This is a genomic window from Sorangium sp. So ce693, assembly GCF_051521375.1.
Classification (GTDB): Bacteria; Myxococcota_A; Polyangia; order Polyangiales; family Polyangiaceae; genus Sorangium; species Sorangium atrum.
The window spans coordinates 10,847,843-10,904,891 of the sequence record NZ_CP150347.1 but is presented as its reverse complement, the minus strand read 5'-3'; the positions used below and the strand labels follow the sequence as shown (position 1 = coordinate 10,904,891).

Sequence of the window (57,049 nt, the reverse complement as noted above, 5' to 3'; positions counted from 1 at the left end):
GGTCGTACATCCAGCCGCAGAGGGTAGGTCTGTTGTTCGGCAATGAGGGCGGACATGGCACTCTTCTCGCAGTCTTGAACGAGCCTGGACGCCAGCTCGCGGCTCGCCCTGAGCATGCGCCGTTCCAGTCCGGTGACTCGAAAAATTCTTGTAGGGCCGCAGAACTCGGGGCATGGCCCTACCCCGCGTGGCGACGCGGTCGCGCGGTCCGGCGCGCCGAGCGCGCGTGGAGCAAGGGGTTGCTCGCGGCGATGCACGGCGAGGTGGCGGAAGCGTGATGTGCCGCCGCGTCTGTTCCGCAGGCAGCAGGGTTGCGGGTGCAGTGTTGCGCAGGAAGCAGTCCCCGGGGGGACCGACCCAGGTTGGGACCCAGGGTGGCGGGGCCCGACCCCGGTTGGGGGCCGCGCGCCGGTGCGCGACGGGTCAATCCGGATTGGATCGCCGGTCGCTATACGTCAACCTGGGTCGCTCATGCCTCAACCTGGTGGTGCACGTCCGCCGCGACGCGCGCGTGAGACGATCCGGCAACGTCAGCGCACCGGGCGGCGTGCTGGAGGACCGCTCGGCCTATTCCTGCAACAGGGCCCCCGGCGGCGAGGCGGCTACGGCGGCCCGGGGCGTGGCGGCGACTCGATCGGCTCGATCGGCATCGCCTACCTCGACGAGGGCCGGCTTACGGTCGAGGGCGTCACCTTCACGCTGGGGCCGCCGGGCAAGGGCGGCATCGGCCGGGACGACCAGGGCAAGATGATCTCGGGCGAGGACGGCATCGCTGTGGAGGCGCTGCGGTTTCCTGAATAGCTGGATTGGAGCTCACCCAGCGAACTGCGTCGGTGGAAGCCGGCGCGTCCATAGGTCTGGGTGCAGCGGCGGCCATGGGGGTGATCAGTCGAGCACCCCAAGCTCCCCCACCATTCAAGGCTGCCCCGTCAGCGGGGCGCGCCGCTGGGAGGCGCTGGCACCTCTCAAACACCTCGGCGTCAGGCAAGGAGAGGACCTCTTGGCCGGCCACCGTGAGCTGCGCTCTCGGCACGTCCCGGAAGCGCGCGGAAGGCGGGCGGTGGGTCATGGCCTGTCCGGTCGACCTGCGCCGGTATGGGGTCTCGACGCCGGCCTCGCTCGCCTCGACGAGGCTGAGGTTGAGCTTCCCGTGGCTCGCCCCCGTCAGGAACATCGGAAAAATTGATGGCTGAACCCTGAATTAACTTCTCAAGTGCCTCCAGAAGGCATTTGAGAATCGGGAGGACTTCGGGGCTCTTGGGCTGAGGGATTGCACGAGCCGTCAGGGCAAGTGTTCTCCATCTTTGCGGTTCGGTTCTGATGATGCAACCGATTCCACAGCCCGAGGTGTAACGCATGTTGTATGCCACCTCGGCGCAGGTCTGCCCGCCGAACGTCGCGATCAGCTGTGCTGCACGACATGTCTTCGCATTCTTGCACCGCTCACGCCCACGTCATCGTCACGCCCAGCGGCCGCTACGCCGCCGTCCACGAGTAGGCCCTCGCAGCGCGCTGCGCCCCGCCGCCGGCGCGCTGCGCCCCTGTGCATTTAGCCCGCCACGTCCAGCGCCCCGCCCTTGCCAGCAGCCCCGCCGCGCGTTCACCCTCGTCATCGCGGTTGGCCGGGGAGGGGAGGAGCGGGGGTGCTCCTCGTGCCAGGCTCGACGGCGAAGCGGGCTTGCCTCCCGCGTCCACCCCAGCGCGATGTCGACCGCCACCGTCACCCTCGCTCTCCCCGAGGCCCTCTATCAGCGGCTGAGGGGGACTGCGCTCGCGACCCGACAGCCGCTCGAAGCCGTGATGCTGCGGGCGCTGGGCCTCGGCAGCCCTCCCGCCTGGGACGACGCGCCCCCGGAGTTCCAGGTCGACCTCGCCTGCCTCGACAAGATGGACGACCAGGCGCTCTGGCAAATCGCAAAGAGCCACAGGTCCGAAGCAGAGCTCGCGCGCCACGACGAGCTGCTCGATCGGAACGCCCACGAACCCCTCACGCCAGGGGAGCGCATCGAGCTCGAGCGTCTTCGCCACGAGAGCGACCTGTTCATGCTCCGCAAGGCGCACGCTGCGGCGCTCCTGCGATGGCGCGGGCACGCGGTCGCTTCTCCGTAGCGCGCCCTCCACGCATCGTCACCGGACGCCGGCGCTGGGCCGAGGTGGGCTGGCACCCGCCCGCGTAGCGCCGGCTCGTAGAGCCTACGCGTCTCGTGGGCTGGGAGAGCGGAGGTAAAAAGGGTTTACCTCCTCATCGACCGCTTCAAGCTCCTCCGAGCTCGACATGTGATTGAGTTGCATGAGGACCGCCCGCGCGGCCGCTTGCAACCCGAGGGGCGGTGCTTCGGTGCCGTCCCATGCCTCGCAGAGCGCTCGGAAGCTCTCCAGGCGCTCGAGCAGCGCTCGCCACCATGCGCGCGTCTCCGGGTGATTCCGGCGAACAGGCCGGAAGGTCGCGAGCAAGCTGTCGATGTGCGCGAGCGCCGGGCGCCGCAGATCCGCGGGAGGGATCTTCGCGACCATCTTGGGCGAGGCGAGATAGCCGCACCACACGATGGCTGCCGCGAAGGTGGTCGTATCGGGCATCGCTGCCAGCTCCGCCGCGGTCGGCGGCAGGCGCGGGTCCGGGTCTTCCGGGCCAGGCGGCGCTTCAGGCGGTGCGCCTTCCCAGCCGTCCCACCCTCCGGGCGGCTCCGGGACCGCGAACACAGCGAGCATGTCACGCGCGGCACGCTGGATTTCGGACGGGATCTCCACCGATGGCGACCAGCCTTGGCATGACGCGAGGAGTCTTTCTACCTGTGGCGCTATGTCCCGCGGCCGCCCACCGGCGCTGAGCCCTGGTTCGGGGCCCTGGCCGATGACGGTCAGGAGCTCGCTCAGGAGCTCCAGGACGTGCTCGCGTGACGGCATCGCGCCGGCTTTGCGCGCTGCGCGCGTCGACGCGAGCAAGCCTGCCAGGTTCAGGGCTCCTGAGACAACTTGCGCCACCCGGGCAGCGCGCTTCGAGGCGTCATCAGCGTCCATGGCGAGTCTCTCGATCACTCCGGTCGACAGAGCTGAATCCAGGGGACCATGCTGCTTCCGATGGCGGGCTTCAGCGTGATGGCAGCGCCGACAACGTCAGCAGCGTCGTAGCAGGTGTAAGTGCACCATCCGTCGATGATCAGGTTGCCAAGGTTCCAGACGTCAGGGCACGTCCTGCAACGACCATCGCCGCAGTCGTTCAGTACGCATATCTTGGCGAATGAGCACTTTACGCTCGACTGGCATCGAAGCGGTGGATCCATACACTCGACCTTGATCGGGTACCCGGTGGACAGCAAGGTCGGGTCGATGGATGCGACCCATTCTTGGGCCAGCTGCCAGGCCAGCTCTGTGTTCTGATGAATGAACTGTTCAAGTGCCTGCTGGTCAACCACGGCTGGATCGGTGAACTGCAACTCGGTGAGGCCAGAGAGCGCATAGGCTGCATAAGCTGCCCTTGCATTCACCAGGGCAAGTTCCCTTGGGTCTGCGCTGTGTGCCGCATCGATCGCGGCCTCCTCTTCCGGAGTAAACATCATGCCATCCTCTACGCCATCGTCCATCGGCGCGGGCTGCGTCTCGTCAGGCGTGGGCTGCGTCTCGTCAGGCGTGGGCCAGTTGTCGTCCCTTTCCCCGCCTTTCCCGATTCGGATCGTACATGCCGGAATTATGATCGCGCTGACGATGCCGAAGACAAGGAGCGCTCCGAGCCTGCCTGGAAGATTGCTCTTCGACATGAGTTGCCTCCGCGCCCTGATGCTAGGCGACGGTGGAATGTCTTTCTACGCAGAAAGTAAGGTAGAGAACCGCTCGGGGTTCTCCCTAGCCGGTCGTAGGGCATGGCGCCACCGCGGGACCCGACCCAGGGCACCGCATCGAGGTCGACCCGCACTCACGCATCGCCTCCGGCGACCGCCGGCGCGCCGGCGTCCGCACCGGGGGCCCGGCATCGCGCGCCCGACGTGTGACCTCGACCTGGATGGCGCGCGAGAAAGGCGCTCGCGAGGTCGGCCGGTGCGAGCCACCCGACCGCTGCGACGTCCAAGGCGGGAGGATTGCGACTGGCGTACGCGCTCAGGGAGACGACAGCCGGCCGGCCTCGGGAGCCATGCTCGCTCGCTATCGTCGGGGATCACCACCGTGGTACAGTCGGTCAGGAGCCCGACGCCGATGCATGATCACCAAGCCGAACAAACAGCGGCTGAACCCTCCGACGCCGAGAAGAGCTGGGATCAGCGGATACTCGAAAGAGTCCCCTCCGGCGTTGATGCATCGCTCATCGCCGAGAACCTGCGCTTGACTCCCACCGAGAGAGTCGAGCGGATGCGGAAGGCACTGGAGTTCATCGAGGAGGCGAAGGCAGCCCATGGTCACCGACTTTCGGCGCGTCGTTGAAGCGCTCGTCGGTGAGCGTGTCGATTTCGTGATCATGGCGGGCTCGCAGGTAATCCAAGGCCGACTTCAAGCGACGCGTGCGCTCCTGCACGGCAGGAGGATGGGAGGTCGGCTCCGCTGGATCTGGCAAAACGCTCGGATGTCGGCCGGAAGCGAGCGTAGGGCGAGGGAGGGCACCCCGCCGGAACGACACCCCGCCTCGCGAGGGGCCGGCGGTGAGCCCTTCCCGAGCGAGCGATTCTGCTAGGCTCATATTGCATGTCGATGTTCGACACCTCGCCGCAAGCGGACGCACGCTACCACGAGCTGCTCCGGCGCATGCCTCCGGAAAAGCGGTTCGAGGCGGCGATGCGGCTGAGCAAGGCGGTCCGTGAGCTCGCTCTCGCGAGCATCCGTGCTCGCCACACAGGGGCGGACGACCAGGAGCTTCGCGTTCGCCTCACGGTGAGGCTGTACGGGCACGACTGCGCGCGCCGGCTGTTCGGTCACGTGCCGGCCGACGCCGCGTGACGTCATGAGCAGCTCGACGGATGTCGTCTCCGCGTTGCGCGTGGCCGCCGCGCTCGAGAGCCTCGGCTGCGAGTAGTTCATCGGCGGCAGCCTCGCGAGCTCGCTCCAAGGTGAGCCGCGCGCGACGAACGATATCGATCTGGTCGTCGCGATGATGCCCCGTCATGTGCGCGTTCGCGGAGCTGCTCGGCCCGGACTTCGAGGTGGATCGAGACGTGCTTCGCGACGCCCTGACCCGCAGAAGCTGCGCGAGCATCTTCTACCTGCCGATGGTGACGAAGATCGATATCTTCGCTCTCGGGCCGAGCCCCTGCGATGAGGTCGAGTTCAGTCGCCGGCGAAAAGTCAAGGTCCGCGCCAGCGGAGAGGAGCTGGTCGTCAAGGCTCCGGAAGAGATCATCCTCCGGAAGCATGAAGGCTTCCCAGACAGTGAGGGCACGTTCCTGCACCCCACCGTTCGTGCGACCTACTCTTCAAAGCGACCCGTGGCGTCACGATCGCGGTCGTATCGTCTCGTGAGTGGAAACGGCGGCAACCAGGACTCGCGACGAACGATCCAGCTTTCGTAGGTTGGCATCAGTTGATCTGGGGCATCCAGGGATCCTAGGTTCACTTCGATCTCGTCTGCGCTGCGCGCAAAAATAGACGAGCCGCAGCGGGGACAGAAGAACCGCCCGGCGTAGTCGCGGGTTTCGCCATCGATCGTCACCGCATCCTGAGGGAACACCGCAGAAGCGTGGAAAAGGGCTCCATGATGCTTGCGGCAGTCGAGACAGTGACAAAGGCCGACCCGGTATGGGAGTCCCGACGCCACGATTCGTACGTTGCCGCACAGGCAACCGCCGGTGAATCGGTCCATGCTGCGTCTCCTCTAAAATCAAGCGGTCGGAATGGTTCCAACGAACAGCGCTGTCATTGCTATTGCTCTGAAGCCCAGCCGGTGAAGGCAGGCTCGGGAAGCTTCGCTGCATCAGCGAAGCTTGGATCAATCTGAGGATACTGTGTCCTTGAGGCAGCCGCTGCGACCGACGATTCCGCGTGCGCTCGGATCAGCTCGGGCTCTGTGACGCGATGAGCGATCGCAGCCAGTCGTCCGAGGCTTTGCGGTACTCGGGGACGCGGCTCCGCTCGGCCGCGGCGAGCGCCTCCTTCAGCCGAGGCGCGTCGAGGTCGTGGATGTAGCAGGGGGTACCCGGCTGCTGGCGCCACGCGTCCTCGAGGCCGCCCGCGTCGACCGCATCGAAGCCGAGCTCGTCGACGAGGCGCATGACCTTCGCCCGCGCTTCCGGCGGATCCCCCGCGATCGGGAGCGCGACGCGCCCCGGCGTGCCCTTCGGCTTGCCCTTCGCGAGCAGGCTCTCGAAGTAGATGTTGTTGAACGCCTTGACCACCGGCCGCCCGATCTGCTCGGCGACCCACGCGCTCTCGACCTGCCCCGCCTCGATGGCCGGGATGCTGCCGTCGCGGACCGGGTAGTAGTTGTTGGTGTCGATCACGACCACGTCGGCGGGCACGCCGGCGAAGAGATCCTTCGGCAGGTCCACGACTGCGCGCTGGGGGATCGTAACGACCACGATCTCGCCGCCGCGCGCGGCCTCCGCGGCCGAGACGGGGGTGGCCCCGGTCTCGGCGGCAAGCTCGCGGAGCGTGTCCGGCCCGCGCGAGTTCGCGATCACGACCTGGTGACCGAGCTTCCCCAACAGCTTCGCCAGCGACCCGCCGATCAAGCCGGCGCCGATGATTCCGATCTGCATTCGTCACTCCTTCGAGCCGAGCCGCCCGCGATCGAGCGCGGACGCCGGCGGTCCAGGTGCATCGTCTGACGCAGACGGGCGATCGCTCGCGCCGTTCACGTCGGGGATGGGCTGTACCACGACCAGCCGCCCTCGGCCCGCGCAGGAGAACGCTGCCCCCAGGACGAGCTTGCCCTCGGGGTAGGACGACCTGGCCCCCAAGGTAGGGCGACCTCGTTCACGAGCAGCAAGGCGTCGTCCACGGCCAGCGCGACATCGTCCCGGGGATGGGATGAGGGAGCAGCAAGTTCAAACGTCCACCCGCGCAACGCCTGAGTTGAGCCGCGCCGCGAAGCGGCGTCGGCTTGAACGATCTGTCAGCTATCACTCCATAGGTTGGCGGATGGTGGTTTTGTGTGCCAGTCGACAGGCCATCGAGGGTCGTGCCTGAGGCAAGGCATGATCGCCGAGGGAGGGCAGAAGACTGCCCCGCGAACCTCGACGACCGTCCCGGCGTCGGTGTGCTATTGACGGTAGGCCGCCGGATGGAGAAGCTGGCACCATGAGTAGCGCGCTGATCGTCGGTGACCTCCAGGTCGGGATTCTCGACAACTACCCGTTCACGAAGGCCGTGGTGCCGCCGGTGACCGAGCTGCTGCCGCGAGCCCGCGCAGCCGGGGTGCTGGTCGTGTTCGTGCGTACTGCGTTTCGGGCCAACGGCGCGGACTTGGCGGGTGAGGTCTTCGCGGCCTTCCACCGGGCCGGTAACCTGTTCCACGAGGGGGCGCCGGGTACGGAGGTCGCGCTGGAGGTCACCGCGGACGACGTCGTCGTGCTCAAGCGGCGCACGAGCGCGTTCGCAGGAACGGATCTCGATCTGGTGCTCCGCGCCCGCGGCGTGGACTCGCTCGCGCTCACTGGTGTCGCGACGAGCGCCATGGTCGCGGCCACGCTGTACGACGCGTCGGACCGGGGCTACGGGCTGACCGTGCTCCGCGACGGCTGCGCCGACCCGGACCCGGCGGTGCACGAGCTCCTCGTCAACACCGTCTTTCGCAGCAGGGGAGCGGAGATCGTTACGTGCGCGGAGTGGCCAGCTCGTGGTTCGCGTACGGCTCCCCGTTGAACGGCTCGACCTCGCGGTAGCCTGCGGCGCGGTACAGCCCGATTGCCTCGCTCAGCACGCGGCAGATTTCCAGCTGTGCGATCGTAGCGCCGGGTCATATCCGCAACCACGGGCAACTCCTTGTGCAGCCGGCAAGCCTGGATGAGCTCTCCGAGGAGGAGCACGGGCGCCTCTGGACCGAGGAAGCGACGCGCCGGGACGCAGAGCTCGACGCAGATCCGTCCGGGGGGCGACCGGCCGAGGACGTCTTTCGCGACGCCCGCGCGCGGATCCGGTGACGCTCCCGGTCATCTTTCACGACCGGGCTGAGGTCGAGCTGAACGGCTCCTCTGCATCGTCTTCGCCGGAGACGCCCGTGTGCCCGAGCGCCTGTTCCCGGCGTTTGGCCTGCCCATGGAGCTGCCGGAGCAGGGCGCGAAGATTTTTTCGAGCGACCGATGAGTTCTCCTCGGGCGAGGCGTCCATGGAGCAAAAGGAGGCCAACCTCATGTCCCACAAGCTCTTCGTCAGCCTGCCCATCAAGAACCTCGAGCGCACCACGGCGTTCTTCAAGGCCCTCGGCTTCACGTTCAACCCGAAGGTCACGGGCGAGCAGGCCGCCTGCATGCTCATCGGCGAGCACGCCTACGCGATGCTGCTCGTCGAGCCGTTCTTCAAGACGTTCACCAAGAAGGAGATCTGCGACACCGCGACGCACGTGGAGGGGGCCTTCGGGCTCTCGTGCGAGAGCCGCGCCGAGGTGGACGCGATGGTGGCGAAGGCGCTCGCCGGCGGCGGCAAGGAGGCGGGGCCGCCGGAGGACCACGGGTTCATGTACACCCGGAGCTTCGAGGACCTCGACGGGCACCACTGGGAGGTGGTGTGGATGGATCCAAAGGCCGGGCAGTAAGCCGCACGGATCTCGGCGGAGGAGAAGGATTCGAACACCTGGCGCGGGCGGCGTCATGCGCGACGAACGAAGCCCGCTTGCGGCCCCCGCGCGGCGGGGTTCTGCTCGCCGCATGTCCGACCTCAAATTCTATTACGCCCCCATGACGAGCGCAGACCGGGTGCACTGGGCGCTCGAGGAGCTCGGCGTCCCCTACGAGAAGGTCAAGCTCGACCTCGCGGCGGGAGATCAGCGCAAGCCCGAGTACCTCGCGCTCAACCCGAACGGCAAGGTCCCGCTGCTGGTCGCGGAGGGGAAGCCGATCTTCGAGGGGCTCGCGATCCTGCTCTACCTCGGCGAGCGCTTCGGCGTGGACAAGGGCCTCTTCCCGGCGCTCAACGCCGATCGCGCCGAGGCGTTCAAGTGGATGGCCTGGGGCAGCGTCACGCTGTTCGAGGCGACGACGCGGCTCCTGCGCAACACCCTGGAGCGCTTCCCCGCCGAGGAGCGCAACCCCAAGGTAGCCGAGGGCGCGAAGCAGGACCTCACGAACGGGATCGAGATCCTCGACCGCGCGCTCGAGGGCAAGGAGTACCTCGTGGGCAACCAGTTCTCGCTCGCCGACGTGTCGCTCGTGACGGCGGTGCCGTTCCTGGCCCGCTTCGGCGTGGACCTCTCGCCTTTCGCGAACGTGAACGCGTGGATCGCCCGCTGCACGAGCCGGCCTGCGGCCAAGCGGGTCAGGCCGGGCTGACGTCTCGCCCTGGCCGCCCAGCCGCGCTGGCGGCTATCTCATGAGCTTCATGAGCGCCAGCCGCGGCGGCGGCCACCCCGACGCCCAGGCCGACTGGATGAGCTACCGGCTGCTCGATAGGCTGCGCGAACCTCCGCTCCGGACGACGTGTATCCGCAGTACCGGATGCTCCCTGCTGCGCCAGCAGCAGGCATGTGCTGCGCGTGTGCTGCTGGCGCAGCAGCCAGCGGTCGCCATGGGCCTGCGCCGGCTCGGGAGCGTGGTTTGCAAGGCGCCCGCGCGGTAGCGCCACCCGATTCGGCACAGCGGACGAACGCGCCGATCGGCCGGTCGCTCGCCTCGGTTCGCGTGATGACCTCTTCGCCGCCTCTCCCCCAGCGTTATCTCCTCGGCTTCATGGTGCTCGGCCTGCTCGCGGGCTCGAGCAACGGCGTGGCCAAGGTGGTCCTACCGCTGTATGCCGCCTCGCTCCACGCCACCCCCTGGCAGATCGGCCTGGTCGGCGGCCTGCAGTTCACCGGCATGCTGCTGCTCTCGATGCCGGTCGGAGGCTTGATCGACCGCCACGGCAGCCGGCCGCTGTTCCGCTTCGGTGGCCTCGCGGGCGCGGCGCTGTACCTGATCGGCTTCACCCACATGGATCGGCCCTGGCAGCTCATCGCGGGCGTGGTCCTCTTCGGGCTGCTCAACCCGTTTCGCATGGTCGCGACCCAGACCGAGTTCCTTCACCTGCTTCCTCGCCTCGGCCCGCGCAAGGCAGGCTGGCAGCGCGCGTCCCACTCGCTCGGCATGTTCTTCGTGGGCCCGATGCTCGGCGCGCAGCTCCTGGGCCTGCTCGGCTACACAGGCGTGTTCGTGGTGACCGGACTCGGGCTGCTGGCGACGGTCTTCGTCGGCGATCGCGTGCTCTCCGGGGCTCCCCCCGGCCGCGGGCGCTCGGCCACGCCGCTCCTCGAGCGCCTGCGCGGACAGGTCGGGATCATCCTGTCTCGCGGCGAGCTGCGCCAGAGCATGCTCATCGAGCTGTGCGGTCAGATGGCGATGTCCTACTTCGCCGTGTTCGTTGTGTTGATCGCGATTCGCGAGTTTGACCTCTCGGTGCCACAAGCCGCGAGCCTCGTGACCCTCCAGGGCGCCGTCTTCGTGCTGACCTTGCTCCTCGCCGGAGGCGCCCTGTCGCCGCTGCGCGACGCTGCCCGCTACGCGATCGCCTTCTCGCTGCTGCTCGCGACCGAGCTCCTGCTCGCTTTCCCCCTCGGGGTCGCGTCGCTGTGGATCGGGGCGGTCCTGCTCGGGCTCGGGCTGGGCGTGCAGCACCTCACGAGCGTCAACCGCTTCGCGGCGCTCACCGCCGAGCTCGGCCGCGGCCGGGTGGGCGGCCTGTTCTCGCTCTCGGGACCGGCCGGGGGCCTGTTCGGCGCGGTGGCGGGCGGCTCGCTCGGGCAGCGCTTCGGCCTGTTCAGCGGCTTTCGCGTGCTCGCGGCGCTCTATGCGGTGCTGATGGTGTGGCACGGGCGCGGCGTCCTGACCGAGAACCACCAGCCGGTCGCGCTCGCCGAGGGCGAGCCGGAGTGACCGCAGCCGCTACGCCAGCTCACGCAAGAACGACAGGACCACCGCTCCCAGGCGCTCGGGTTGTTGAAATGGAAGGCCGTGGCCGGCGTCCTGTACCTGTTCGATCCGTACGCGTGGGTTGAGGCTCCGCAGCTCCGTCGCCATCTCGAGCGTGACGACGGGGCTGCTGTCACCGGTGACGAGCAGGCTCGGGACGTCGATCGCGCTCACCACGTCGCGGTACGCGGGGTTGGGCGGCGTGAGGACGTCGAACGCTTCCATGCGGGTCTTCAGCCTCGCCTCGGCTTGCAGCTCGATGATCTCGGGCGAGCGGTGCGGGTCTCGGGCTCGGGCCTTCGCAACGAGGTCAGACTTCTGTAAGCCGAGGGCCTGGCGGTGTTGCTCGGCGACGTCACTGGCGTGCACCTCGCGCTGGATCTCGGGGCTCAAGAACGTCGGGTCGACAAGAATGAGGCCGCGGATGAGCCCCGCCCCTCGACTCGCCACCACCGCGGCGGTCATGCCGCCCATCGAGTGGCCAAGCAGAACCGGACGAGAGAGCTCCAGACCGCGGATGAGGCCCACGACGTCGCCCGCGTGATCGTCGTACCGGTATCCGTGGTGCGGCGCGCTCGAGCCGCCGTGCCCTCGGGCGTCGGGCATGACGACGTCGAATTCCCCTTCGAGCGCCCGCGCCAGGGGAGTCCAGCAGGCGCCGTTCCCCATCAATCCATGGAGCAGGACGACGGGAACCTTGGCGCCTCCGGTTCGGAGATAGTGGATGTTGATGCCGTTCGTTTCGCAGACTCCGCTGATCCAGGTCGTCATGGGGCTGTTCCTGCCTGCCGCAGCTTCGCAAGTGGGATGAAATGGTTCAGGTCCAAGTACGCGGCCTAACGACCTGCCCATCTGCTGCCGCGCGAAGTGCGGTCGGCAGCATGGGCTTGTTCGGCGGCTGATTCGAGTCAGATGGAAGGCGCCGTTCACGCAGCGCGCTTCGCGCCTTTACCATGAGTGCTCCGTCCCGACGTTCGCCGCGGTGGCGGCTTCCCACGCGAATGAGGCGGATGGGCGATCAGCACTTCGGCCGGGATCTGCATCGATGCGTGGAGCTTTCGGATCATCGGGAGCGTGAGCGCCCGTTTGCGGCCCAAGACCTCCGAGACGCGTGCCCTGGACCCGATCAGCGGCTCAAGCTCCTTGCGAGTCCACCCGAGTTGCTCGCAGCGCGCCTCGATCGCTGCGATCGGGTCTGGCGGCGCAACAGGGAACTGCTTGCGCTCGTAAGCGTCGACTAGCGTCGCGAGCGCATCGAGCTCTTGCGCCTCGGGCGAGCCCGGCTCCGCGTCCCAGAGCTCTTCGATTCTGCGAAGCGCCCGACCGTGACTCTCCTTATCCACAACAGGCTCGATCATCGCGGTGCCCTCACACGCTCGTCGCGTCAATTTTGTCGTATTCGGCATGGGTGCCGATGAATCGGACGTAGACCAGATACAATGGGCCGTACTTGACTTGAACGATCAAGCGGTAATTGTTGCCCTTGATGTCGAACACAACCCGGTTGTTCGGGAGGAAGTCGACGCTTCCGAAGACGGCTTTGATGTCAGCGGGCTCCGTCCAGGTGGCATTCTGGACGATGGAGAACCAGAGCCGCAGCGGAATCTCGGCATCGGCGTGCCGAGTCCAGAACTCAACGAGAGTGCTGCGGCTGAAGATCCTCACGGAGTGAAAGGCATATCATGCTCCCGCGGTGGGAGCAAGCCCTTCGAGTGCAGCCTCCGGTGGCAGCTGAACCAGGCCATCACGAACGCGCATCGACGGGAGAGGACGCGCCGCGCTTCGCTGCCCATCGCAGCAGCGTGTCGAGCGCCGGGCAGAGCGCTTGTCCCCACTCGGTGAGCCCGTACTCGACCCGGGGCGGCACCTCGGGGTGCGTGACGCGCCAGACCATCCCGTCCCGCTCCATCTCCCGGAGCTGCTGGATCAGCATCTTCTGCGAGACGCCAGGGATGGCGCGTTCGAGCTCCGAGAAGCGCTGCACCTTCCCTCCGAAGGGGCGGAACAGGATCACCAGCTTCCAGCGCCCCTTGACGAGCTGGAGGGCCTGCTCGACTCGCTCGGCGGCGATCTCGGGGGTGGCCGGCTCGTCATACTCACCTTCGGGTGCGTACCCCACCTTTTCGTGCGTTCTTGCCACCTGATGAGCCTAGCCCAACTTTGCGTGTGAGGGGCCCACCTGCTGGGCCTCGGGTCATCGTCCCCCAGGAGGAACCGTCGCCCATGCAAGTGAACACGCCCCGAAAATTCTCGATCGATCCGGAGGAGTTCGCCGGCAAGCGCGTGCTCGTCACAGGCGGCACCAAGGGGGCGGGCGAGGCCATCGTCCGCCGCCTCGGCGCAGGGGGCGCCGTGACCGTGACCACGGCGCGCTCTGCGCTGCCGGCAGGCCAGTCGCCGAACGTCTTCGTACAGGCCGACCTTGCGACGGTAGCGGGTGTGGACGCCGTCGTCCGCACGGTCCTGGGCGAGCTTGGCGGGATCGACATCCTGGTCCACACCGTCGGCGGCTCCTCTGCACCGGGCGGCGGCTTTGCGTCGCTCACCGAGGACATCTGGCAAGACGAGCTATCGCTCAACCTCATGGTCGCCGTGCGTCTCGATCGCGCGCTCCTCCCGGGCATGATCGCGCGAGGCTCGGGGGTCGTGCTTCACGTTTCGTCCATCCAGCGCCGGCTCCCGCTCCACGACGCGACGATCGCGTACGCGTCCGCGAAAGCCGCGTTGTCCACGTACAGCAAGGCGCTCTCCAAGGAGCTGGGGCCGAAGGGCGTCCGCGTGAACTCGATCGCCCCGGGATGGATCCGCACGACGGCAGCCGACGCCCTGGTGAAGCGCCTTGCCGACAACGCCGGTACGGATGAAGACACGGCCCGGCAGGGCATCATGAACGCGCTCGGTGGTATCCCCATCGGGCGTCCCGCATGGCCCGAAGAGGTCGCGGAGCTCGTCGCGTTCCTTGCCTCCGACAGGGCGGCGTCCATCCATGGGAGCGAGTACCTGATCGACGGGGGCACTGTACCCACCGTTTGATGGCAAATACCGGACTCACCATGGCGCAACGCCCGCCCGCCGAACGCCTCGGGCTTCTGCCGCGTGTGGGTGTGCGCCGGGCACCCGCGCGTCGGCCCGCAAGCCCTCGTTGGGCGGCGCTCCGTGTCAGTCGTCCGGCACGGGGATCCTTTCGGAGTCCCACTCGAAGAAGCCCCGTGCGCGGATGGTGCGGTCAGCGAGCGCTCGCGCTGCGAGCTGGCGCTCCTCGATCGTGGAGACCCCGAAGAAGCGACGCGCCGCCTCGGCGATTTCACGGTCGCTGCGCTCGACCTCGAGCAGCAGGCTCTTGTCCCCTGGCACAATCCCGCGCTCGGCGCGGAGGTAGTACCGGAGCATCGCCATGACCGCCTCACCGAGCAGCGCGCTGGCCATGGCGGGATCGCGCTCCACGATGTCCTCGCCGTCTTCAAGGAGTGTCGCCGCTGAATAACGAGCGAACGCGTCCTCATCCGGAGTGAGCACGGCGCGCTTCTTCAGCCACTCGGCGGCCTCCTCCCGCAGGCCCTCGATCGCCTGGCCGCCGAACACAGGGAAGCCGGTGGCCATCATGTGCGCAGCGGAGGGGCGACCGTGCTCATGCTCGCTAGCGAAGTACGCTCGGATCGCGCGTGCCGGGTTGACGAAGATCTCGACCGGAACGTCGCCGAACCACCGCTGTAGACGCTGCTTGTACGGACGCTCCTGGATGACGAAGATGTCGAGATCGCTGGTTCGATCACCCGCGCCGCGGACGACCGACCCCGCGGCGACGATCGCCCACGGCTCGAAGGTCTCGAATACAAACGCGACGACCGCGCGGAGCGCTGTCGCATACCTCGACGGGAGGTCGGGCCAGCTGCACGTGGCAAGCTCGTCGGGGCTCATCTTGTTCTCCGAGGTCGTCTCATCTGCTCGCCCAAGGCAACCACCTCGCCATCTCCTCACCTTTCGAACTGAGCAGATGTTCTTCCAGAAGCCTGGGCGCCACCAGCGTGTTCCAGGAAGCACCCGGCGGCGGGGCAAACTGCGCCGCCTGTTTCGCCGTCAATCCCTCGGCTCGCAGCCTGGCCAGCTGCTCGCGGCGCGAGCGCTCTCCTCCGCTGATGGCTTCACGAATGATTCGACGCACGGCCGCCCCGGAGGCTCCGGGTGACAGGTAACCGCGAACGCGGAGCCTGAAGTAGATCCACCAGGCCGAGGGGAACGTGCCGACCCACGCGTCGAGATGCCTGGACATTTCGAGAGGTATGGCCATCTGGGTCTCACCACGGGTACCGGACGGAGCCTGCGAGTCAGCACCAATGGCACGTTTGGCGAAGATCGCAGCCGAGGCATCGCTCGGCGAGAGCCGTGAAGTCGGGCACAGCAAATGGAAGACCTCCCTCGCGCGAGAACAGGTCTTCGAAGAGCCGGGCAGGCGGAAAAACGTAGTTGCCAAAGGTGATGCTCACCCATGAACGAGCGGCGGCGATTCCGGCGATCTCCATGTGCCCGGCCTTGTAGGGGTAATTGGCGATGGCAACCGGCGGAACGTCCACGAGATCCACGCGCGCTCCGAACTCGAGCGCCGCGTCCTCGGAGTCGCGGCCTTCGGACATCGACACGGGCACCTGGGTGCGATGGCATGTGATCGCGACGTAGTAGACGTCGTCGAACTGCGCTTGCGTCATGTCGACCCGCGCCCCGCCTTGAAGCGCTTCGAGCGCAAGCAGAGGCGGTCGCGTCGGTCGGAGCTCGCTCCAGATCGTGGCTTGAACGTTGTCATCATTCTCCAGGGAATGGCAGAGCTCCTCCGCGGAGTCGGGACGCAGCCACGATCCCGGATTGCGCCCGCGGTATTTGCCGGCCCTGGGCATCCCGCGCGACATGGTGAACACGAAGGACCCAACGGGTTCGGGGTCCGTCCGCACAAACCGCTCGGGGTTCCTCCCGACGAACCCAGCACGCATTGCGGCCTCGAGAAACGCCGTCATCGCCTCCGCCTTGAAGACCAAGCTCGGATCGAGCGGGACGAGAAGATGAGAATAATACATGCTCATGGATTGCCTCGCGGTCCGGGGAGCCCTCCGTGAACGAGTCGCCACGTATCCGTGGAGCGGGACCCCACCGCCTCGTGCCGCCCTCACGCTTCGTGGAAAATTAGCGTATCCGACGGCTGCACCACCTTGTCAAGGAGACCAGCGCAGGACCGTGCGGGCGCTACACCGGACGAAGGCGCGGCTCGTGCCGGCGGCGGCGAGCAGCGCGCCCCCGTTCGCGCAGCATCGCCCCGCGCCGGAGGGCGTCCGCCGGGCCGGGCGCCCGGTCAGAGGCGGCGCGGCGATTTTTTCCGGCGAACGATGATTCCTGGCGGGGCCGGGGGTCTACGGGGTGAATCCCAGCACGGAGGCACCCATGACCGCGATCTGCGCCAGCATCCATCGTCGTGACCCGGATCTCACCACCATGCCTCGGGCCGAGGCGCCGGCCAGCGTCGCAGCACCCGGCGCGGCGCCGTCCAGGCGAGCGCTGTGGGCGGGACGCGTCCTGAGCGGGCTGGGCGTGCTGTTCCTGACGTTCGATGCCGCGGTGAAGGTGCTGCAGCTGTTCCCCGCGGATGCTGCCACGGCCCAGCTCGGATTCCCGGTCCGCCTCGTCCCCACCCTCGGCTACCTTCAGATCGCTTGTCTGGTGACGTACCTGATCCCGCGCACCGCGGTGCTCGGCGCGATTCTGTGGACCGGTTACCTGGGCGGCGCGATCGCGATCCACGTGCGGGTCGGGAGCCCGCTCTTCAGCCACACGCTCTTTCCGATCTACATCGCCGCGCTCCTCTGGGCGGGGCTCTGGCTGCGCGACCGCCGCGCGCGCGCGCTGCTCGCGAGCCCGGCGTCGCTCGACCGATGAGCTTCACATGGGCTTCCCGCCTCCCCGCCTTCATGGTCAGATCGGGCCGCGGCCAGCCCGCCTCTCGAACCATGGATCGCGAGCAAGGAGACCACCGATGATCAAGGTCTACAACTTCGCGCGCGGGGCCCGCGGCCTGCGCGTGATGTGGCAGTGCGAAGAGATGGGTTTGCCCTACCAGGTCGAGATGGTCTCGTTTCCGCCGAGCGAAGCCTACCTCGCGCTGCATCCGCTCGGCACCGTGCCGTTCCTCGAGGATGAGGGCGGCGCGGCGATCCACGAGTCCGTCGCGATGATGCTCTACGTGGCGCAGCAATACGGGCCCACGCCCCTCTTGCCGGGCAAGGGCGATCCGGCGCTCGCGCGCGTGCTGCAAATGGCTGTGTTCGGCGAAGCGACCATCGGGGCAGCCGTCAATGCCCTGCTGACAGCACATTTCGGCGCGCCGGAGGTGGACAAGCGCAACTGGTCGGTCCGCGCGCACGAGGCACGCGTCGAGAAGGCCTTGCGCTTCACGGCCGACATGCTCGGCAACATGCCTTTTCTCGCCGGCGAGGGCCTCACGCTCGCCGACATCTCCGTGAGCACCGCGATCGGAATCTATCGCGGCGCGCTCGGCAAGACGCTGCCCGATGAGCTCGTCACCTACCAGGAGCGGATCGCCGCGCGGCCGGAGTACCAGCGCGCACGCGCGAGGTGCCGTGGCGAGGATAGGGGGCTGAAATGAATCGATCGTGGCCCGCGGTGGTCAAGTCGTTGAGCTTCGCCCTCGCGGCACTACACGCCGCGTGCGGCGACGCCGGCGTAGATCCGGGCGGGGCAGGGGGCTCCCGCCCGGGCTCGCCCGACAGCTCGAGCACGCAGGCGTCGACGTCCACCTCATCGACGTCCACCTCATCGACGTCCTCAGGCGGGGAGCCCGGCATCTGGATCCCGGCGCTCGAGACGTCGTGGCACTGGATGATCGATCACCCCCTGGACCTGGACGACCCCAGGGACATGGGCCTTGTCGATCCCACGGGAGCGCCCATCGAGTCGCCGCCACCCACGGTCTACGACATCGACTGGGAGTACACGCCGGCCGAGACGGTGGCCGCGCTCCACGCGATGGGCGCCAAGGTCATCTGCTACGTCGACGTCGGCGCGTTCGAGGACTACCGGCCAGACGCCGGCGACTTCCCGGAGTCGGTCAAAGGCAACCCGGACTATCACTGGGAAGGCTCGTTCTGGCTCGACATCCGGCAGATCGACGTCCTCGGGCCGATCATGCAGGCCCGGTTCCAGGTCTGCAAGGACAAGGGCTTCGACGCCATCGAGCCCGATGAAGTCGACGGTTACGCCAACGACTCCGGGTTCCCCCTCATCTATGAAGACCAGATCGCCTACAACGTGTTCATCGCGGATCTCGCCCACGAGATGGGCATGTCCGTGGGGCTCAAGGGCGACATCGATCAGGCGGAGGACCTGTGGCCGCACTTCGACTGGACGCTGAACGAGCAGTGCTTCGAGTATGAAGAGTGCGAGATCCTCGTCGATTCCTTCCTGGCGAACGGCAAGGCCGTGTTCGAGGTGGAGTACGACGATCCGTTCTCCGGTCACATGACCGACAGGTCGCTCTTCTGCGAACAGGCGAACGCCTGGGGCTTCAACAGCATGGAGATGCCGCTCGACCTCGACGGTGGCCGGTGGCCCTGCCGGTGACCCGCGGCCTTCCGAGCGCCCGCATCATCACCTTGTCGGTGAGCGGGACGTAGGCCTCGAGTCCCGAGGTCCACTGGGCTTCTTCCTCGTGCCCTCCGCCGCGCGGCCGCGCTCCCGCGGGCCGTCGCGGAGCGCGGCGATGACGAGCTCCCGGAAGCAGCGGGCGCCCTCGTCCTCGTGGGTCCGCTCGTGCCAGACGAGCTGCATGCGGAAGACGAGCGCGGCCACGGGCGGCTCGAGGAGGGTGAGCGGCGCGAGGCGCGCGAGCGCCTCGGCGATGCGGCGCGGCATGGCGGCGACGAGATCGGTGTTCGCGGCGATGACCGCGGCGGCGGAGAAGGTCGGGACGGCGGCGGCGATCTCGCGGTGCAGCCCCTGGGCCGCGAGCGCCTCCACGGCGGCGCGGTTGCCGATGCCGCCGCGCCCGAGCGCGATGTGGATGTCGATGTGGCGCAGCGAGTTGAACGCCTCGCGCGTGAGCCGGCGGCGGGCGCACGGGTGACCGCGGCGGACCACGAACACGCTGTCCTGCTCGAAGAGGTCCGCGGCGTGGTGGCCCGGCGGGAGCGGGTGCGCGGGCGCGATCGTCGCGTCGACGTCGCCGCCGCCGAGCCCCCCGGTCGCCTCGAGGTGGTCGACGCTCACGACGCGGAGGGTCGCGCGCGGCATCTCGGCCGCATAGGCGCGCGCGATCGCTGGCAAGCTGCAGATCTGGTCGAGGTCCGAGAGCGCGAGCGTGAATGCGCGCGTGGTCGCCCGCGGGTCGAACGCGCGATCCCCCTCGATCGCGCCGGCGATCTCGCCGAACGCGGCCCGGAGCCGCGGCGCGATCTGCTGCGCGCGGGGCGTGGGGACGAGGCCGCGCCCGCTGCGCACGACGAGCGGGTCGCCGAGCTGCGCGCGCAGCCGCGCGAGCGAGTTGCTCACGGCCGACGGCGTGACGCGGAGCCGCCGCGCCGCCCGCGCCGCGCTCCGCTCCTCGAGCACCGCGTGCAGGACGAGCAGCAGGTTGAGATCGAGCGTCGACAAGTTCACGAATAGTGACGATTACCATCACAAATCATCACTGGCAATGAGCGTCAGTCCCACCCATGCTGGCCCGGGATCGAGGTTGGAGGTGGCGAGATGACACAGCGAGGTGTGCGGCGGGTGGTGCTCATCGGCGGGGGCATCGCGGGCCCGGTGCTCGGGATGTTCCTTCAGCGCATCGGCGTGGAGGCGACGATCTTCGAGGCGCGCGCGGCCCCTCTGGAGCAGGAGGGCGCGTTCCTGGGCGTCGCGCCGAACGGGATGAACGTGCTCGCGGATCTGGGCGTCGCGCGCGCGGTGCAGGCGCGGGGCGCGGTGTGCGACGGGATCCGGTTCGAGAACGCCCGCGGGCGGGGCATCGGCGTGATCGATCAGCGCGACGCGGCCCGCCGGTTCGGCGCGGGGCTCGTGATGATCCGGCGCGGCGCGCTGCACGCGGCGCTCGCGGAGGAGGCGGCCCGGCGGGGCGTCGCGATCCGGTACGGCATGCGGCTCGAGGGGGTGGACCGCTCGGATCCGCGCGAGGTCGTGGCGCGCTTCGAGGGCGGCGACGAGGCGCGCGGCGACGTGCTCATCGGGTGCGACGGCGTCCGATCGCGCACGCGGGCGGCGGCGCTGCCCGGCGCGCCGGCGCCGGGCTACACAGGCCTCGTCGATTTCGGCGGCTTCGCGCGCTGCCCCGGCGCGCCGCTCCAGCCTGGCTGGAGCGTGATGGTCTTTGGCCGGCGCGCGTTCTTCGGCGCGTTCGCGGCGCCGGAGGGCGAGGTCTGGTGGTTCCACAACAGCGGGGAGCCCGCGCCGGAGGGCGCCGCCGCGCCGGGGCCGCTCCGCGAGCGCATCCTCGCGCTCCACGAGGGCGATCCAGGCTGGATCGCGGACGTGGTGCGCGCGACGCCCGAGGTGCTCGGTCCATGGCTGCTGCACGACATTCTGACGATGCCGCGCTGGCACGCCGGCCGGGTCTGCCTGATCGGGGACGCGGCGCACGCGGCGACGCCGCACGCCGGCCAGGGCGCCTCGCTGGCCATGGAGGACGGGATGCTCCTCGCGAGGTGCCTGCGGGACGAGCCTGAGCCGGAGCGAGCGTTCGCGGCGTTCGAGCGGCTGCGGCGGCCGCGGGTAGAGGCGATCGTCCGCCAGGCGCGCCGCAACGGCAGCCGCAAGGCAGTCTCGGGGCCCGTCGCGGGGTGGCTGCGCGACCGGGCGCTGCCGCTGTTCCTGCGGATCGGCGCCGCCGCGCAGGAGCGCGCGCACGCGTACCGGATCGACTGGGAGGAGCGGATCGCGTAGCCGGGGAAAGCGCGGCGGCGCGTACCCCGCGACGTGGGCGGCCTCGACGCGCTCGAGCTGGTGCTAGAAATCGAGCGAGCATCGTGTGCTGAATTTTTAGCACGTGCGATCCGCTCGGAGACTCGCGGGCTATCCTCTGGCCTGGGCACCATAGAGGGGGAGGGTGAGCGCCGTCGAGGCCTTCCGGCCCTTGCGACCGGCGAGCCCCGTGCACGCCAGCCATGGTGCCACCCGGAGCGCTTGATTCCGGATCCACAGCGCTCGCGATGTGGCGGGGATCAGGCTGGCCGCGCCGCCGCCGGCGAGCGACTGGTTCACCTCGACGAACGGCCTCATGACGCGCTCGTACGAGGCGAAGGCGGCGCTGAAGTCGGAATGGGTAGCCAGCTCCCCCGCCAGGACATAGGCGCCGACCATGGCGGTGCTCGTCCCTTGGCCCGACAGGAACGACGGAGCGTGGGCCGCGTCTCCCACGAGGGCGACCCTTCCCTTCGACCATCGAGGCATGTGGATCTGGCTGACGACGTCGAAGAAGACATCGGTGGCCTCCTGCAGAGCGGCGAGCATCCGCGGTACTTCCCAGCGGGCGCCGGCGAAGACACTGGCGGTCAACCTTCGCTGCGCCTCGATGTCGGCGAACTCCGAGAAGGGAGGCTGGGGACGGGCGAAGGTCAGGAAGGCGTGCAGGCGATCGCTGTCGCCGGCCGCGAACAGCACGGCCGCCTTCCCGGGCGTGTTGCTGATGAACGCCTCGTGAGAGAACCCGAGGGTGTTGGGGATGGTGAAACCTGCAAAGCAGTAGCCGAGATAACGGTGGTACTGCGCCTCGGGCCCGAAGGCGAGCCGCCGTGTGTTCGAATGCAATCCGTCAGCGCCGATGACCAGGTCGAAGGGGCGTTGCAGGCCGCTCTGGAAGTGCACGTCGACGCCGCCGCCGTGCTCATTCAAGGTGGTGATGGAGTCGCCGAAGCGGAATTCGACGTCATCTCGGACGACGTCGTAGAGCACCGTCGTGAGCTCTCCGCGAGGCAGCTCCAGATCCCGGCCTTCCTTGCCGCCGGTGAGCGCCTCGGGCCGGATCGACCCGAGGAGCGCGCCGTCGCCATCGACGAACGTGATTTTGCGTGAATCGATGTGCGCGGCTGCGATGCGCGACAACACGCCCATGCGCTTCACGACGTCGATCGCGGTGCCCCGGATGTCGATGGGGTAGCCGCCGCTTCGCACAGCGCCAGCCTTCTCCACCACCGTGACCTGGAAGCCGTACCTGTGAAGCCAGTATGCGAGCACGGGGCCGGCGATGCTCGCGCCGGAGATCAGGATCTTCTTGTTCCGCGAAGTCGCCATGTGTCCGCCTTCCTTCGGTGTGAGCTCGCAGCGGCGGAGGGCGCATCCGCGAGAGATCGGCGCGACCCGCCCGCCGCCACGAGGCAGGGCAAGCAGCTGCCGACCGCGGTCCACTCGGCCCACGGAGCTCTGACGTCGACTACACTACACCGTGTAGTATACAAAGGCCAGGGCAAAATGGGGCCGAAATGGGCTATACCTGGAGGTGCATGTCCTCCACCGGCGCACAAAAGGCTCTTCGTGAAGGGTCCGCGCAAAAGCGATCCGCCATCCTCGTGGCGGCCCGGGAGTTGTTCCTGGCCGACGGGTTCGACCGCTCGAGCGTCGATGCCGTCGCCGCTCGCGCCGGCGTCTCCAAGAGGACGGTGTATGACTATTTCGGCGACAAACAGGCTCTCTTGCTGGCCGTCGTCGAGTCCACGGGTGACCTGCTCATGGCGGCGATCCGACGGGCCATCGAGGACACCTTGACGCACGTCACGGACCTGGAGGACGCCTTGATCACCTTCTCGGCGCGGATCGTGACCGAGATGCTCGGCTCGGTGGACTACCTCGCCCTCATGCGGCTGGTGACGATGGAGTCCGCTCAGCTGTCCCAGCTGCGAGGTCGCGACCACTGGATGATGAACGCTCCGGAAGAGGCGATCGCGGAGCGGTTCGCCGAATTTGCGCGTGCAGGGCTGCTCGACGCGCCGAACCCCCGGCAGGCGGCCGATCATTTCATCGCGCTGACCTGCTTGCTCGCCGCCAACGCGTTCGGACCAGCGATCGCCCCGAATGACGCCCGCATGCGAGAGCTCCTCGTCGAGGGGGTGCGCGCATTTCTTCGAGCCTACGCGCCCAGCCGCCCGGCCCAGCCTCGATCCCTCGCGTAGCGCAGGCGACCGCGGCGGTGTGCGGCGTCATGGCCAGAGCGTGATGGCGACCGTGACATGGCGGGTTCCAGCGCGCCGACCATGCTTCTCCTCGCGACCCTTGCCGCCGCCCCCTTCGGTGCCCTACGTGCGCCGCCATGCGCACGTTGTTTCTGGATCTCGACGGCACCTTGACGGATCCGGCCCCCGGCATCGCCGCCTGCTTCGTGCACGCGGCCCATGTGCTCGGGCACGGCTCGATCAGCCTCGCCGAGGTGCGCCGCTTCATCGGTCCACCGCTGCGGGAGGCGTTCGCCGAGATCCTGGCGACGCGCGACAGCGCCCGCATCGAGGAGGCCGTGCGCGTCTATCGCGAGCGCTTCGGCACGCTCGGCCTGTTCGAGAACAGCGTGTATCCCGGTGTGCCAGAGGCGCTCGTGCAGCTCTGCCAGGCGGGTCACGGCCTCTGCCTCGTCACCAGCAAGGCGGCCGTTTATGCCGAGCGCATCATCGACCACTTCGGCCTTCGCTCGCACGTGCCCCGCGTCTACGGCGCCGAGCTGTCCGGCGAGCGCTCGACCAAGGCCGAGCTCATCGCGCACGCCCTCGAGCGCGAGTCGCTCACCCCCGCCGACGTCTGCATGATCGGCGACCGCGAACACGATGTCCTCGGCGCCAAGGTGCACGGCCTCGTGGCGATCGGGGTGACGTGGGGCTACGGGTCGCGCGCGGAGCTGGAGACTGCGGGCGCCGACCGCATCGTCGACACGCTGGAGGAGCTGGTGCTGACGGTGCGTGGGTTGAGCGAGGCTCGAGGTCGGGCGGCTCGATGAACCCGCGGCTCCGCAGCGTCGCTATCTGAGGTCCATTACCCGGAGGCGGCCACCGATTCCGACGCCGGCCGGCCACCCCGCGCCGGCGCTCACCACCAGCCGATGTCCTGGATGATGGTGCCGACGTCGCCGTACCGCACGATCGCGCGGTTCTGACGGATCTCATAGGACTTCGGCGAGCTGTTGACGATGTCCTGATCGAAGGTGTGGCACTCGAGCTTGTAGGTGCCCGCGCCCTGCATCAGCGCGCCCTTCAGCTTGATGTACGTCTCGTTGTGGCGGCTCCTGAGCCGCAGGATCGCCTCCTGGGTGGCGTCGATGAGCAGCTCGAGGTGGACCGTCTTCTCCTGCTTCGGGTGCGACGCGTCGAACGCGAGATTGACGATGACGCCGGCGTCGAGCAGCGCCTCGATATCCGACTTGGAGAACGTCTCGTAGACCATGAGCTTTGCCATCGCGCGCTCCTTCCAGGGATGTGCTCGTGGCTATGTACTACGGCGCGCGGCCCGGGGCCGAGGATCCTCGCGCGGCGTGACGCCGGCGCCCCGCGATCGCCCCAGGGCAACGCGGGCCGACCGCCGCGCGCTCCGCGGCCGGGCGGCAGAAAATCCCTGCGAACCGAGGTCGAAATGCTGCTCCCGCCGGTTGCGTGAGCGATGAAAATAAAAATCAATTGCATCTGTGTCGGCTCGCATGCTAGGAGATGGCAAGCACGCTGGAGAGGGAGGAGCAGGGGCGCGGTGTGCCCTGGGGCTGCCTGTCGGATCGCGTTCGTCCGAGGGGGTGGCTTCGTGGGCACCCTGGCGCCTGCGGACGCTCACGTCTGCGCTCTCGATGTGGGGACGTCATGAAAGCAGATTTCTTCCAGCTGCGTTGCAGTTGCGCGCGTGGAGGGCGGCGCGGTGTCGGCCGTGTGGAGTCGATGAGACCGAATCGACGGAGATCTGTGCCATGAACGATAGAGATACGCAGAAGCAGTTCATCCTCGAGGGGAAGCTGACGAGAGTGATGTGGGAGCTCTCTTGGCCGGCGGTGCTGGCCATGGTGCTCTACGGGCTCAACGCCTTCCTGGACGCCGTGTTCGTGGGCCAGCTGATGAACAAGAGCGCCCTGGCCGGCGTCGGCATCGCCTATCCCTTGTCCCAGATGACGCTCGGCCTCGGCAGCCTGGTCGGGACCGGCGCGGGCACGGCGCTCAGCATCTACCTGGGCGCCGGCGACAAGAGCAAGCTCCATAGCCTGCTGGGCAGCGTGAACGGGCTGTCGCTGCTCCTCAGCTTGCCTTACACCGTGCTCGCCTACGTGTTCGCAGAGCCGCTGGTGCGCATGATGGGCGGCACAGGGGAGATCCTTGCGTACGGCACCGAGTACTTCAAGGTGACGGCGCTCGGCTCGGTGTTCTGGGTGCACGGCCTGGCCGTGAACATGACGGTGCGCGGCGAAGGCAAGATGAAGACCGCGGCGTGGATGATCTCCCTCGGCTTGCTGGTGGATGTCATCCTGAAGCCCCTGTTCATCGACACGTTCGGCTGGGGCGTGCAAGGCGCGGCCTGGGCCACCAACGCCGCGATGCTCGTGTACTCCGTCGTGGGGCTCCTCTATTTCGCGAGGGGGCGCGCCTCCTTCGACACGGCCTGGCGCACGATCCGCATCGATCCGGCCATCCGGAAGCAGATCGTCTCCCTGGGCATGCCGGGCATGATCTTGACCATCATGGGCATCGCCCAGAACGTCGTCGTCTACAACGCGGTCTCGGGCCAGGGAACGGAGAACGACGTCGCCTTCTACGCCGCCTGCAACCGCATCTTCCTGTTCATGCTGACCCCGATGCTCGGGCTGATGCGCGCGTTGCAGCCGGTGGAAGGGATCAACTACGGGGCACAGCGCTACGCCAGGGTGAAGCGGGCCTTCAGCCTCTTCGGGATGGCCGGGGTCGCGTTCGTCCTGCCGTTCTGGCTCGCGATGATGGTCGCCCCGAACGCGGTCCTCGGCTTCCTGCTGCCGGGGTCCGAGTTCACCGCGCAGCAGCTGCTCGATTTCCGGATCTACATCGTCGTGCTGCCCCTTCTGCCGTATGTCTTCAACGCGCTGGTGCTGTTCCCCTGTTTGGAGAGGGCGAAGCTCGCGAGCGTGGTCGCCCTCCTGAGACAGGTGGTGCTCTTCGTTCCCTTGATGTGGCTCCTCCCGAGGCTCGTCGGGGTGAGCGGGGTCTACTGGGGGACGACGGCGATCGACGCGGCGATGTCCCTCCTCGTGCTCGTCATGGTGAATCGAGAGTTTCGCAGGCTCGACGGGCGCGACGTGGAGACGAGCGCCGCGCTCCGGGAAGCGCCCGCCGGCTGAGCCCGGCCCGGCCTCCGAGATCTCCCGCCGGCCCGCGGCGATCACCCGGTGATCGCCAGGAAGCAGCACGCACCGGCCGACACACGCGCGCGGCGCCCTCCCGGCGCGCGATGGCCCCTTCTCCCTTGCCCGCCCAGAGAGCCCGCGCGGATCGCCGCGCGCGCGGCCATGAACAGCATCCTGAGTACACATGCAAAACTGTTGCAACAGGTTCCCGGTTGCTATAGATGTCGCCGCATGAACACCGAGGCTCCAGCGCGTCGAGGCGCAGCGCGCCCGTCCCGGGCGCGAAGGAGCGCCGGTGCCGCCGCCCTCGTCGCGGCAGGGGCTCTGCTCGCGGGCGGGGCCGCGCGCGCGCAGGACGCGGGCGCGGCTTCGCCGGCGGAGCCGCCCGGGGACGCCGCGCCGGACGGCGGAGCGCCTCGGGCCGCCGCCGATGAATCCCGAGAGGCGCCGGAGAATCACCCGCCGGTCCTCACCTCGTTCGTCGAGGCCGTTTACCCGGCGGCCGCCCTCGCGCAGGGCCTCCAGGGGACCGTCGTGCTGAGGCTCAGCATCGAGGCGGATGGGCGGGTGTCGGCGGCGGACGTGGCGCAGGCCGCGGGGCACGGCTTCGACGAGGCGGCGCAGGCCGCAGCGCGGCGCTTCCTGTTCTCGCCGGCTCGACGGGGGGACACCCCGGTCGCCTCCCGGATCCTCTACGCCTACGAGTTTCACCTCCCGAAGGCGCCTGCGAGCGGCGCGCTCCGCGGGCGCGTGCTCTTGCCCGGCGCGAGCGCGCTCGGCGTCGCCGGCGCCGAGGTGCTCGTGCGGCACCAGGATGGCAGTGCCGAGCGAACGCGCACCGACGGCGAGGGCCGCTTCCAGCTAGAGGGCCTCGCGCCTGGGCCGTGCGTCGTGATCGCCGAGGCGAGCGGCGTAGGCCGGGCCGAGGTCGAGACCGAGCTCGCCGGAGCGCACGTCGCCGAGATCGCCGTGCGGCTCGTGCAATCCGGCGAGGAGGCCCCGATCGAGGTGACCGTGCGTGGGCCGTCGGAAGCCGAGCGGCGCCGGCAATCGGCCGAGGCCGTGACGGTCGTCGAGACGGACCGCGTCAAGCGGGAGACTTCGGACATGGGCGAGGTGCTCGCGCGCACGCAGGGGGTCGGCGTGCGCCGCGAGGGAGGCCTCGGCTCGGCCACGCGCTTTTCGCTGAACGGGCTGACGGGCGATCAGGTGCGGTTCTTCCTCGACGGCGTGCCGCTCGAGCTGGCTGGCTATCCCTTCGGCGTCTCGAACGTGCCGGTTGGCCTCGTCGAGCGCGTCGAGATCTACAGCGGCGTGGTCCCGGTGCGCCTCGGCGCCGACGCCCTCGGCGGGGCGGTCGACCTGATCACCGATCAGGACCTCTGCGCGTCGCGCGCGGGCGCGTCCTACGAGGTGGGCTCGTTCGACACCCACCGAGCGGCGCTCGCCGGCAGCCATCTGCACAGGCCGAGCGGCCTGTTCGCTCGCGCGAGCGGATTCTTCGACTTTGCGAAGAACGACTACCCCGTCGACACCGAGGTCGAGGACGAGCGCGGGCGCTTCTCGCCGGCGCGCGTCTACCGCTTTCACGACGCCTACCGCAGCGCGGGAGGCCACGTGGAGCTCGGGGTCGTCGATCGGCCGTGGGCGCGGCGCTTGCGACTGCGCGCCTTTGTGACCGATTACGACAAGGAGTACCAGCACAAGCTCGTCATGAGGGTCCCGTACGGCGGCGTGACGTACGGGGAGACCTCGGCAGGCGTGAACCTTCGTTATGAACAGCCGCTGGGGCGCGGGGTGTCGCTCGACGCGGTGGGGGGTTATTCCTACGTCCGAGGGCGCTTCCTCGACGTCGCGCGCTGCGACTACGACTGGATGGGACGCTGCGACCCGGAGGGCGCCGAGCCTGGCGAGACGGACGTGGTCCCCCACGACCAGGTCTTCCGGGACCATTCCGCCTTCGTGCGCCTCAACGTGGAATGGCGCATCCAGCCGTCGCACGCCGTCCGCCTGGCCATCGCGCCCACCTACGTGACGCGGACGGGCGATGAGCGCCGGCAAAGCGACCCGGATAGCCCCGATCCGCTCGCCGACCGCCGCAGCGTGCGCGCGCTGGTGAGCGGCCTGGAGTACGACCTCGACCTGTTCGAGGACCGGCTCGACAACCTTCTTTTCGTCAAGCAGTACGTGCAGCGCGTCGCGAGCGAGAGCTCGGTCGCCGGTGATCGTGCGCGCGACCGCGACGGGAGCACCCACCGCTTCGGTGTCGGCGACGCGCTCCGGTACAGGCTCACGCCCTGGCTCTACGGGAAGGCCTCCTACGAGTGGGCGACGCGGCTGCCCAGCCCAGACGAGGTGTTCGGCGACAACACGTTCATCGCGGCCAACCTCGGGCTCGATCCCGAGATCAGCCACAACGTCAACCTCGGGCTCACCCTCGACGCCCGCGAGACGCCGGCGGGCGCCTTTCGCGCGACGGGCAATGGCTTCCTGCGCGCAGCGGACCGGCTGATCGTGCTCCTCGGCAACGATCGGGACCAGAGCTACGAGAACGTCCACGGCGCGCGGTCGCTCGGCGTCGAGGGCTCCGTCGGATGGACATCGCCCGGGGAGCACCTCGCGCTCGACGGCAACGTCACCTACCTCGATTTCCGCAACACATCGAGCGAGGGGGCGTTCGGCGCCTTCGAGGGAGATCGCATCCCGAACCGCCCGTACCTCTTCGCCAACGGCTCAGCGCGCCTCCTGTTTCGCCGCGTCTTTGCCGCGGAGGACGAGGTCGCGCTCACGTGGAACAGCCGCTACGTACACGAGTACTTCCGCACGTGGGAGAGCCTCGGCCGGCGTGAGTCCAAGCAGGTGATCCCCTCGCAGCTCGTGCACTCGGCCGGGCTCGGGTACGTCGTCCGGCGCGGCCGCGCGAGCCTGAGCACGGCGCTCGAGATGCAGAACCTCACGGATGAGCGTGTGTTCGACTTTTTCGGCACGCCGCGCCCGGGAAGGAGCTTTTACGTCAAGACCACGGCGGAGCTCTGAGCTCGAGAGGCGGGTGATGGGATGAACGGCCAAACGACGAATCAACAGACCCTGCGGCTCGCGCAGCACACGAACCCGAGGAGATGAGATGCACACCGTTGTAGCCGTCAAGAACCTGCTCGTTCAGTCCGGCGCGTCCTGGGTCCTGTGGCTCCTGTTCGCGCTCTCGGGGGGCAGCATCGCGATCGCGATCGAGCGCTGGCTCTACTTCCGCTCGAAGGACGACGACGTGCGAGCGCTCGCCGCCGAGCTCGACGCCCACCTGTCGAACGGCTCGGTCGCCGCGGCGCTCGACGCCCTCCGGCCGATGCGATCGGTCGGGGCGATCGTCGCCCGCGCGGGTCTGAGGCTCGCGCCGCGCGGGTCGGCCGCGGCGGACAAGGGGATGCAGAGCGCGATGTCCGCCGAGCGGAAGGCGCTCGAGACGCGGCTCGCGTACCTCGGGACCCTCGGCAACAACGCGCCCTTCGTCGGCCTCTTTGGCACCGTCATCGGCGTGATCCTGGCGTTCGAGCAGCTCGGTCAGGCCACGGGGGCGGCGGGCGGCGCGGCCGCGAGCCAGGTCGCCTCCGCCGCGGTCATGGCGGCGATCGCGGAAGCGCTCGTGGCGACGGCCGTGGGCATCGGCGTCGCGCTGCCGGCCGTGGCCGCATACAACTACCTGCAGCGTCGGGTCGCCGCGATGCTCGACGACGCCGAGACGCTCTCGAACCTGGTGCTCGCCTATTTGGCGACCGGAGAGGCCGCGCAGTCCTCTCGTGTCGACGCCGCGCGTGCGGTCCACGGCGGTGTTTCGATCGACAAGCCGATGAACGGCGAGGCGTCCCGCCCGGAGGCGGCCTAGCCATGGCGAGCGCCGGGCAGAGCGCGAGATCCCGCCGCGGCGGGATCATCGAAGGGATCAACGTGACGCCGCTCGTCGACATCACGCTGGTCCTCTTGATCATCTTCATCGTCACCGCCAAGATCGTCGTCGCGCCCGCCGTCCCGCTGGATCTGCCGCACGCGTCGCAGAGTGAAGAGGTCCAGGCGGTGCTGAGCGTGGTGCTGCCCGCGGAGGGGCCGGTGCAGGTCGACGGAGCTGCGATCGACGATGCGGCGCTCCGCGAACGCGCGCGGGCGGCCCTGTCGCGCGATCCGCAGCTCCGGGCCGTGATCCAGGCCGACCGCGCCGTCTCGCACGGCCGCGTGATGACGGTGCTCGACACGCTGAAAGCCGCGGGGATCGCGCGCGTCGCCTTAGGCGCTGTCCGCCCGGAGGCCGAGGCCCACGCGGTGGAGAGGACCGGACAGCAATGATTCGATCGGAATTCCACCCCGAGAGCGTCGCCGGTATCGTCCTCGACGCGGCGCGCGCCCACGCTCAGCCCCGGCGCGCGAGGGGACGAGCCCGCGCATTCGCTGCCGACAGCACCGCCGGGATCGTCCTTGGGGCCGTCAAGGAACATTCGGCCAGAGCGCTCGTGCTCGCGCTCATGCCGGCAGCCGTCATGCAGGGCACGGTCGGGATCATCGCGCTCCGCCTGGGACCGGACGGCACGACGGCGCGCCAGCGCGAGGCGCGCCCGCCGCTGCAGGTGGAGCACGTGGTCGATCTGGCCCCACCTCCGCCGCCACCGAGCCCCTCGCCGCGAGAGGATGCTCCGGCGCCCAGGGCCGCCGAGCGCTCGCTCGCGCGCGCGGCCGCTCCTGCGGCGGCTCGGGCGCCTGCCGCTCCCGCCGCGCCTCCTCCGCCCGCGCAGGCAGGGCAGGTCGCCCTGGCGGAAAACGCTGCTGCGCCTCTCGATTTCACCGGATTCGACATCGCCGTTGGCCGCGGAGGGCGTTATGCCGGGGGTGTTACCTCCTCTGCGGGGACGAGCGCGCAGGCGGTGAACGCCGCGCGTGTAGACCCGAGCGCTCCTCCGGAGCGCCGCCAGGGAGGCGCCTCGCGCGCAAGGCCCGTCGGGCAGCCCGCGCGGGAGTGGAATTGCCTCTGGCCGCGCGAAGCGGATGCGCTCTCGGTGGACGAGCAAACGGTGGTCATTCGCACGGTCGTTCGTTCGGACGGCACCGTCGCCTCGGCGGAGCTCCTCTCGGACCCGGGATACGGCTTTGGCCAGATGTCGCTCGCGTGCGCCCGCAGGCAGCGATTCGTGCCGGCCGCCGACGAGGGAGGGCAGCCCATCACGGCGACGTCGCCGCCCATCCGCGTGAGGTTCACGCGACATCCGCGATCCACAGGCGCGCCCTAGCGAAGCCCGACGCGAGAAAGGAAGCAAGAGATGAACTCTTCAGGTACCACCAGGCTCCTCGATGTCGAGGCCGCCGTACGCCCGAGCGCCTGGCGCGGCGATGAAGGGCGGGCGATCGATGAACGATGCGTGAAGTGGGGCGCTCGATGGGCGCTCGCGACGTCGTGCCTCGTGGGCCTGCCGCTCATGGCTGGCTGCGGCAGCAACCCCGGGGAGAGCGGCGCCAGGGAGCCGGACGACGGAGGTCCCCGCTATGCCGTCGCCAGCCGCATCGAGGACAATGACTTCACGAACAGCACCATGTTCGTCTGGGTGGTGGACGACCTGAGCGGAGGATCCGTCACCCTGGGCGAGGCCACCGAGCTTCCCGGCAGAGGCTCTATCTGGGGAGTTCCGCGGACCGAGGCTTTCTATGTCGTGAGCTCGGAGGAGCTCACCGTCTCGAAATACGGCGTGGCTGGCGGCAAACCGGAGCTCGAAGCTCGGCTCGGGCTGGGCGCAGCCGGGATCTCGTTCCTCCTCGGGGAGAGGATGGTGTTCGACGGCCCGGACCGAGGGTTCCTCTTCGATCTCGTCTCGGGGCAGGCGCTCGAGCTCGATCTCGCTGCCATGGAGATCACCCGGAGCATCGACGTGTCTGACGCGCGGATCGACGCCGCGGACTACACGTTCATCGGGGAGCCCGGCTTTCGTGAGCACGGCGGCCGGCTCGTCGCTCCGCTGTACGGCACGAGCGCGGCGTTCGATCGCGTGGCCAGCGAGTCGAAGGTCCTCTTCGTCGATCCGACCGACGGCTCGATCGAGGTGAAGGGCGCCCCTTGCGGAGGCCTCTACTACACGGTGAAGTCGCCGAGCGGGGACATCCATTTTGCGTCCGATCCTTATGTCGCCTCGATCTTCATGGTCGATCCGGAGAGAGCTCCTGCGCCGTGCATGGCGCGCATGGCGGCAGGCCAGGAAGAGCTCGATACCAGCGTCGTGGCGCTCAACGACGTGACCGGCGGCCCGACCGGCGGCCTGGTCCCTGGCTCCGACGGCGTGGCGTACCTTCGCGTGCTGGACAGCGGTCTCTACTCACCCAGCGCTGACGCCACTCACCTCGAGGCTTTCTCGGCGCAGGGCTGGCAGACGTGGCGCATCGAGCTCGACGATCCAGGCTCGGCCGAGCCCCTCGATCGTCCTCCGCTCGCCGGCGGCATCAAGGTGTTCGAGGTGGACAATCAAGCTTACGTGAACGAGTCAACGGCAGGCTTCGGCTCGACCAGCCTGGTGCGGACGACCGGGGAGGGCGCGCCCGCGCGCGCGCTGACGATGCCTGGCGCCACGTGGGGTGTCTTGCGCGTGCGCTGAACCAGATGCGGAGGGATCCAATGTCAAACTCGAACGGGCTGATCGTGAAGGGGTTGACGAAGACGTACGCCAACGGCGTTCGAGCGCTGAACGGCGTCCACCTGAACGTCGGACCGGGGCTCTACGGGCTCCTGGGCCCAAACGGCGCGGGCAAGAGCACGCTGATGCGCACCCTCGCCACGCTCCAGACGCCGGACGCGGGGACGATCACGTTCAACGGGATCGACGTCATTGCATCTCCTGACCGCCTCCGTCGCCGCCTCGGGTACCTCCCGCAGCAGATCGGCGCGTACCCGGGGGTGACGGGGCGGTCGCTGCTCGAGCGCTTTGCCTGGCTGAAGGGGCGAACGGACCGGCGTGAGCGCGACGCGGAGATCTCGACGCTGCTCGCGCGCGTCAACCTGAGCGACGTCGGCCACCGCGAGGTCGCGACCTACTCCGGGGGGATGCTGCGGCGGTTCGGCATCGCGCTCGCGCTCGTGGGATCTCCGCAGCTCCTCATCGTGGACGAGCCGACCGCCGGCCTCGATCCGGCCGAGCGCAACCACTTTCATCGCGTGCTCGCGGAGGTCGCCGCGGAGGCCGTGGTGTTGCTCTCGACGCACATCGTGGATGACGTGGAGAACCTCTGCGGGCGGCTGTCGATCGTCAACCGGGGGCGCGTGGTCGCCGAAGGAGCGCCGGCCGAGCTGACCGCGCCGCTCGCCGGCCGCCTGTGGACCCGGACGTACGCGCGGGGCGAGCCGATCCCCGACGACGCGCTGAACGTCTCGCCCACGCCGAGCGGTACTCGCGCCGTCGTGGTGCGCGACGCGTCGCCCGGCGACGGCTTCGTCGCTCACGCGCCCAAGCTCGACGACGCCTATCATTACCTGCTGGCCGGATCGCGACAGGCGGAGGCCGCATGAGCTCGACGCGCATCTACGCCGTCGAGGCGTGGCACGAGCTGCGGGCGGGGCTGCGTACCTCGCTCGTCCCGCTCATGTTTGTCGGCCTCGTCGGTTATCTGTTCGTCATGCTCTCGAGCGCGGAGTACCTGCGCGACATGGGCGGCGCGGACGTCGCGCGCAACAGCCCGCATGTGGTCTTCCTGATGACCTCCGGGCAATCGTTCTGGCTCATCTTCGCGTGGGCGTGGATCTTCGCGCAGGTCGTCACGCGGGATCGCGCGGCGGGGCTCCACGAGCTGGTCCTCTCCGCGCCCGTGTCGCTTCGCGGGCTGCTGATCTCGCGCTACGTCGGCGCGGTCGGGCTCGCTTGCATCCTGGGCTCGGCGAGCTCGCTCGGGTTTCTGCTCGTCCCCGCGCTCGCCGGGCTCGGGGTGTTCCCCAAAGAGGCGGTGGGGTCGACGCCGATCCTGGCGATCGCGTCGTCATGGGCGCTTTTCGTGGTGCCGTCGGCCATCGGCCTCGGGGCGCTCTACCTCACCGCGGCGCTCCGGACCCGGAGCTCGGCCGGGCCGTTCGCCGTGGCGGCGGTGGTCATCTTGATCTGGATGGTGGCCATGATCGTCCTGCGGGGCGGTGACCTGCACACGGACATCGCGACCGTTGTCGATGTGAGCGGCTTCGGGGAGGCGGAGGCGCAGACGAAGCGCTGGACGCCGCACGAAAAGGCGACGGCGCAGCTGGCCATGACCGCGCCGCTCCTCATCAATCGGCTCTTCTGGGGTCTGGTCCCCCTCGCGATCCTGGCGTACGTGCTCGTGCGGCAAGGGCGCGAGGCGCTCTTGAACGGGCGCGCCGGCAAGCCGTCGCCGAACGGCGAGGCGACCTATCGCGCCGCCGCGCCCGCCGCCGCGGCGCTGCCGCCGGTCACGGCGCCATCGTGGCTCCGCGCGACGCTGTCCGAGGCTCGCTGGCACCTCTCGCTGACGACCCGAGGGTGGGCGTTCCGTACCGCGATCGCGCTCTGGACCCTCATGAACGTGGCAGGGGCCTTCTACCATGTGATCGGGCACGCCGAGGGGCCGCTCGTCCCACGGCCTGCGCTGCTCGCGCCGTTCCTCGTCCGCCTTTGCTACGTGTTCTCCGTGTTCGCCGTGGCGGGGTTCGTGGGGGCGCTCGCTCGTCGAGATCAGCAATCCGGGTTCGACGAGATGATCGACGCGACGCTGGCGCCGCTCGGCACACGCGTGGTCGGCCGCGCCCTCGCCGCCCTCCTGTTGACGACCGTCATGGCCCTGGCGCCGACGCTCTCGGCGTGGATCGTGACGGCTCTCACCGTACCTGGCAGCTTCGAGCCGTGGAATGCGCTGCTCGTGAACGCGCTGATCGCCGCGCCCGCCCTGCTGGAGCTCGGCGCGATCACGTTCCTCGTCCACGCGCTCGTGCGTTCGCCCGGTACGGGTTACGCCGCATCGATGCTGGCTGCGTTCATCGCGCTCGTGAATCACGAGATCGACATCGTCTCGTATCCACCAGCGCAGGTAGGGATCCCGGTGCATGTTGCCCTCTCCGAGCTTTCGGGGTGGTCGCCGTGGATCGTGCCCGTGCTCGAGATGGGCGTGCTCAAGCTCGGCTGCGTCGGCCTCGCCGTCGCCTTGGCGTGGCTCGCCTACCCGCGCGGCACGGCCCTGAGGAGGATCGAACGGTGGCGCGGGGCAGCGCGGCAGCTCACCCAGGGCGCGGGAGCCCTGGCGGCTCTCTGCCTCTTTGTGATCGCTTGCTCCGCGACGATCTTGCACGAGCAGATCGTGGTGAAGAGCGGCTTCGCATCGAAGAGCGAGGAGAACGCCTCCGACGCGGCCTGGGAAGCTCGTTTCTGGCCGGAAGCGTCGGCGTTCTCCGTGGAGGGCGGCGAGGTCGAGGCGAAGATCGCGCCGTCCGCGCGCTCCGCCCACGTCCGCTGGAAGCTGCGGGGAGTACGGGCCAGCGCGGCGAAGCTGCACGGGAGCCTGCGCACCGGGATGGACGTCGACAGCGTCCGCGTCGACGGCGCCCCTCGTGAGGTCGTCACGGCGAACGAGCACTTCATGGTCGACCTGGGCAGCTGCGCGCAAAGCGGGTGCGACGTCGAGCTCGAGATCTCGATCGCCTCGCCTCGCTGGTTTGCCGAGGGGGAGGCGCCGTGGCTGGACGGCTCTGGCGTGTGGGCGCGCGCAGCCGATCTCGTCCCGCGGCTCGGACACGACGGAGAGCGAGCGCTGCGATCTCCGTCCACACGCCGCGAGCTGGGGCTCGCGGAGCGCCCCGGCGCGCTCGACAGGAATGCATTGGTACCCGCCCTCGCGGTGGCGCCGGCGGGTCGGTGGCGCTGGTCGGTGTCGTTCTCCGAGCAAGGCGTGAGCACGCCTGTCGAGGGGAGCACGACACAAGGCCTCGACTTCGCCGTGGCGTGGCTGCCCAGGGGGGCGGAGCTGAGGCAGCTGCGGTGGGAGGGCATCACGGCGTGGCATGGCCCGTCTCACGCTGATACGGCGCGTGAGGTCCTGGAGGACGTCCAGGCGATGGGCGAGTGTGTTCACGCGCAGCTCGGGTCCATCCCGGAGGTGACGACGGTCGTGCAGGCGTCTCGCGACCTCGGCGAGATCCGGGCGCATGGCGCGGTCCTGTGGCTGCCGGAAGGAGACGGCTGGGACGTGGCCGCGTCCGGCGTCGGCCGCCTGAAGCGACGGGCTGCGGTGGCCGAGGCGCTCGCCGCGCGCTCGCTCGCGGACCGCGCCGATCTGCGCGCGGAGCCGGGGGCGCGGTGGCTCATCAACGGCGTTGCAGGGTGGATCGGGCTCGAATGCGTGCGGCGGTCCGACGGCGGTGACGCGTGGCTCGCGCTCCTGGATCGCCGCAGCGATGATGTCGCGGATGCGCTCGGCGCCCTCGACGCGCCCGTGTCGGGTCTGGCCGATGACGGCGCGGCCCAATGGGTCATGGCATACGCCCCGCTGGAGACCCTCGCATGGGCGCAGGCCGCCGGAGACGCCGAGGCGTTGCACGCAGCGACGCGGGTCGCCGACATGGTGCGCTCCGGAGAACCGGTCCGAGGCGCGCTCGCGCGAGCAGCAGGCCAGAGCATGGCCGACCGCCTCCTGGGCCCCCCTTCCGCCTCCGACGTGACCGTCGCGATGGCCGACGGCGGCGCGCTGGAGGTTCGCGGCGAGCGCTCGCAGTGGGAGAGGGGCGGCTGGCAGCCCGTCTCCAGCACGTTCGAGATCGTTCAACGCTTCTACGATGAGGAGACGCCGGCGCGGGTGACCCGCGTGCCGGCAAGATTGGAGAGCGATGCCCGGTTCGTCGTCTTCGACGCGTGGCCCTCATTCGAACGTTCGCCGCGGGACAACGCGTGGAAGGCAGGCCCGCATTGATGGCGCGAGCCCGCGCCGCGCCTGCGCATCTCTGCGCGTCACGAGAATGAGGGCTGTGTAACGAATATGTTTCGCTGCGCATGGAGGACTCGTTGGCTGCGCTGGCGAGCGCTGCGTAGGGAGGTGCCTGACGAGCGCATCATCGACTCATTTCGTTAGACTTTCGATTCTGATCTGAGCGGTCGAATTCCTTCAGATCCGCTCAAATTCAGCGCGGAAGCGCCTCCGGAGCGCGATCGTGTCCGTCGCACGAATTCGCCGTCCGCCCGGCTTGACGCTGATGCAATTAGTATGTATATGCAAGATGTACGCAGCTTCAATATGTAGGCGACTCGTCGTCGTGTCGCTCGGCGCTCGCGAGGCCACGCTCCACGGGCATGGTGTCGCGAGGCGGGAGGGGTACATTTGCGATAGCTGTCAATGACAGGTCGGCGTGAGCTCCGACCCGCAGATCGCGGGGGCGGGCGCTGCCGTATTGTCATGTTGTGACGAGAAGCTCGTCTGGATGGGGTGCGATCGCATGGGCCTGCGAACCCTCGCAGGACCTGCGGGTCGATGCTGGAAGGCGCGCGAAGAGGAACGCTTCGACCATCTGCCGCTCGGTCGACGTGTTTACCGTGACGCCTGTTCCCGATTCGAAGGCTCGCCACCCGAGCGCGAATCGGGGGCGCGAACACTGCCGTGTTTGCGCCTTGAATGCTGCGTGTAGCGCGTGGGACGTGGGCTGAAGAGCTCACGTGCTCCTCCTGCGACTGACGTCTCTTGTGCGGCCTCTCGTACCAGGGGTTATATATGTTGCAAAAGCAACGGTTATGTAAAAACAACAGGGGCGATGCGGGGCGACAGAGCGGATGTGCCATCTTTGGCTCTCCTCGAAGAAATCGAGGCGCAGGGAGCCCGGGATCGCATCACTCACGTGCGGGGCGAGCATGAACATGTCTCATCAACGGCACTACCTCGAGCGCCGCGTCTCGATCAGCGCAGACCCCATCGACCTCGCGGCGGCGCTCGCCAGGTCGGGCTCGCACACGACGTACTTCGTGTACGAGCGCGACGGCGAATGGAGCGTCGCCCTCGGCGCGGCCTTCGAGCTCGCTGCAGACGTACACGGCGTGCACCGCCTCGATGCGACAGGAAAGCAGAGCTGTCCCGGCGGGGACTGCCTCGCCGCGGTCGAGGCGGCGCTCGCGTCGATCCCGGTCCGTGGCTGGCGCGCGTACGGCACGGCTTCGTTCGAGTTCGCGTACCTGCTGCACGGCATCGAGGCGAACCTCGGCACAGAGCCCCTGCTTCACCTGACCATTCCAGAGGTCGAGATCCGCCTCCAGCGCGGCACGGCGCTGGTTCGAGCGCTGACCTCGGGCGAGCTCGAGCGGATGGTGGACGTCCTCGCCTCCTCGAACCGCCGCCATGCGCGCGGGATGACGGACGTCGCCGTTCTCCCCCCCGTCCCGTCGCCGGAGGTGCTCCCCGCGAGGCTGCTCGAGACGACCGGCGCAGCGAAGTACAAGGAGCTGGTGGCCGCGGCGACCAACGAGATCGCGGCGCGCAAGCTCCACAAGGTCATCGCGTCGCGCGTCGTCCCGGTCGCCGCGCCCGTCGACTTGATCGCGACGTACGTCGCCGGGCGGCGGCAGAACACCCCGGCCCGATCGTTCGTGGTCAACTGCCGCGACCTGAAGTTCGCCGGATTCAGCCCGGAGACCGTGCTCGAGGTGACCGCCGAAGGGCAGGTGATGACGCAGCCGCTCGCCGGGACCCGGGCGCTCGTCTCGGACGACGAGGAGAACGCGCGCCTGCGGGCCGAGCTGCTCAGCAATTCGAAGGAGCTGGCCGAGCACGCGATGTCGGTGAAGCTGGCGTTCGAGGAGCTCAGCCGCGTCTGCAAGCAGGGGAGCGTGACCGTGAACGAGTTCATGGCGGTATCCCGCCGCGGGACCGTTCAGCACCTCGCCTCACGGCTCTCGGGCATGCTCGAGGCGGGCAACACGGCCTGGACGGCGTTCCAGGTGCTTTTCCCGGCCATCACCGCGTCGGGGATCCCCAAGAGGGAGGCGGTCGACTGGATCCGGAGGCACGAGGCGGAGAGCCGGGGCCTCTACTCCGGCGCGGTCCTGACGCTGGATCACGACGGAGCGATGGATGCGGCGCTGGTGCTGCGGACGATCTTCCAGCGGGGGAGCAGCGTCTGGCTGCGCGCGGGCGCCGGGATCGTCGCGGAGTCGACGCCCGAGCGAGAGCTGGAGGAGACCTGCGAGAAGCTCCAGAGCGTGGCGCGCCACCTGGTGCCTCCGGAGCTCGCCAGCGAGCCGGTGTGACGCAGGGGACATGGTGTTCCGGACTTGAGCTTTCCTTCTCACGAGTCAGCCAATGCACGAACAGACACAGCGAATGCACGACGAAGTCGCCTCCTCGGATCTGAGGGATACGGTCGCGAGCGTGCTCGGCGTGGTGGCCGAGACGGTCCGTGAAGACAGCAACCTGATCGAGCTCGGGATGGACTCGATCACGATGATGCGCCTCGCCGGCAGGTGGCGGCGGCAAGGCATCGAGGTCGACTTCGCCGAGCTCGCGGCGAACCCGCGGGTGTCCGCCTGGAAGGCGCTGATAGGAGAGCGAAGCTGTACCAAGGGCGAACGCGACGAGCGTTCGCCCGCCGCGACCACCATCGACGAGGCGGCGCCCTTCGAGCTCGCGCTGATGCAGCACGCGTACTGGGTCGGACGCGAGCAAGGCCAGCAGCTGGGCGGCGTCGCCGCGCATTTCTACAACGAGTTCGACGGCGAGGGGGTCGACCCCGCGCGGCTGGAATCCGCCGTACGAGCGCTGCTCGGGCGGCACGGCATGTTGCGCGTGCAGATCCTGAGCGATGGCCGGCAGCAGATCCTGCCCGACAGCCGCGGGCGTGGGCTGAAGGTCCACGATCTGCGCGCCCTGTCGGCCGAGGCGGCGCAAGAGGCGCTCGCCGAGCTGCGCCGGACGCTGTCGCATCGGACGCTGGACCTGGCTGCCGGCGAGGTGTTCGATATCCAGATCTCGCTCCTGCCGGACGCGGTCCGCGCGGGCGGGACGCGCCTGCATGTGAACCTGGACATGGTGGCCGCCGACGCGCTCAGCCTGCGGGTGCTGCTGGCCGACCTGGCGCACCTCTATGCCGGATCGCAGCCGCTGCCTCCGATCAACACCAGCTATCCGCGCTACCTGGCGGAGCGCGAGGCCAGCCGCGCGAGCGTCAAGGGCCAGCGGTCGCGGAACGCCGACCGAGCGTACTGGCAAGCTCGCCTGAGCGACCTACCCGCTGCGCCGGAGCTGCCCGCCGCGCCCTACCACGTGAACGTGGGCGCCACGACGGTGGTGCGGCGTCATCGCTGGCTCGCTCCGGAGCAGGTGCGCGCCTTCACGTCGCTGGCGGCGCGCCACGGCCTCACGCCGGCCATGGCGATGGCGGCGGTGTTCGCGGAGACGCTGACCGGCTGGAGCGCGGAGCCGCGGTTCTTGATGAACCTGCCGATGTTCGACCGCGAGCCCTTGCACCCCGACGTCGGGATGCTGGTGGGCGACTTCACCTCCTCGGTGCTCCTGGCCTGGGACGGCGCGGCGCCCGGCACCTTCGCTGAACGCGCGCAGCGCCTGCAGGCCCAGTTCCATGCAGATGCCGAGCACGTGGGGTATTCGGGCGTCGAGGTGCTGCGCGACCTCTCTCGGCTGCGAGGCGAGCAGGTGCTGGCGCCTGTCGTGTACACGAGCGCGCTCGGCCTGGGCGAGCTGTTTCCGGAGGTGGTGAAGCAGCTCTTCGGGAGGGCGTCCTGGATCATCTCCCAGGGGCCGCAGGTGTGGCTGGACGCGCAGGTCACGGAGCTCGACGGCGGCTTGCTGGTCAACCTGGATGCGCGTGAAGATGCGTTTGCGCCAGGGGTGCTGGACGCGATGTTCGACGCGCACGGCCGCCTCCTGGAGCGCCTGCTGACGTACGAAGAAGCCTGGCGGCAGCCTGTGCCCGCGCTGCTCCCGGGAGAGCAGCTGAAGGTGCGCGTCGCCGCGAACGCCACCAGGACGGCCGTCTCGGGCAAGCGCCTTCACGACGGCTTCTTCGAGCTCGCGAAGCGACAGCCAGAGGCGCCTGCTCTCTTGTGGGGAGCCGACGGCAAGATCTCGTACGGGGAGCTCCGGCAGCGCGCGCTGCGCGTGGCGGGCCACCTGCGCGAGCGCGGCGTGAGCGCAGGCGACGTGGTGGCGATCCAGCTGCCCAAGGGGCCGAGCCAGATCGTCGCCGTGCTGGGCGTGCTGGCCGCCGGCGCCACGTACCTTCCGATCAGCGTGGATCAACCCGCGCTGCGCTGTCAGCGCATCCTCGACGCTGCTGGCGCCGCCCTCGTGCTCGATAACGTCCCGGAGGGGCAGGCGTCGCTGGCGGAGCCGCTGGCCGGAGAGGACTCGGATCTCGCGTACATCCTGTTCACCTCGGGTTCGACGGGCGAGCCGAAAGGCGTGGAGATCACCCACGCCGCAGCGATGAACACCATCGATGATCTGAACCAGCGCCTGTCGCTGGGCGTGGCCGACCGGACGCTCGCGCTGTCCGCGCTCGAGTTCGATCTGTCGGTGTACGACATCTTCGCGCCGCTGTCGGTCGGCGGCGCCGTGGTCTGCGTCGAGGAGTGGGCGCGTCGCGACGCAGCCGTCTGGGTCGAATTGCTGCGCAGCCATCGCGTGACCGTCCTCAACTGCGTGCCGGCCCTGCTCGATGTGACGCTCGCGGCCGCCGGCGACGGTCCCGGTCCGCTGGCGCTCCGTGCGGTGCTCCTGGGCGGCGACTGGGTGACCCTCGATCTGCCGGGGCGCCTTGCGCAGCGCGCGCCGCGCTGCCGCTTCATCGCGCTGGGCGGCACCACCGAGACCGCGATCCACTCCACGATCTGCGAGGTCACCGAGGTGCCTTCGCACTGGAAGTCGGTGCCGTATGGAAAGCCTCTTGGCAACGTGCAGCTGCGCGTCGTCGATCCTCTGGGGCGCGACTGTCCCGACTTCGTCCCGGGCGAGCTGTGGATCGGCGGCGCCGGCGTGGCCCGCGGCTACCGTGGCGACCGAGAGAAGACGGTGAAGAAGTTTCTCCAGGTGGACGGGACGCGCTGGTACCGCACCGGCGACCGCGCCCGTTACTGGGCCGACGGCAGCGTGGAGTTCCTCGGGCGCGCCGACTTCCAGGTGAAGCTGCGCGGGCACCGCATCGAGCTGGGCGAGATCGAGGCCGCGGTCGGAGGTTATCCCGGCGTCAGCCAGGCCGTCGCGGTGCTGGGTGAACGTGGGCTCTATGTGGCCATCACCTCGGACGATCCGAGGATCGATGTGCCCGAGGCAGGCGAGATCATCGATCTGCGGCAGCCGCCGCCGGAGCTCGCAGATCTGCGTGAGTTCCTCGTGAGCCGCCTGCCCGCCGTGATGGTGCCGGATCACCTGTGGCGCTGCAGGAGCTTGCCGCTCACGCCCAATGGCAAGATCGATCGCAAAGCCTTGCAGCGAACGGTGAACACCACGGCCCTTCAAGCCAAGGCGACCGTGACCGCGCCGGTGGGCGAGGTGGAGCGCCGGGTCGCCGAGGTCTGGGCCGAGCTGCTCAAGGTGCCGGAGGTGGGCCGCGAGGACAACTTCTTCGCCGCGGGCGGCGACTCCCTCCTGGCGACACGCCTGGTGCGCCGGCTGCGCGAGGTCGGCCTCGACGGCGTCAAGCTGGCCGATCTGTTCGCCCATCCGACGCTGGCCGAGTTCGCTGCCACGTTGTCGCTCGGCGCGGGCGCTCCGGCGCTGCCGACGCTGGTCGCCGATCCGGAGAACCGTCACCAGCCCTTCCCGCCGACCGAGGTGCAGCGGGCCTACTGGCTGGGTCGTGACGAGAGCTTCACGCTCGGGGGCGTCGCCTGCCAGTTCTACCGCGAGTACGACGTCGTCGACCTCGACGTGCCGCGGCTGGAGGCGGCCGTCAACGTCCTGGTGCGGCGGCACGAGATGTTGCGCGCCGTCTTCGATGAGCAGGGCCAGCAACGCATCCTCGCGGACGTGCCGCGGTTCACGATAGAGGTCGTCGACGGCGGCGAAGATCCGGCTCAGGCGTACGAGGAGCTGCGGCGCGACTGCTCGCACCGGGTCTTCGACCCCATGCGATGGCCGCTGTTCGGCATGCGGGCGGTGCGGTCGGGTGACCGGATGCGCCTCGGCATCAGCCTCGACAACCTCATCCTCGACGCGCTCAGCATCCTGACCTTCTACTCGGAGCTCACCGCGCTTTACGAGGCGCCGGACGCTGCTTTGCCGCCGATCGGGCTGTCCTTCCGCGACTATGTGCTGACGTGCACGCCGGGATCGGAGGCGCTCGCCGCCGCGCGGGCGTACTGGGCGAAGAAGCTGCCAGAGCTGCCGCCGGCGCCGCAGCTGCCGCTTGCCAGAGACCCGGCCGAGGTGGGGCGCCCGCGCTTCACGCGCCACGAGGGCAGCGTCGACGCGAGCCGATGGCGCCGCATCGTCGAACGCGCAGGCGAGCACGGCGTCACGCCGTCCACGGTCCTGCTCACGGCGTTCGCCGAGGTGCTCAGCCGCTGGTGCAGCCGCCCCGACCTCACGCTCAATCTGACGCTGTTCGATCGCCGCGAGGTGCATCTCGACATCCACACGGTCATGGGCGATTTCACGTCGCTCACGTTGATCGGATACCGGCCCGCCGCCGGCGAGAGCTGGGTGACGCGAGCCCGGCGTGTCCAGAAGGAGCTGGGCGACGCGCTGGACCATCGCGACGTCTCGAGCATCTCGCTCGTTCGCGAGCTGGGCAGGTTGAGCGGCGCGCCGAGCCTGACCATGCCGGTGGTGTTCACGAGCGCCCTCGGCGTCCCCGGGGGCACCGCTGCGCCGGCCAGCGGCCCCTTCAGGAAGCAGGTGTGGGGCCTGACGCAGACCCCGCAGGTGTGGCTCGACCATCAGGTGATAGAGGCCGAGGGCGGCATCGCCCTGAACTGGGATGTGGTCGAGGACCTGTTCCCGGCGGGCCTGATCGCCACGATGTTCGATGCGTACCTGCGCGAGCTGAGCTGGCTGAGCAGCGCCGAATGGCACCTGCCTGTGCCCGATCTCATGCCCGAGCCGCAGCGGCGCGTGCGCGCGCTCGTCAACGCGACCTCCGGAGAGAGCCCACGGCGGAGCCTGCACCGCGCGTTCTTCGACCTGGCGCGCGAGCAGCCGCAACGGATCGCATTGCGCTGGGGCGAGGCCGACGTGATGAGCTTCGGCGAGCTCGCGTCGTGCGCGCTGCGCCTCTCGGCCGCGCTGGCACAGCACGGCGTGGCGACAGGCGATGTCGTCGCCGTGAACCTGCCCAAGGGGCCCGATCAGATCGCCGCGGTGCTGGGGGTGCTGGCGGCCGGAGCCGCCTACCTGCCTGTCGGGGTGGATCAACCCGATGCGCGCCGCGATCGGATGCTGGGTCAGGCAGGGGTCCGCGTCGTCGTCACCGGCTCGGAGCCGAGGTGCTGGCCGGAGGGCGTTCGTCCGTGCGTGTTTGGACAGGCGATGGCGTCCGCGCCCGCGCCGAGCCCGGCAGCGACCGACGCAGAGCAGCTCGCTTACATCATCTTCACCTCCGGATCGACCGGCGCGCCGAAGGGCGTTGAAATCACCCATCGCGCCGCGCTGAACACGGTGCTGGACATCAATCAACGCTTCGGCGTCGGCGCGGAAGACCGCGTCCTGGCCGTGTCCGCGCTCGATTTCGATCTGTCCGTCTACGATATCTTCGGTCTGCTGTCCGCCGGCGGCTCGCTGGTCTTGATCGAGGAGGAATCGCGGCGCGACGCGAGGCGCTGGCATGAGCTGGTGTGTCGACACGAGGTGACGATCTGGAACAGCGTTCCGACCTTGCTCGACATGCTGCTCATCGTCGGCAGCGAGGCGGAGCCGCCGGGCGCCATCCGCCTGGCGCTCGTCTCGGGCGACTGGATCAGGACGGATCTGCCCGGGCGGCTCGCCGCGCAGCGGCCCGGGTGTCGGTTCATCGCGCTCGGCGGCGCCACCGAGGCCGCCATCTGGTCCAACTTCTTCGAGGTGGACGTGGTCCAGCCGTCGTGGCGCTCGATCCCCTACGGCTATCCCTTGCGCAACCAGCTCTTCCGCGTGGTGGACGCGCATGGCCGCGAGTGTCCGGACTGGGTGCCGGGCGAGCTGTGGATCGGCGGTCTCGGGGTGGCGCGCGGTTACTGCGCCGCACCGGACCTGACGGCTCGCAAGTTCGTCGGAGAGGGCGCGCGGTGGTATCGCACCGGCGACGTCGGGCGTTACTGGCCCGACGGCGCGCTGGAGTTCCTCGGCCGCACCGACACTCAGGTCAAGATCCGCGGGCATCGCATCGAGCTCGGCGAGGTGGAAGCCGCTCTGCGATCGCATCCCGGCGTGCGGGATGCGGTGGCCGTGGCGGCCTCCGGACGCCTCGCCGCCGCGGTGGTCCCTGCTGCCGTGGAGGAAGCGCGAGGCGCGCCGGTCGATGGCCTGAATGGCCGCCGCGCGGGCGCCGCGGCGGAGCTCAGCGCGGAGCAGCTGCGCGAGCATGTCACCATGACCCTCCCGCTTCACATGGTGCCAGAGAGGATCCTCGTGCTGGCCGAGCTGCCGCTCAGCGCGAACGGCAAGGTCGACCATGCCGAGATCATCAGGAGGATCTCGGCGGAAGCCGAACCCGACGCCCGGGAGGTCGAGCCCCCGCAGGGTGAATGGGAGCATGCCGTCGCGGCGCTCTGGAGCGAGCTCCTCGCCGTCCCCAACGTCGGCCGCCATCAGAGCTTTTTCCAGCTGGGCGGCGACAGCCTGCTCGCGACGCGCTTCATCGAAGCGGTGAATCGGCGCTACGCCATGATGTTGCCTCTGAGGCGCCTGTTCAACGGACCGACGCTGCGCGAGGTCGCAGCGGCGCTCGCCGCCGAGCAGGAGGCCCGCCAGGAGATCGACGAGGGCGTGCTCTAGCGGCGTCCGCGACCGCGGCGCCCCGCCCGCGAGATCGGGCGACGGCGCGCCGCCGGAGCGGACGCCGGAGCCGCGCGGGAGAGCGCTTCGCCGGTGAGTTCATCGTCTGATGTGACGCTTGTCCTCAACAAGCTACAGGAGCAACTATCCATGCCCGTTGCCGGGATCATCGAAGAGCTGAAGACGCTGGGTGTCGATCTGTGGACGGAATCGGGGCAGCTCCGGTTCCGTGCGCCCAAAGGTTTGCTCACGGAAGATAGGATGACGGTGCTGCGCACGCACAAGGCGCAGATCATCGATTTTCTTGCAGCGAACCAGGGGGTGGTCGTCGCCGCGGACGAGCAGGCGCGTCATGAGCCGTTCCCGCTCACCGACGTGCAGACGGCCTACCTGCTGGGGCGCCAGACCTCCTTCGGTTACGGCGGCGTCGCCTGCCACGGGTACCTGGAGGTGACGTATCCAGAGCTCGACCCCGCGCGCCTCTCCCACGCGTGGAACCTGCTGATCGAGCGGCATGAGATGCTGCGCGCCGTGATCGAGCAGGACGGCTACCAGCGCGTCCTGCCCACGGTACCTCGATACCACGTCCAGTCGACGGATCTCCGTGGCGCGTCCGCCGCCGAGGTGGAGCGCGCGTTGAGCGGCATCCGCGCCGAGATGGACCACCGGATGTACGAGACCACCGTATGGCCCCTGTTCGAGCTGCGGCATACCCGCACCAGCGGCGGCGACGTCGTGCACTTCTCGCTGGACTCGCTGATCGCCGACTGGGCGAGCGCCGGGATCTTCTTCGAGGAGCTCGATCTCCTCCTCGCCGGTCGGAGCGACGAGCTGCGACCGCTGGACCTCCGCTTTCGCGATTACATCTTCGCGGAGCGGCGGCTGCGCGAGACCGGGCGTTACCAGCGTGATCGTCAGTACTGGCTCGCGCGCGTCAACGACCTGCCCGCCGCGCCCGAACTGCCGACGCTTCCATCGGCCTCGGAAGCCGGACCCGTGCGCTTCCGCCGCTACCACAGCCGCCTGTCCGCCGAGCGCTGGGAGCGCCTCCGGCAGCGGGCCGGCGAGCGAGGGCTCACGGCCTCTATCGCCGTGCTGGGCGCCTATGCGGCGGTGCTCCAGCGCTGGAGCCGTCGTCAACGGTTCAGCCTCAACCTCACGCTGCTCAACCGTCTGCCGCTGCACCCGCACGTCGACCGGATCGTCGGAGACTTCACGTCGGTCAGCCTCATGGACGTGCAGGCGGCGTCCGGGCGCAGCTTCAAGGAATGGGCTGCGCGGCTCGGAGATCAGATGTTCGCCGATCTCGACCACCGGCTGTTCACGGGGGTCGAGGTGCTGCGCGAGATGACCCGCCGGCGCGGGCGGGACGCCGCGCTGATGCCGGTCGTCTTCACCAGCGCCATCGGCCTCGGCTCACGGCGACGGCCCAGCAGCGGGCGGCGCTTCGGTAATGGCGTCACGCAAACCCCGCAGGTCTACCTCGATTGCCAGGTCATGGATGACGCGGACGGGCTCGAGGTCAACTGGGATGTGCGTCAGGGCATCTTCCCGGACGGCCTCATCGACGACATGTTCGGCGCGCTGCAGCAACTGCTGGAAGATCTCGCGGAGCGCTCCGAGGCGTGGGAGGCCGTCGAGCCTGTCGCGTTGCCCGGATGGCAGACGCAGGAGCGCGAGCGCGTCAATCAGACCAGCTGCCCGCTGCCGGACTCCCTCTTGCACCGAGGGTTCCTGGAGCAGGCCGCCCGCGACCCCGGAGCTGTGGCGGTGATCGGCCATGCGGGCAGCTTGACGTACCGCGACCTCGCCATGAGAGCGGCGTCGGTCGCGCAGGCGCTGCGAGACGGCGGCTGTACCGCGGGCGACCGGGTCGCCGTCGTCATGAACAAGGGGATCGAGCAGGTCGTGGCGGTGCTGGGCGTGCTGCTCGCCGACGGGACCTATCTGCCGCTGGACGCCACGCAGCCACGGCTGCGCATCGAGAAGGTGCTGTCGAACGCGGCGGTCCGACAGGTCCTGACCCAGTCGTGGATCTCCGCGGCGGCCAAGCTGCCGGACGGCCTGCGCGTGATCGACGTGGACACGCAGGCGCCTGCGCAGAGCTTCCCGGAAGCTCCGACGGGCGACCCCGACGCGCTGGCGTACGTGATCTACACGTCGGGCTCCACGGGTGATCCGAAGGGGGTCATGATCACCCACCGAGCGGCGCTGAACACGATCGACGACATCAACCGTCGCTTCGGGGTGACTGGATCGGATCGGGTGCTGGGCCTCGCCCAGCTTGGCTTCGATCTGTCCGTGTACGACATCTTCGGAACCCTCTCCCTCGGCGGGACGCTCGTGCTCCCGGATCCCGACCGTGGCGCCGATCCCTCCCACTGGGCGGACCTCCTCGTGAAGCACGAGGTGACCCTGTGGAACTCCGTGCCTGCGCAGCTTCAGATGCTGGCGAGCTACCTGCAGACAGAGCCGATCGCGATTCGCTCGTTGCGCATGGCGCTGCTGTCCGGCGACTGGATCCCCGTCACGCTGCCCGACCAGATCCGCCGGTTCATTCCTGACCTGACGCTCATCGGGCTCGGGGGCGCGACCGAGGCGGCCATCTGGTCGAATTACCATCGCGTCGAGCGGGTCGATCCGGCGTGGACGAGCATCCCCTACGGGGTGCCGCTCGCCAACCAGGGCTTCCGCGTCCTCGACGAGTCGCTCCGCGACGCGCCGGTGTGGGTCGCTGGAGAGCTGTACATCACCGGGCACGGCCTCGCAGCGGGGTACCTGGGCGATCCGGAGCTCACGGCGGCGCGCTTCTTCAACCACCCCGTCGATGGCCAGCGCCTCTACAGGACCGGAGATCTCGGGCGCTATCTCCCGGGCGGATCCATCGAGTTCCTCGGCCGCGAGGACAACCAGGTCAAGATTCGCGGGCACCGGATCGAGCTCGGCGAGATCGAGGCCGCGCTGCTCGCGCATCCGGCGGTAGGCGCCGCGGCGGCCGTGGTGGCCGGCAAGGACCTCACGGATCGCGCGCTGCTCGGCTTCGTCGAGCTCGCGCGGCGCGGCGCGCCCACGGACGATGATCTGGCGACGTCGCAGGCCCGTCTGGCGTCTGCGGCGCGGCAGTTCGCCGACAAGGAGGTCAGCGGCGTGACCGCGGCCCAGGTGACCGAGGCGATTCGCGCGCTTCACGACGCCTCGTTCGCGTCCATGATGAACGCGCTTGCCGAGCGCGGGCTCTTCGCCGGTCCGCGCGACGCGCACTCGGCCGAGGAGATCCTGCGCGAGGCGCGCGTTCACGATCGCCATCACTGGCTCGTTCGCCGCTGGCTGGGGCTCCTGGCGGAGGCGGGATGGCTCACGTACAACGAGGAGAGCCGTCGTTATGCGCAGCGCAGGGCCGCCGATGCGACGGCGGTCCACGACGCCTGGCGGCGGTTCGAGGAGCTGGCGTCGTCGTCGGGGCTGTGTACGCCCGAGTTCGTTCAGTACCACAGAGCGCACGTGGAGCGGCTGCACGCCTTGCTCGAGAACCAGCAGAACCCGTTCGAGCTGCTGTTTCCGCAAGGGAAGCGCGACGTGGCGCTCTCGGTGTACCGCGATGACGCGATCGCGCGTTACAACAACCACGCGGTAGCGGCGCTGCTGTACCGGATCGCCGCCGCGCATACGGACGGCGCCCCCCTGCGGGTGCTCGAGATCGGCGCCGGCACGGGCGCGACCAGCGGCGTGGTGATCCCGATGCTCGACGGCCATGACGTCGACTACCTGTTCACGGACCTGACAGCCTTCTTCCTGGCCGATGCGCGCGAGCGGTTCCGGGAGCGCGCCTGGGTCCGATTCGGACAGCTCGACCTGAACGAGGACTACCGCGCCCAGGGCCTGCTGCCGAACTCCGTGGACGTCGTGCTGTGCGCCGGAATGCTGAACAGCACCCGCAACGTCGAAGCTGCGGTGGCGGCCGCGGCAGAGCTGCTCGGGCCATCGGGGTGGCTCGTGTTCACCGAGCCTACCGCCGATCACCCGCACGTCCTGCTCACCCAGGGCTTCATGATGGACCCCGCGGGCGCGGACCGGGAACGCGGCGCCACCAAGTTCCTGTCCACCCAGCAATGGCAAGGCCTGATCGCGAAGAGCGGCGGTGAGCTGGTGCTCTGCCTGCCGGACGACGACCATCCGATGGCGGCGTATGGCATGCACATGTTCGCTGCGCGCTTCAAGACCGACCGGGCCCGGGTCAGGACCGACGAGCTCACGAGCTTCCTCGGGCAGCGGCTGCCAGCGCACATGGTGCCTGCTCATCTGCAGGTCGTCGACCGGCTGCCGCTCACGGCGAACGGCAAGGTCAACCGCAAGGCGCTCGCCGCGCTGCGGCCCGCGGCGTTCATCGACAGCGCCGGGAAGGAGGCCGACGCGACGCTGGACGAGCTGGAGGGCCGGCTGTGTGCGCTCTGGGCGAGCGCGCTCGGAATCGCGCGGATCGGCAAGGACGAGAATTTCTACGACCGAGGCGCCGACTCGCTGATCCTCGCCAGGGTGGCAGGTCGACTGCGCGAGGAGGTGCCGGAAGCGGCGCCGTTCGCCTACGACACGCTCCTGCGGCAGATGCTCAACGAGCCGACGGTCGACGCGATCGCGCGCGCGTTGCGCAGGCAAGACGGCGCAGCGCACGCGCCGAGCGCGGAGGCGTCCGCCAGCGGAGGTAAGACCGCGCAGATCGCGCAGCGCCGGGAGGGCAGCAACTCGTTGATCCTCTCGTTCGGCGGGGGGGACGGGCCGGCGCGTGTGATGTTCCACGCGGCGCTGGGCACCATGGATTACTTCCAGCACCTCGGGCGGGCGCTCGCCGCGCAGAATCTGGGGCCTGTCCTTGGCTTCGCCGTCGCCGACCCCGAGCTGTACCTCGCGATCCCCCCGAAGGAGCTCGTCGCGCGCGTGTCCGACGATTACGCGCAGCGGCTCATCGACGAGGGCTTCACGCGGTTTCAGCTCATCGGCTACTGCCTCGGCGGGCTGCTCGCCACCGAGGTGGCCCGGCGGCTGCTCGAGCGCGGCATGTCGGTGGACCTGGCGCTCGTCGACAGCATTCCGATGTTCATCGAGACCGACGAGGAGCTCGCGTTCGAGGCGATCTTCGCGCCGAATTTGAACCTGGATCCGGTGAAGGCCGTCTTCGGCGACGACGTCGACAGCGCCGACGTGTACCGGGCCATCGAGAAATTGATGGTCGAGTACGATCGCAAGATACCGGCCGGCGCAATGGCGAGGCTCGGCGGAGACCCCGGGCTGGAATCGGTCGCCGCCGCGGTGCGCAGGCAGTCCGCGCGCACTCAGGACGAGCGTCTGGCCAGCTATGCGAAGGCGGCGGCCGCTCAGGCCGGGGTGCCCGTCGGACCCGAGCTCATCCCGGCGCTGTTCCGGACCTGCAGGCACAGCATGCGCGCCGCGCGCTTCGACCCCGAGCCCTACGTCGGCGATATGACGTTCCTGCGGTGCGACGAGGAGCAATCGTTCGGCATCACCGCAGGCGTCGGGCATTTGACGGCGCCGTTCTGGGAAGGCGTCTGCCTCGGCGAGTTCAAGCTGATCGACGTTCCCGGCAACCATTTCAGCGTCATCGAGCCACCGCATGTGAATGTCGTGGCCGAGCACCTCGCGGCATCGTTGCGCAACACATGAGAGAGAATCAGCAGAAGAACGCGGCGCTCCGCGAGCTGCGCCGCCCGATAGCAGGGCTCACGCGGCTCGGGATCTTGCTGGGCGGCGTCGGGGCGCTGACGACGCTCGTCCCGTTCATCGGGATCGCCGAGCTCGCGCGGATCCTCGTCGCGTCAGGCCCGATCGACAGCGCGAAGGCGGCCGGGGTCGCGCTGATCATCGTGGTCGGGCTCGGCGTCGGATGGACCTGCACCGGAACGGCGCTGTGGGTGACTCACCTGGCCGACCATCGGCTTCAGGCCATCCTGCGGCGCGCGCTGGTGCGCAAGCTGGGCGAGGTGCCGCTGGGGTGGTACTCCGACAAGACGTCAGGGGTGGTCCGCAAAGCGGTCCAGGACGACCTCGACGACTTGCACCACCTCGTCGCGCACCACGATGTCGAGCTCGTCTCGGCGATCGTCCTTCCGCTCGGCGGCCTCCTGTACCTGCTCTGGCTGGACTTTCGGCTGGCGTTGCTCGCGATCGCCACCCTGCCGATCTACGTGGCCGCTTACGCATGGATGATGCGGGGCTTCGCCGAGAAGATGATGCAGCTCGACGCGAGCTTCGGCAGGGTGAGCGCCGCGATCGTCGAGTTCGTACACGGCATCGCGGTCGTGAAGGCGTTTGGCCAGACGGGCCGCGCTCACCAGAGCTATCAGCGCGCCGTCAGCGACTTCAGCGACCGATACGCCGGCTGGGTGCGGCCGCTGCTCCGGCTCGAGGCGCTGACCTCGATGGCCCTCTCTGTGCCTGTGATCATGCTGGTGAGCCTGACGGTCGGCGCCTGTTTCATCCGAGAGGGCTGGGTGAGCCCCATCGACCTGCTCGCAGAGACCCTGGTCGCCGTGGTCATCCCGCAAACGGTGCTCACGCTGAACCAGGGGCTCACGGCCCAGCGCAAGGCCGTGGCGGCGGCGGAGCGCGTCGCCTCGCTGCTCGATGAGCCGTCGTTGCCCATCACGACGACGCCGCAGGCGCCGCGCGGGGCAGGGGTGCAGTTCGATCACGTCTCGTTCAGCTACGACGGCTCGAGGAGCGTGCTCTCCGACGTGAGCTTCGCTTGCAGGCCTGGCACGGTGACCGCGCTTGTCGGGACCTCGGGAGCGGGGAAGTCCACGCTGGCAAAGCTGGTGCCCCGGTTTTACGACGTGACCGGCGGAGCTGTCCTGCTCGGCGGCGTGGATATCCGGAACATCGCGCCGGATGTGCTGTACCGGAACGTCGGATTCGTTCTGCAGGACGTCCAGCTGGTGCATGGAACGGTCGCAGACAACCTGCGCCTCGGCCGGCCCGAGGCCAGCGACGCAGAGGTCGTCGCGGCCGCGCGCGCCGCGCAGATCCACGACCGGATCGTCGCGCTTCCCAGGGGTTATCGGTCCGTGATCGGCGAGGACGCCATCCTGTCCGGCGGCGAGGCGCAGCGGCTGTCCATCGCGCGCACGCTGCTCGCGGACACCGCGGTGCTGATCCTGGACGAGGCGACGGCGCACGCGGATCCGGAGTCGGAAGCGCAGATCCAGGACGCGCTGTCCGCGGTCGCGCGCGGGCGTACCGTGATCGTCATCGCGCACCGGCTGGCGACGATCACCGGCGTCGACCAGATCGTCGTGCTCGACGAGGGCCGCGTGCGCGAGCGCGGCACGCATTCCGCGCTGCTCGCCGCGGACGGGCTCTACGCCAGGATGTGGCGTGCTTACGCCGAGAGCGACATGGCGGCTGTCGGCGCAGCGGTGGGGGTAGCCTCATGATCCGGCAACTGACCAAGATCCTGGGACCGCAGCACGCAAGGGCGCTGCACGTCTACTTCGGCTGGCTCGTCGTCTACTCCGTCGTTCAGGGGGTGGCGATGGCGTTCCTCGTCCCGGTCCTCAAGGCGCTGCTCAGCGGGGACCTGGGCGAGGCGCTGCGCTGGCTGCTCCTCCTGGCCGCGGTCGTCGCGGTGACGTGCGTCGCCCGTTACCAGCAGACGATGAAGGGCTTTGCGCTCGCGCTGGTCGTCCTGACCACGCTGCACGACCGGCTCGGCAACCACGTCGCCCGCCTGCCGATCGGCTGGTTCTCCTCGGAGAAGGTCGGCCGTCTCTCACGGAGCGCGACGGGCGGCACCATGATGGTCACCAACGTGTTTGCCCACCTCCTGACCCCGGTGGTGAGCGGCATCCTGACGCCAGCGACGATCGCCGTCGCCATGCTGTTCTTCGACTGGCAGCTCGGCCTGACGGCCATCGCCTGCACGCCGCTGATCTACCTGACGCACCGCTGGTCGTCGGCGTGGATCGGCCGCACCGAGGAGCAGGTCGACGCCGCGGGGGCGATCGCCAGCAACCGGGTCGTCGAGTTCGCGCGCAACCAGCAGGTGCTGCGCGCCTTCGGTCGGGCCACGGGGGGTTATGCGCCGCTGGAGGCGGCGATCGATGCGCAGCGCGCCGCGGGCGGGTCGATGCTGCGTCAGACCTTCCCCAGGTTGCTCGCGGGCGGGCTGTCGGTGCAGCTCGCGTTCGCCGCGCTGATCGCCGTTGGCGTGGTGCGCGCGCTCGATCGGTCGATCGATCCGATCGAGCTCATCGCACTGCTGGCGCTGGCCGCCAGGTTCGTGGGGCCGCTGGCCGAGGCCGCGGGGCGGAGCGGGCTCTTGCGGATGGCAGGCAACGATCTAGAGCGGCTGTCCGCCATCTTCGATGAGGCGCCGCTCCCCGAGCCCGAGCGGTCGAGGCCCGTCGCGGCGCCGGGGGAGATCGAGTTCTCCGATGCCCTGTTCGGCTATCAGCCGGGCGCTCCGGTGCTTCGTGATGTGTCTTTCCGGATAGCGCCGAGGACGATGACGGCGATCATCGGCGCATCCGGCTCCGGGAAGACCACGATAACACGGCTGATCGCGCGGTTCTTCGACGTCGACGCGGGCTCGGTGCGGGTGGGCGGCGTGGATGTCCGCGAGCTCTCCACGGAAGACCTGATGGCGCAGCTGTCGCTGGTCATGCAGGACGTCTATCTGTTCGATGACACGCTGGAGGCGAACATCCGGGTGGGCCGGCTGGACGCCACGGACGCGGAGGTGCGCGAGGCCGCCCGCCTGGCCGGCGTGGACGAGATCATCGAGCGCCTCCCGCAGGACCTGAACACCCACGTCGGCGAGGGCGGAGCATCGCTGTCCGGCGGAGAGCGCCAGCGGGTGTCGGTCGCCCGAGCCGTGCTCAAGAACGCTCCGATCGTGCTGCTGGACGAGGCGACGGCGGCGCTCGACCCGGAGAACGAGCGCTACATCCAGCGCGCGATGCGGACATTGATGCGCCGGTCGACCTTGCTGGTCATCGCGCACCGGCTGCCGACCATCGTGTCCGCGGATCAGATCCTCGTGCTCGACGGCGGCCGCATCGTCGAAGCGGGGACGCATCAGGAGCTCCTGGCGCGCAACGGGCGCTACACGGCGTTCTGGAACGAGCGCCGCCGCGCTCACGGATGGCGGCTGATGGAGGCTGCAGGATGACGATCGGCATCTTGGGAGGTTATGGCAACGTCGGCGCGCAAGCGGCCCGGCGGCTCCTGTCGCTCGGCCTCGGGCCGCTGCGGATCGGCGGGCGAAGCCTCGAGGCGGCCCGCCGCTTCGCGAGTGAGCTGTCCGCGGGAGCGGTCGAGCACCAGGCGGTCGATTTTCGGGACGGCGCGTCGTTGCGTCGCTTCGTCGGTGGTTGTCGGATCGTGCTCAACTGCGCCGGTCCATCCCACGCCATCGCGGACCGCGCGGCGAGGGCAGCCCTGGACGCAGGCGCCGACTACGTGGACGCCGCCGGCGACGATGCGCTGTACGCGCTCCTGGACGACGAGGAGTACCGCACCCGCCGGCGCGTGGCCGTGCTCTCGGCGGGGCTGCAGCCTGGCCTCACCGCGCTCTTGCCGCGATGGGCGGCGCAGCGGGCTTTCAGCCAGGTTCATGGCCTGCGCAGCCATTTCGGCGTGCTGGACCGCTTCACCGAGGTCGCAGCGGACGACTATCTCCAGGCGGCCACGGACGGGGTGAGCGAGCCGCTCGCGGCATGGCGAGAGGGGCGTCGCTCCGGGGTGCTGACCCGGACGCGCAACGTGGAAGTCCCGTTCTTCCCCGGCCCGGCGACCTTGCTGCCTTACCTCAACACCGAAGCGGAGCGGCTCGCGGCGTCGCTCCGGCTCGTTCGAGGAGACTGGTATACCGTCATCACCGGCCAGCACATCCTCACGGCCTTCGATCGCGCGCGCAGCCTCGAACGCCGCGAGGCGGTCGCGGCGTTATGCCGGGCCAGCCTGCTCGACCTCGCTGGACGGGAGCCTCACGTTCTTCTCGTCGCGCAGCTCGACGGACTGCGAGACGGCGCCCCGGTCACGCGCACGCTGGTCGTGCGCGGACGGCGCAACGCCGAGCTCACAGGGACCATGGCCGCGCTCGCCACGCTGGCGGTGGACCAGGGCCAGGTGCCCGCGGGGCGCCACTTCGCCGCGGCGGCGCTCGAACCCCTGTCGACGGTCGGTCGCCTTCGCGAGAGCGGTGCGGTGATCGCGCTCGATCTGCTGGATACGTCGATCGACGCGCTCGGCGCTACCGAGGAGGGTTCCCTGTGACCGCCGGCATCCCTCTCGTGCTGTGCGGCGCCGGGTTCGGTCCTCTGCACCTGGCCGCGCTCCAGCGTTTGAACGGGCGCTTTCGTCTCCTTGGCCAGCTCGCCGACGACAGCGACGGAGCCCGGAGGTTCGCCGATCAGGCCAGGATAGCGCTCTGGGCCCGGCCGGATCAGGCACCCCTCGGCGCCGGCGTGAGCTGCTGGGTATCGGCGACCGGGCACGGCGTGCCGGTGGCGGAGCGCGCGGTCGACCTCCTGGGGCGCAGCAGCCCCGTGCTGGCGGAAGCGCCGCTCGAGCACGATGAACTCGCCGCGTGCCTGCGGCAAGCGCGCCTTGGCCGAGCCGCCTTCCGGGTGGCAGCGGTCGCCTCCGCCACGCCGGCGTCCCGGCGGTTCCTCGGCGCAGCGCAGGCGTTGCGCGCGCGCACGCCGATCAAGTACGTCGCTGCGACCTGCACGAGAGCGTCGATCCAGGCGCTGCTCCGCCTCCTGGGAGACGCGCTCGGCGC

General features: G+C 69.2%; 48 protein-coding genes (2 of these 48 cut by a window edge). 32 read left to right on the top strand and 16 right to left on the bottom strand.

Translation table 11 applies throughout. The features are described 5' to 3' along the window. Nucleotides 1-56 carry the 5' portion of a TauD/TfdA dioxygenase family protein gene (locus tag WMF14_RS40655; protein ID WP_437795408.1) on the bottom strand. 895 nt of this gene lie to the left of the window's left edge, so 56 of the gene's 951 nt are visible here — the first part of the coding sequence; the start codon lies at nucleotides 54-56; its stop codon lies off the left edge, out of view. Nucleotides 57-471: 415 nt separating this feature from the next. Between WMF14_RS40655 and WMF14_RS40650 the strand changes: the two genes are divergently transcribed. Next, on the top strand, nucleotides 472-801 hold the full coding sequence (locus WMF14_RS40650; protein WP_437795405.1) for a hypothetical protein: 330 nt from the start codon (nucleotides 472-474) through the stop codon (nucleotides 799-801). A gap of 903 nt (nucleotides 802-1,704) precedes the next feature. Next, entirely contained in the window at nucleotides 1,705-2,109 is a 405-nt protein-coding gene (locus WMF14_RS40645) for a hypothetical protein (RefSeq protein ID WP_437795402.1), read from the top strand. Between the two features lie 84 nt (nucleotides 2,110-2,193). Here WMF14_RS40645 and WMF14_RS40640 read toward each other — a convergent pair whose 3' ends face one another. Then, a complete protein-coding gene (locus WMF14_RS40640; RefSeq protein WP_437795399.1) occupies nucleotides 2,194-2,709 on the bottom strand; it encodes a hypothetical protein in 516 nt (171 codons plus the stop codon). A 323-nt stretch (nucleotides 2,710-3,032) separates the two neighbouring features. Beyond that, the gene (locus WMF14_RS40635) at nucleotides 3,033-3,755 is read right to left on the bottom strand and encodes a hypothetical protein (protein WP_437795396.1); all 723 of its coding nucleotides are present in this window, start codon (nucleotides 3,753-3,755) and stop codon (nucleotides 3,033-3,035) included. A gap of 433 nt (nucleotides 3,756-4,188) precedes the next feature. Here WMF14_RS40635 and WMF14_RS40630 point away from each other — a divergent pair, with 433 nt between their 5' ends. From WMF14_RS40630 to WMF14_RS40620, 3 genes are all read left to right on the top strand, one after another. Continuing rightward, nucleotides 4,189-4,413, top strand: a complete 225-nt coding sequence (locus WMF14_RS40630) for a hypothetical protein (RefSeq protein WP_437795394.1) — start codon at nucleotides 4,189-4,191, stop codon at nucleotides 4,411-4,413. A 258-nt stretch (nucleotides 4,414-4,671) separates the two neighbouring features. Continuing rightward, nucleotides 4,672-4,923 (top strand): hypothetical protein, encoded by a 252-nt coding sequence (locus WMF14_RS40625; protein WP_437795392.1) that lies wholly within the window; start codon nucleotides 4,672-4,674, stop codon nucleotides 4,921-4,923. A gap of 164 nt (nucleotides 4,924-5,087) precedes the next feature. Then, complete coding sequence (locus WMF14_RS40620; protein WP_437804458.1) at nucleotides 5,088-5,492, top strand: hypothetical protein; 405 nt, start codon at nucleotides 5,088-5,090, stop codon at nucleotides 5,490-5,492. On the opposite strand, the gene WMF14_RS40615 is transcribed toward WMF14_RS40620, so the two are convergent. From WMF14_RS40615 to WMF14_RS40605, 3 genes are all read right to left on the bottom strand, one after another. Next, nucleotides 5,390-5,782, bottom strand: coding sequence for a GFA family protein (locus tag WMF14_RS40615; RefSeq protein ID WP_437795389.1), 393 nt, complete (start codon nucleotides 5,780-5,782; stop codon nucleotides 5,390-5,392). The genes WMF14_RS40620 and WMF14_RS40615 overlap by 103 nt on opposite strands. Nucleotides 5,783-5,972: 190 nt before the next feature. Then, a complete protein-coding gene (locus tag WMF14_RS40610; protein WP_437795387.1) occupies nucleotides 5,973-6,677 on the bottom strand; it encodes an NADPH-dependent F420 reductase in 705 nt (234 codons plus the stop codon). 3 nt (nucleotides 6,678-6,680) lie between these two features. Then, on the bottom strand, nucleotides 6,681-6,878 hold the full coding sequence (locus tag WMF14_RS40605; protein WP_437795384.1) for a hypothetical protein: 198 nt from the start codon (nucleotides 6,876-6,878) through the stop codon (nucleotides 6,681-6,683). Nucleotides 6,879-7,218: 340 nt separating this feature from the next. On the opposite strand from WMF14_RS40605, the gene WMF14_RS40600 reads away from it, so the two are divergent. From WMF14_RS40600 to WMF14_RS40575, 6 genes are all read left to right on the top strand, one after another. Next, complete coding sequence (locus WMF14_RS40600) at nucleotides 7,219-7,782, top strand: cysteine hydrolase family protein (protein WP_437795382.1); 564 nt, start codon at nucleotides 7,219-7,221, stop codon at nucleotides 7,780-7,782. Nucleotides 7,783-7,904: 122 nt separating this feature from the next. After that, the gene (locus WMF14_RS40595; protein ID WP_437795379.1) at nucleotides 7,905-8,060 is read left to right on the top strand and encodes an addiction module protein; all 156 of its coding nucleotides are present in this window, start codon (nucleotides 7,905-7,907) and stop codon (nucleotides 8,058-8,060) included. A 209-nt stretch (nucleotides 8,061-8,269) separates the two neighbouring features. After that, nucleotides 8,270-8,671 carry a VOC family protein gene (locus WMF14_RS40590; RefSeq protein ID WP_437795376.1) on the top strand — a complete coding sequence of 134 codons (402 nt, stop codon included), beginning with the start codon at nucleotides 8,270-8,272 and terminating at the stop codon, nucleotides 8,669-8,671. 112 nt (nucleotides 8,672-8,783) lie between these two features. Beyond that, nucleotides 8,784-9,404, top strand: coding sequence for a glutathione S-transferase family protein (locus WMF14_RS40585; protein ID WP_437795375.1), 621 nt, complete (start codon nucleotides 8,784-8,786; stop codon nucleotides 9,402-9,404). Between the two features lie 49 nt (nucleotides 9,405-9,453). Next, on the top strand, nucleotides 9,454-9,690 hold the full coding sequence (locus tag WMF14_RS40580; protein ID WP_437795372.1) for a hypothetical protein: 237 nt from the start codon (nucleotides 9,454-9,456) through the stop codon (nucleotides 9,688-9,690). Between the two features lie 65 nt (nucleotides 9,691-9,755). Further along, nucleotides 9,756-10,979 carry an MFS transporter gene (locus WMF14_RS40575; protein ID WP_437795369.1) on the top strand — a complete coding sequence of 408 codons (1,224 nt, stop codon included), beginning with the start codon at nucleotides 9,756-9,758 and terminating at the stop codon, nucleotides 10,977-10,979. Between the two features lie 9 nt (nucleotides 10,980-10,988). Here WMF14_RS40575 and WMF14_RS40570 read toward each other — a convergent pair whose 3' ends face one another. The 4 genes from WMF14_RS40570 to WMF14_RS40555 form a co-directional block, all read right to left on the bottom strand. Continuing rightward, on the bottom strand, nucleotides 10,989-11,786 hold the full coding sequence (locus tag WMF14_RS40570) for an alpha/beta fold hydrolase (RefSeq protein ID WP_437804388.1): 798 nt from the start codon (nucleotides 11,784-11,786) through the stop codon (nucleotides 10,989-10,991). 155 nt (nucleotides 11,787-11,941) lie between these two features. Further along, nucleotides 11,942-12,373 carry a helix-turn-helix domain-containing protein gene (locus WMF14_RS40565; protein WP_272102548.1) on the bottom strand — a complete coding sequence of 144 codons (432 nt, stop codon included), beginning with the start codon at nucleotides 12,371-12,373 and terminating at the stop codon, nucleotides 11,942-11,944. Nucleotides 12,374-12,383: 10 nt separating this feature from the next. Next, entirely contained in the window at nucleotides 12,384-12,680 is a 297-nt protein-coding gene (locus WMF14_RS40560; RefSeq protein WP_437795367.1) for a type II toxin-antitoxin system HigB family toxin, read from the bottom strand. Nucleotides 12,681-12,759: 79 nt separating this feature from the next. Further along, nucleotides 12,760-13,155, bottom strand: coding sequence for a winged helix-turn-helix transcriptional regulator (locus WMF14_RS40555; protein WP_437795364.1), 396 nt, complete (start codon nucleotides 13,153-13,155; stop codon nucleotides 12,760-12,762). Nucleotides 13,156-13,238: 83 nt separating this feature from the next. Between WMF14_RS40555 and WMF14_RS40550 the strand changes: the two genes are divergently transcribed. Next, complete coding sequence (locus WMF14_RS40550; RefSeq protein WP_437795361.1) at nucleotides 13,239-14,048, top strand: SDR family oxidoreductase; 810 nt, start codon at nucleotides 13,239-13,241, stop codon at nucleotides 14,046-14,048. 126 nt (nucleotides 14,049-14,174) lie between these two features. On the opposite strand, the gene WMF14_RS40545 is transcribed toward WMF14_RS40550, so the two are convergent. From WMF14_RS40545 to WMF14_RS40535, 3 genes are read right to left on the bottom strand one after another with little or no spacing between them, the layout of a single operon-like run. Then, nucleotides 14,175-14,933: a nucleotidyltransferase domain-containing protein gene (locus WMF14_RS40545; RefSeq protein WP_437795358.1), complete on the bottom strand. Its 759-nt coding sequence runs from the start codon at nucleotides 14,931-14,933 to the stop codon at nucleotides 14,175-14,177. A 19-nt stretch (nucleotides 14,934-14,952) separates the two neighbouring features. Then, complete coding sequence (locus WMF14_RS40540) at nucleotides 14,953-15,303, bottom strand: hypothetical protein (RefSeq protein ID WP_437795355.1); 351 nt, start codon at nucleotides 15,301-15,303, stop codon at nucleotides 14,953-14,955. A 37-nt stretch (nucleotides 15,304-15,340) separates the two neighbouring features. Next, a complete protein-coding gene (locus WMF14_RS40535) occupies nucleotides 15,341-16,042 on the bottom strand; it encodes a hypothetical protein (RefSeq protein WP_437795353.1) in 702 nt (233 codons plus the stop codon). Between the two features lie 400 nt (nucleotides 16,043-16,442). Between WMF14_RS40535 and WMF14_RS40530 the strand changes: the two genes are divergently transcribed. The 3 genes from WMF14_RS40530 (at nucleotide 16,443) to WMF14_RS40520 (ending at nucleotide 18,635) form a co-directional block, all read left to right on the top strand. Then, nucleotides 16,443-16,934 (top strand): DoxX family protein, encoded by a 492-nt coding sequence (locus WMF14_RS40530; RefSeq protein ID WP_437795351.1) that lies wholly within the window; start codon nucleotides 16,443-16,445, stop codon nucleotides 16,932-16,934. 97 nt (nucleotides 16,935-17,031) lie between these two features. Continuing rightward, nucleotides 17,032-17,661 carry a glutathione S-transferase family protein gene (locus WMF14_RS40525; protein ID WP_437795349.1) on the top strand — a complete coding sequence of 210 codons (630 nt, stop codon included), beginning with the start codon at nucleotides 17,032-17,034 and terminating at the stop codon, nucleotides 17,659-17,661. After that, complete coding sequence (locus WMF14_RS40520) at nucleotides 17,658-18,635, top strand: endo alpha-1,4 polygalactosaminidase (protein WP_437795347.1); 978 nt, start codon at nucleotides 17,658-17,660, stop codon at nucleotides 18,633-18,635. The genes WMF14_RS40525 and WMF14_RS40520 overlap by 4 nt, the downstream gene beginning before the upstream one ends. 27 nt (nucleotides 18,636-18,662) lie before the next feature. On the opposite strand, the gene WMF14_RS40515 is transcribed toward WMF14_RS40520, so the two are convergent. Further along, a complete protein-coding gene (locus WMF14_RS40515) occupies nucleotides 18,663-19,670 on the bottom strand; it encodes a LysR family transcriptional regulator (RefSeq protein ID WP_437795345.1) in 1,008 nt (335 codons plus the stop codon). A gap of 90 nt (nucleotides 19,671-19,760) precedes the next feature. Between WMF14_RS40515 and WMF14_RS40510 the strand changes: the two genes are divergently transcribed. Further along, a complete protein-coding gene (locus WMF14_RS40510; protein ID WP_437795343.1) occupies nucleotides 19,761-20,954 on the top strand; it encodes an FAD-dependent oxidoreductase in 1,194 nt (397 codons plus the stop codon). A gap of 129 nt (nucleotides 20,955-21,083) precedes the next feature. Here the strand turns inward: WMF14_RS40510 and WMF14_RS40505 are convergent, their stop codons facing one another. Further along, nucleotides 21,084-22,301 (bottom strand): FAD-dependent monooxygenase, encoded by a 1,218-nt coding sequence (locus WMF14_RS40505; RefSeq protein ID WP_437795342.1) that lies wholly within the window; start codon nucleotides 22,299-22,301, stop codon nucleotides 21,084-21,086. A gap of 209 nt (nucleotides 22,302-22,510) precedes the next feature. Here WMF14_RS40505 and WMF14_RS40500 point away from each other — a divergent pair, with 209 nt between their 5' ends. Continuing rightward, complete coding sequence (locus WMF14_RS40500) at nucleotides 22,511-23,176, top strand: TetR/AcrR family transcriptional regulator (protein ID WP_437795339.1); 666 nt, start codon at nucleotides 22,511-22,513, stop codon at nucleotides 23,174-23,176. A gap of 137 nt (nucleotides 23,177-23,313) precedes the next feature. Further along, nucleotides 23,314-23,988: an HAD hydrolase-like protein gene (locus tag WMF14_RS40495; protein WP_437795337.1), complete on the top strand. Its 675-nt coding sequence runs from the start codon at nucleotides 23,314-23,316 to the stop codon at nucleotides 23,986-23,988. Nucleotides 23,989-24,077: 89 nt separating this feature from the next. On the opposite strand, the gene WMF14_RS40490 is transcribed toward WMF14_RS40495, so the two are convergent. Next, nucleotides 24,078-24,443: a hypothetical protein gene (locus tag WMF14_RS40490; protein WP_437795335.1), complete on the bottom strand. Its 366-nt coding sequence runs from the start codon at nucleotides 24,441-24,443 to the stop codon at nucleotides 24,078-24,080. Between the two features lie 496 nt (nucleotides 24,444-24,939). On the opposite strand from WMF14_RS40490, the gene WMF14_RS40485 reads away from it, so the two are divergent. The 14 genes from WMF14_RS40485 to WMF14_RS40420 form a co-directional block, all read left to right on the top strand. Beyond that, on the top strand, nucleotides 24,940-26,331 hold the full coding sequence (locus WMF14_RS40485) for an MATE family efflux transporter (RefSeq protein ID WP_437795333.1): 1,392 nt from the start codon (nucleotides 24,940-24,942) through the stop codon (nucleotides 26,329-26,331). A gap of 237 nt (nucleotides 26,332-26,568) precedes the next feature. Then, a complete protein-coding gene (mxcH, locus tag WMF14_RS40480; protein WP_437795330.1) occupies nucleotides 26,569-29,373 on the top strand; it encodes a TonB-dependent siderophore myxochelin receptor MxcH in 2,805 nt (934 codons plus the stop codon). Nucleotides 29,374-29,461: 88 nt separating this feature from the next. Continuing rightward, nucleotides 29,462-30,217 carry a MotA/TolQ/ExbB proton channel family protein gene (locus WMF14_RS40475; RefSeq protein ID WP_437795327.1) on the top strand — a complete coding sequence of 252 codons (756 nt, stop codon included), beginning with the start codon at nucleotides 29,462-29,464 and terminating at the stop codon, nucleotides 30,215-30,217. A 2-nt stretch (nucleotides 30,218-30,219) separates the two neighbouring features. After that, a complete protein-coding gene (locus WMF14_RS40470; RefSeq protein ID WP_437795324.1) occupies nucleotides 30,220-30,672 on the top strand; it encodes an ExbD/TolR family protein in 453 nt (150 codons plus the stop codon). Beyond that, nucleotides 30,669-31,607, top strand: coding sequence for an energy transducer TonB (locus WMF14_RS40465; RefSeq protein ID WP_437795322.1), 939 nt, complete (start codon nucleotides 30,669-30,671; stop codon nucleotides 31,605-31,607). Before WMF14_RS40470 ends, WMF14_RS40465 begins: the two co-directional genes overlap by 4 nt. 30 nt (nucleotides 31,608-31,637) lie before the next feature. Continuing rightward, nucleotides 31,638-32,957, top strand: a complete 1,320-nt coding sequence (locus WMF14_RS40460) for a hypothetical protein (RefSeq protein ID WP_437795319.1) — start codon at nucleotides 31,638-31,640, stop codon at nucleotides 32,955-32,957. Between the two features lie 20 nt (nucleotides 32,958-32,977). Further along, nucleotides 32,978-33,865 carry an ABC transporter ATP-binding protein gene (locus WMF14_RS40455; RefSeq protein ID WP_437795316.1) on the top strand — a complete coding sequence of 296 codons (888 nt, stop codon included), beginning with the start codon at nucleotides 32,978-32,980 and terminating at the stop codon, nucleotides 33,863-33,865. Between the two features lie 4,327 nt (nucleotides 33,866-38,192). Next, on the top strand, nucleotides 38,193-39,575 hold the full coding sequence (locus WMF14_RS40450; RefSeq protein ID WP_437795313.1) for a salicylate synthase: 1,383 nt from the start codon (nucleotides 38,193-38,195) through the stop codon (nucleotides 39,573-39,575). Between the two features lie 73 nt (nucleotides 39,576-39,648). Then, complete coding sequence (locus WMF14_RS40445; protein ID WP_437795310.1) at nucleotides 39,649-46,254, top strand: amino acid adenylation domain-containing protein; 6,606 nt, start codon at nucleotides 39,649-39,651, stop codon at nucleotides 46,252-46,254. Nucleotides 46,255-46,404: 150 nt separating this feature from the next. Further along, nucleotides 46,405-51,930, top strand: coding sequence for an amino acid adenylation domain-containing protein (locus WMF14_RS40440; RefSeq protein WP_437795307.1), 5,526 nt, complete (start codon nucleotides 46,405-46,407; stop codon nucleotides 51,928-51,930). Beyond that, entirely contained in the window at nucleotides 51,927-53,699 is a 1,773-nt protein-coding gene (locus tag WMF14_RS40435) for an ABC transporter ATP-binding protein (RefSeq protein ID WP_437795305.1), read from the top strand. The genes WMF14_RS40440 and WMF14_RS40435 overlap by 4 nt, the downstream gene beginning before the upstream one ends. After that, nucleotides 53,696-55,435, top strand: a complete 1,740-nt coding sequence (locus WMF14_RS40430) for an ABC transporter ATP-binding protein (RefSeq protein WP_437795302.1) — start codon at nucleotides 53,696-53,698, stop codon at nucleotides 55,433-55,435. Before WMF14_RS40435 ends, WMF14_RS40430 begins: the two co-directional genes overlap by 4 nt. Further along, nucleotides 55,432-56,541, top strand: coding sequence for a saccharopine dehydrogenase NADP-binding domain-containing protein (locus WMF14_RS40425; RefSeq protein WP_437795299.1), 1,110 nt, complete (start codon nucleotides 55,432-55,434; stop codon nucleotides 56,539-56,541). Before WMF14_RS40430 ends, WMF14_RS40425 begins: the two co-directional genes overlap by 4 nt. Then, a protein-coding gene (locus WMF14_RS40420) for a methyltransferase (protein WP_437795297.1) crosses the window boundary here: on the top strand, nucleotides 56,538-57,049 show its 5' end (the start). 1,651 nt of this gene lie beyond the right edge of the window; 512 of the gene's 2,163 nt are visible here — the first part of the coding sequence; the start codon lies at nucleotides 56,538-56,540; the stop codon falls past the right edge of the window. Before WMF14_RS40425 ends, WMF14_RS40420 begins: the two co-directional genes overlap by 4 nt.

Coding starts and splice junctions, on each gene's coding strand:
- WMF14_RS40450 (WP_437795313.1), top strand. CDS start 38,193: ATGTCTCATCAACGGCACTACCTCGAGCGCCGCGTCTCGATCAGCGCA.
- WMF14_RS40640 (WP_437795399.1), bottom strand. CDS start 2,709: ATGCTCGCTGTGTTCGCGGTCCCGGAGCCGCCCGGAGGGTGGGACGGC.
- WMF14_RS40635 (WP_437795396.1), bottom strand. CDS start 3,755: ATGTCGAAGAGCAATCTTCCAGGCAGGCTCGGAGCGCTCCTTGTCTTC.
- mxcH (WP_437795330.1), top strand. CDS start 26,569: ATGAACACCGAGGCTCCAGCGCGTCGAGGCGCAGCGCGCCCGTCCCGG.
- WMF14_RS40620 (WP_437804458.1), top strand. CDS start 5,088: ATGTGCGCGTTCGCGGAGCTGCTCGGCCCGGACTTCGAGGTGGATCGA.
- WMF14_RS40590 (WP_437795376.1), top strand. CDS start 8,270: ATGTCCCACAAGCTCTTCGTCAGCCTGCCCATCAAGAACCTCGAGCGC.
- WMF14_RS40490 (WP_437795335.1), bottom strand. CDS start 24,443: ATGGCAAAGCTCATGGTCTACGAGACGTTCTCCAAGTCGGATATCGAG.
- WMF14_RS40500 (WP_437795339.1), top strand. CDS start 22,511: ATGTCCTCCACCGGCGCACAAAAGGCTCTTCGTGAAGGGTCCGCGCAA.
- WMF14_RS40625 (WP_437795392.1), top strand. CDS start 4,672: ATGTCGATGTTCGACACCTCGCCGCAAGCGGACGCACGCTACCACGAG.
- WMF14_RS40580 (WP_437795372.1), top strand. CDS start 9,454: ATGAGCGCCAGCCGCGGCGGCGGCCACCCCGACGCCCAGGCCGACTGG.
- WMF14_RS40520 (WP_437795347.1), top strand. CDS start 17,658: ATGAATCGATCGTGGCCCGCGGTGGTCAAGTCGTTGAGCTTCGCCCTC.
- WMF14_RS40465 (WP_437795322.1), top strand. CDS start 30,669: ATGATTCGATCGGAATTCCACCCCGAGAGCGTCGCCGGTATCGTCCTC.
- WMF14_RS40455 (WP_437795316.1), top strand. CDS start 32,978: ATGTCAAACTCGAACGGGCTGATCGTGAAGGGGTTGACGAAGACGTAC.
- WMF14_RS40430 (WP_437795302.1), top strand. CDS start 53,696: ATGATCCGGCAACTGACCAAGATCCTGGGACCGCAGCACGCAAGGGCG.
- WMF14_RS40570 (WP_437804388.1), bottom strand. CDS start 11,786: ATGACGACCTGGATCAGCGGAGTCTGCGAAACGAACGGCATCAACATC.
- WMF14_RS40445 (WP_437795310.1), top strand. CDS start 39,649: ATGCACGACGAAGTCGCCTCCTCGGATCTGAGGGATACGGTCGCGAGC.
- WMF14_RS40630 (WP_437795394.1), top strand. CDS start 4,189: ATGCATGATCACCAAGCCGAACAAACAGCGGCTGAACCCTCCGACGCC.
- WMF14_RS40530 (WP_437795351.1), top strand. CDS start 16,443: ATGACCGCGATCTGCGCCAGCATCCATCGTCGTGACCCGGATCTCACC.
- WMF14_RS40435 (WP_437795305.1), top strand. CDS start 51,927: ATGAGAGAGAATCAGCAGAAGAACGCGGCGCTCCGCGAGCTGCGCCGC.
- WMF14_RS40575 (WP_437795369.1), top strand. CDS start 9,756: ATGACCTCTTCGCCGCCTCTCCCCCAGCGTTATCTCCTCGGCTTCATG.
- WMF14_RS40585 (WP_437795375.1), top strand. CDS start 8,784: ATGTCCGACCTCAAATTCTATTACGCCCCCATGACGAGCGCAGACCGG.
- WMF14_RS40485 (WP_437795333.1), top strand. CDS start 24,940: ATGAACGATAGAGATACGCAGAAGCAGTTCATCCTCGAGGGGAAGCTG.
- WMF14_RS40425 (WP_437795299.1), top strand. CDS start 55,432: ATGACGATCGGCATCTTGGGAGGTTATGGCAACGTCGGCGCGCAAGCG.
- WMF14_RS40475 (WP_437795327.1), top strand. CDS start 29,462: ATGCACACCGTTGTAGCCGTCAAGAACCTGCTCGTTCAGTCCGGCGCG.
- WMF14_RS40470 (WP_437795324.1), top strand. CDS start 30,220: ATGGCGAGCGCCGGGCAGAGCGCGAGATCCCGCCGCGGCGGGATCATC.
- WMF14_RS40615 (WP_437795389.1), bottom strand. CDS start 5,782: ATGGACCGATTCACCGGCGGTTGCCTGTGCGGCAACGTACGAATCGTG.
- WMF14_RS40460 (WP_437795319.1), top strand. CDS start 31,638: ATGAACTCTTCAGGTACCACCAGGCTCCTCGATGTCGAGGCCGCCGTA.
- WMF14_RS40540 (WP_437795355.1), bottom strand. CDS start 15,303: ATGGCCATACCTCTCGAAATGTCCAGGCATCTCGACGCGTGGGTCGGC.
- WMF14_RS40505 (WP_437795342.1), bottom strand. CDS start 22,301: ATGGCGACTTCGCGGAACAAGAAGATCCTGATCTCCGGCGCGAGCATC.
- WMF14_RS40645 (WP_437795402.1), top strand. CDS start 1,705: ATGTCGACCGCCACCGTCACCCTCGCTCTCCCCGAGGCCCTCTATCAG.
- WMF14_RS40650 (WP_437795405.1), top strand. CDS start 472: ATGCCTCAACCTGGTGGTGCACGTCCGCCGCGACGCGCGCGTGAGACG.
- WMF14_RS40610 (WP_437795387.1), bottom strand. CDS start 6,677: ATGCAGATCGGAATCATCGGCGCCGGCTTGATCGGCGGGTCGCTGGCG.
- WMF14_RS40440 (WP_437795307.1), top strand. CDS start 46,405: ATGCCCGTTGCCGGGATCATCGAAGAGCTGAAGACGCTGGGTGTCGAT.
- WMF14_RS40550 (WP_437795361.1), top strand. CDS start 13,239: ATGCAAGTGAACACGCCCCGAAAATTCTCGATCGATCCGGAGGAGTTC.
- WMF14_RS40545 (WP_437795358.1), bottom strand. CDS start 14,933: ATGAGCCCCGACGAGCTTGCCACGTGCAGCTGGCCCGACCTCCCGTCG.
- WMF14_RS40600 (WP_437795382.1), top strand. CDS start 7,219: ATGAGTAGCGCGCTGATCGTCGGTGACCTCCAGGTCGGGATTCTCGAC.
- WMF14_RS40495 (WP_437795337.1), top strand. CDS start 23,314: ATGCGCACGTTGTTTCTGGATCTCGACGGCACCTTGACGGATCCGGCC.
- WMF14_RS40525 (WP_437795349.1), top strand. CDS start 17,032: ATGATCAAGGTCTACAACTTCGCGCGCGGGGCCCGCGGCCTGCGCGTG.
- WMF14_RS40565 (WP_272102548.1), bottom strand. CDS start 12,373: ATGATCGAGCCTGTTGTGGATAAGGAGAGTCACGGTCGGGCGCTTCGC.
- WMF14_RS40510 (WP_437795343.1), top strand. CDS start 19,761: ATGACACAGCGAGGTGTGCGGCGGGTGGTGCTCATCGGCGGGGGCATC.